We start from the raw sequence: 55,147 nt of genomic DNA, 5'->3' as shown, positions 1-55,147 counted from the left end.
GATGTTCTTGCGCGCGTCCACCTTGGCGATCGGCGCGACCGAGTCCTCCAGATCGAGGAACACCTGGTCGGCATCGAGTCCCTTCGCCTTGGCCAGGAACCGCGGGTTCGACCCGGGAGTCGCCAGACACGACCGCCTGCTGCGCAAGACCTGCTCCGCCATCACCGTGTCCCTCTCGTCGGTTACTCACCGGTCACCCGCAGCGTACGGCGAAAGCCTCGCGCCGCGCCCGGTGACATCGCTCACTGTGACAGTCTGGTCCCGTGACGACCGAGGAGGCTGTGACCGAGATCGCGGCCGTGATGAAGAAGGCCGGACTGGTCTGGCTGTCGTGGAACGGCGGCCGGCCGGCCCCCGCGTGGTTCGCCACGGTCGACGGCCAGTACGTCGTACTCGCGGATGCGGCCGACAGCGCCGAGCAGCCACTGCCCGGACTGGCCACGGCCGGCTCGGCGGAGGTCGTCGTACCGGCCAAGCCGGCCACCAACCGGCTGGCGAGCTGGAAGGCGACGGTACGACGACTGGACCCGGGCAGCGAGGAGTGGACGGCCGCGGCCCAGGTGCTGCGGACAGAGCGGCTGAACGCGGCCGGTCTGGACACTCAGCTCGAGCGCTGGAAGACGGAGGCCGATCTGCTCGTCCTGGAGCCCACTGGGGAGATCACCGAGGCAGTCGGCCGGTACGACGACCGTCCGCGGGCCGAGGCACCAGTGGGCACGACGGCCACAACGAGAGGCAAGGCGCCGATCACTCTGCACCGCCGCATCCGCCGCCGCCCTCGCCTCAGCTGAGTTCAGGGTGCGGCGGGTTAGCCTTCGAGCATGAGCGGATCACCGTCGCGCGTCTACGTGGCCCGGCTGACTGGTCTCCCGGTGTACGACCCGAACGGGGATCAGGTCGGCAAGGTCCGCGACGTCGTGGCGATGATGCGCCAGGGCAACCAACCGCCACGGGTACTCGGGCTGGTGATCGAGGTGTTCACCAGGCGCCGGATCTTCCTGCCGATGACCCGGGTGACGTCCGTGGACGTCGGACACGTGGTCACGACCGGTCTGGTCAACATGCGGCGCTTCGAGCAGCGTCAGACCGAGGTGCTGGTGCTGGGCGAACTGCTGGACCGCACTGTCACCATCCGCGAGACCGGTACGACCGCAGTGGTGTTCGACATGGCCATGGAGCAGTGGCGGACCCGGGACTGGGTGCTGTCGAAGGTTGCGGTGCGGGAGGGCGCCAAACGGTTCCGGCGGCGCGGACAGACGCACGTACTCGACTGGAGTGACGTCGAGGGCTTCGCACAGATCGAGGAGGGGCAGGGCGCGACGCACATCCTGGCGGCGTTCGAGTCGATGAAGGCCGCCGACCTGGCCGGCGTCCTGCACGACCTGTCGCCCAAGCGACGCAAGGAGATCGCGGCCGCGCTGAACGACGAGCGCCTGGCCGACGTCCTGGAGGAGCTGCCCGACGACGACCAGGTGGAGATCCTGGCGGGTCTGGACACCGAGCGCGCCGCGGACGTGCTCGAGGAGATGTCACCGGACGACGCTGCCGACCTGATCGCCGAACTGCCGACGGAAACCGCGGAGCGGCTGCTGACGCTGATGGAGCCGGACGAAGCCGAGGACGTACGGCGACTGCTGACCTATGAGGAGCGAACGGCCGGCGGACTGATGACCTCGGAGCCGGTCATCCTGTCGGCCGACGCCACAGTGGCGGACGCACTCGCCCATGTGCGGAACGCGGAGCTCAGTCCGGCGCTGGCCGCGATGATCTATGTCTGCCGGCCACCGCTGGAGACTCCGACCGGACGGTTCATCGGTGTCGGTCATATCCAGCGGCTGCTCCGCGAACGACCGTCCGAGCTGGTGACCGCCGTACTGGACACCGATCTGGACGGACTGCGGCCGGACGACAGCCTGACCGCGGTCAGCAAGTACCTGGCGACGTACAACCTGGTCGCGGCACCGGTGCTCGACGACGAGGGCCGGCTGCTCGGCGCGGTCACCGTCGACGACGTGCTCGATCATCTGCTGCCCGACGACTGGCGCGACGAACCGGACCGTGAGCAAGAACAGCAGGAGGTGGACCACGATGCCCCGTGACGACCGTAGCTCCGACGACCGCCGCCTGCTCCGGAGCACCAACCGCCTGGACATCCCCCGCGAGCTGCGCCGCACGATCGTCCGGCGGAATGCCTACGACGCGGACGCGTTCGGGCGGTTGTCGGAGCGGATCGCCCGCTTCCTCGGCACCGGGCGGTTCCTGGTCTACATGACCGCGACGATCCTGTTCTGGGTCGTCTGGAACATCTTCGCGCCGGGGAACTGGCGGTTCGACGAGTACCCGTTCATCTTCCTCACCCTGGCGCTCAGCCTGCAGGCGTCGTACGCCGCTCCGCTCATCCTGCTCGCGCAGAACCGGCAGGAGGCGCGCGACCGGGTCGAGTACGAGCGCGACCGCGATGTCGACGCCCGGACCCGCGCCGACATGGAGTTCCTGGCCCGGGAGATGGCGTCGCTGCGGATGGCCGTCGGCGAGGTCGCGACCCGGGACTTCCTGCGCTCCGAACTCCGCTCGCTGCTGGCCGATCTGGACCTGAAGAGCCGTGAGGACGACCGGGTTTGAGCCCTTCGGACCCGAGCTACGCTCGTTGTCAGGTGAGGAAGGACGTGGGATGAAGACTCGATTTGCGCCTGACCGTGGGCTGTCCAGCCGGATGATCATCACGAGCTTCTTGCTCGGCTTGCTGTACGTCGGTTTCGTGGCGCTGCTGATCGCGCTGACGAAGAGCGCCGTACTGGCGATCGTGATCGCGGGCGGCGCACTGTTCGCGCAGTACTGGTTCTCCGACCGGATCGCTCTGTATGCGATGCACGGACGGATCGTCACCCCGGAGGAGGCTCCGCAGCTGCACGGCGCGATCGACCGGCTGTGCGCGCTGGCCGACATGCCGAAGCCGCGGGTCGCCATCGCCGACGTCGACCTGCCGAACGCGTTCGCCACCGGCCGCAACCCGAACAAGGCGGTCGTCTGCGTGACGACCGGCATCATGCGCCGCCTGGACGCCGACGAACTCGAGGGCGTGCTGTCGCACGAGCTCTCGCACGTCGCGCACCGGGACGTCGCCGTGATGACGATCGCGTCGTTCCTCGGCGTGCTCGCCGGCCTGATCACCCGCTTCGGCCTGTACGGCGGCCTCGGCCGGGGCAACCGGGACCAGAACGCCGCGCTGGTCATGCTGACCATCATCGCGGTCTCGATCGCCGTCTACGCGATCTCGTTCGTGCTCACCCGGGCACTGTCGCGGTACCGCGAGCTCGCGGCGGACCGAGCCGGCGCGATGCTGACCGGGAGACCGTCCGCACTGGCGTCCGCGCTGACGAAGATCAGTGGGGACATCGCGCGGATACCGTCGCGGGACCTGCGCCAGGCGGAGGCGTTCAACGCGTTCTTCTTCGCGCCGGCGATCTCCGGCAAGGCCGGGAGCCTGTCGTCGCTGTTCTCCACGCACCCGCCGCTCGAGAAGCGACTCGACCGGCTCGGTGTGCTGTCGCGTGAGCTGGGCGAGCAGGCCTAGCGACATACCCTCGACCTATGGGCCTTCTCGACATCCTGCTCGGCCGGAGCAAAGCCGTCCCGCCGAACCTCGATCAGCTGTTCTCGCTTCCGTCGGCCGCGATCACCCTGGAGACCGCGGCCGGCTTCCGTCCGACCGGAAGCGGTTCGGTCTGCTTCAAGGCGGCCGAAGGCGGTGGCTTCTCGACGCTGCGCGAGGAGGTCGACAAGCTGCTCGCCCTCGACGACGGCAAGTTCACCAGCCACACGGACTCCTTCGGCTTCACCTGGCTGGTCCGCCAGACCACTCCCGACAACATCGAGGGCCTCGTCACCGATCTGCACGGCGTGAACACGTCCCTGGTCGACGCCGGCTTCGGCTCCGCTCTGCTCTGCACCCTGGTCGCCTTCACCAACGGCAGCCAGTCACTCGGCCTGGTCTACCTGTACAAACGCGGCTCCTGGTACCCGTTCGCCCCCACCGGCCAGGACCGCCGCGACAACGCCGCCGAACTCCAGATCAAGTCCCTCCTGGCCACCGACCTCCGCCTCGAACAAGACCTGGCCCGCTGGTTCCCCGTCTACGGTGCCCCTGGCCTGTGAGGTAAGGGTCGCCTTCCTGGAGGTACGTCACACGGACGGTGGTCGGGCGGGTTCGGGGGAGCACGTAGCCTTGGGGTATGGCTCCCACTGCTGATCAGGTGACCACGGCGCTCGGTGGTGTGCTGGATCCGGAGATCAAAAAGCCGATCACCGATCTGGGCATGGTCGAGTCCGTCGTCGTGCGAGAAGACGGCGTGGTCGCCGTACGGATCCTGCTGACCGTCGCCGGCTGTCCGATGAAGGACACGCTCCGGCGCGACACCACGGCCGCGGTCAGCAAACTCGACGGCGTCACCGGGGTCGAGATCGACCTCGGCGTGATGTCGGCCGAGCAGCGGGCGGCGCTGCAGACGCAGTTGCGGGGCGGCGTGGCGGAGAAGGAGATCCCGTTCTCCCGGCCGGACTCGCTGACCAACGTGTTCGCGATCGCGTCCGGCAAGGGCGGCGTGGGCAAGTCGTCGGTGACGGTCAACCTTGCGGTCGCGCTGGCCCAGCAGGGACTCTCGGTCGGCGTCCTGGACGCCGACATCTACGGGCACTCGGTGCCAGCCATGTTCGGCGTCGCGGACGAGCGGCCGACTGCCGTGGACGACATGATCATGCCGGTGCCCGCGCACGGCGTGAAGGTGATCTCGATCGGCATGCTGAAGCCGAAGCGGGACCAGGTGGTCGCGTGGCGCGGCCCGATCCTGGACCGCGCGCTGGTGCAGATGCTGGCGGACGTCTACTGGGGCGACCTCGACGTACTCCTGCTCGACCTGCCGCCGGGCACCGGCGACATCGCGATCTCGGTCGGCCAGCGGCTGACCAGCGCCGAGGTGATCGTGGTGACGACGCCGCAGGAGGCCGCCGCCGAGGTGGCCGAGCGGGCCGGCACGATGGCGCAGATGGTGCACCAGCGGGTCGCGGGCGTGGTCGAGAACATGTCGTACCTGCCCTGCCCGCACTGTGGTCCCGAGCACCGGATCGAGATCTTCGGCTCCGGCGGCGGGACGCGGGTCGCGGAGACACTGTCCGCACGGCTTGGCTACAACATCCCCCTGCTCGGCGAGATCCCGCTGGACGAGCGCCTGCGCAGTGGTGGCGACCTGGGCAACCCGCTGGTCGCCGCTGATCCGGAGACCCCGGCCGCGCAGATCCTGGACCAGATCGCCGCGAAGCTCGGCGGCCGCCCCCGCGGCCTCCTCGGCCGCCAACTCGGCCTGTCCCCCGTCGGCCGCTGACCCTGCCTGTTGTCGAGACCCTGCGGGGTTGTTGACTGGCCGGATGCCGATTCCTGCTGAGCATCCGGTCCTGACCGACGGCGTGGTCACGCTGCGGGCTCCCCGACCCGACGACCTGCAAGGCCAGATCGACCGCCAACGCGAGGACCCGGGCCGCGGTTTCAACGAGGACGACGCGCGGCGCTGGATCGGCTACGGCATCGTCGAAGCCTGGGCGAAGCGCGAGCGGCTCCTCTTCATCGTCGAGTACAAGGGCCGGTACGCCGGTTCCGCCGCGCTGGAGCCGGACAGCAACGGCAACGCACGCATCCACTACAGCCTGTCGGAATGGGCTCGAGGCGCCGGCGTGGCGAGCCGGGCGGTGCGGCTGCTGCTGGAGTTCGGCTTCACCACCTGCGGGTTTCACGTCGTCCACTGGTGGGCGCGGGTCGGCAACTGGCCGTCGCGGCGGGTCGCCTGGGCGACCGGGTTCCACCTCGGTGAGACGATCCCCGCGCTGGCCGAGGAAAGCGGCCGCCGGGTCGATGCATGGACGGCCTGGATCGGGCCGAACGATCCCCGCAGGCCGCGACAGCCGTGGTACGAGCACCCGATCCTGGAGACGTCACGGTTGCGGCTGCGCACCTGGCGTGAAGACGAGATCCCGCGGATCACGACCGCTCGCACCAACCAGGCGACCGCTCACTTCCTGCCGTTCATCCCGCAGCCGTTCACCGCGGAGGACGCGCGGTTCTGGTTGAGGGACATGGCCGAGCAGGCCGCCGCCGGCCGCAGGTTCAACTGGTGTGTGGCCGATGCCGAGACGGACCAGGGTCTGGGCAACCTCACCCTGTTCGGGATCCATCGCGACCAGGTGCGGGACGGCGAGCTCGGCTACTGGTTGCATCCCGACGCGCAGGGCCGGGGCGTGATGGCCGAGGCTGTCGCGCGGGTTGCGCAGTGGTACTTCGCCGCGGAGGACGCCGGCGGCTTCGGCGGCCGGAGGCTGTTCATCCGCACGGCCGCCAGCAACACAGCCGCCCGCCGCACCGCCGAGAAGGCGGGCTTCCAACTGACCGGCACCGAACGCGAAGCCTTCCCCCTCTCCACCCACCTCGACGGCAAAGTCACCTACGACCTACTGGCCGCCGACCTCTCCAGCTGAAGACCAGATGGTGCGTAGGGGTGTCAGGCCGTCTTCGACGTAGTCGGCGATCGGGTGGTCGCCGCCCTCGACGTACCACTGCTCCAGAGCGGCGAAGTAGCCGAAGACCAAGGCGTTCGCGGCCACACGGGCCTGGGTCTCGGTGAACTCACCGGTGCGCGCCATCAGAGGCGCGATGCGTTGGCCGGCGCGGTCCAGGGCGGCGCAGGCGGCCATCCGGACCGATGGCTCCTGGAAGAAGTAGCGCACCCGGCGCCAGGGGCTCCGCTCGGCCCGTGAGGTCTCACTGTCGTCAGGTGCCGCTTCGTACCTGAGCACGATCTGCACCAGGCTGCCGACGGGATCCTTGAGATCGAGGATCTCCTCCAGCGCCTCCTGGCTCATGGTGTCGAACTCGTCGGCGACCAGGATCCCCTCCTTGGTGCCGAAGTAGCGGTAGACCGACGACGGCGAGACCTCGGCCGCGGCGGCGATCTCCTCGATCGTGACCGCGGCGAAACCACGCTCGTCGAACAGGTCGAGCGCGCACTCCTGGATGGTGCGCCGCGCCTTCACACGCCAGCGTTCCCGCAGTCCGGTAGCCATAGCGGCACCCTAAGAGACAGTCCCACGCTTCAGCAAGTCACTGTCTAAAACTCTTGACGCTGAGAGAGACGCGTTCGTACAGTCACTTGCATGAGACAGTCACTATCTGAAAATCCACGGGTCGACACGCAGGCAAGCGGAGGCCGGCGTACGGCGTTGCTCGCCGTGGTGCTCTCGATCGTCCTGGCCGCAGCCGCGATCGCAGACCAGACCGGCAGCCGCACCCTCATCGACCACGCCACCACCGCCTACGCCTCGTACGGCAAGCAGCCGTCGGCGGGCCTGCTCTACGGCCTCGTGTACGGCGTCGCCGTGGTCGACGCGTTGCTGTGGTTCCTGGTGGTAGGCGTCGCCCGCGCGAACCGGCGGATCGCCGCGACCCTGGGCGTGCTCGTCGTCCTGCTCACCGCAGGCCTCGCCGCGCTCCTGCTGGCGTCCTCCGAGTACGGAGTCCGCATCTTCCCGGCGCTGTGGGGAACTCTCGCGCTGCTACCAGCCGTCGCGGGCGTCGTCGCCGTCGCGCTGCTCTTCCGGCGCGATTAGGGCGTGTCTGGACCATCAGACACGCCCTAGCCGGTCAGGTCGACTCGGGGTCGTACGGCGGCTTCTGGCCGGCCGGGAGGCGTTGCGGGGCGGAATCGCTGAAGTCGGCGACCGCCTTGTCGTCGAGGTCGTCGGTGCCCTCGAGCAGGTGCTTGCGGACGAAGTTCTTCGGGTTCAGGTCCTGCAGGTCGAGGTCGGCGAACTCCGGGCCGAGCTCGTTGCGCAGGTCGTTCTGCGCGGTGGTGACCATCTGGCGGACCTGACGCAACAACCGGCCCGCGGTCCGCGCGAACTCCGGCAGCCGGTCCGGGCCGAAGACGAGTACGGCGACGATCGCGATCACGACCAGCTCCAGCGGCCCGATGCCGAACATGTCCCCACCTCTCTGTACATCGTCGTTCCAGCCCACATTCCCAACGCCGACAAGGGTATCCGCAGTCCGGTCACGCCGCCTGCCGGGTCAGCCTCACGCGTCCCGCCGTACCAGTGAAGCTCAGCCGATCTGCTGAGCCAAGGTGAGGTTCACCTGCCGGGCTTTCCCGCTGCGCTCGTAGATGATCCGGACGCTCTCCCCCGGCTGATGCGTCCGGATGGCGACGATCAGCACCTCGGCGGAGTCCACTGCCTGACTGTTGATCGACGTGATCACGTCACCGACCCGCAACCCGGCCTTCGCCGCCGGGGAACCCGTGCTCACCGCGCTTACTCGGGCCCCGCCTTCGAACGTCATGTCCACACTCGCCCCGATCACCGGGTACGACGCCTTGCCGGTCGCGATCAACTGCTGCGCGGTCCGCCGGGCCTGGTCGATCGGGATCGCGAACCCGAGCCCGATGTTCCCGCTCTGCTCCTCCGAACCACGCACGGTCGCGATCGCGGAGTTCACCCCGATCACCCGCGCGTTCATGTCGACCAGCGGTCCGCCGGAGTTTCCCGGGTTGATCGCCGCGTCGGTCTGCAGCGCGTTGATGTACGACGTCTGGTCCACGCTGTCGCCCGTGGTCACCGGCCGGTTCTTCGCCGAGATGATCCCCGAGGTCACTGTGCCGGCCAGCCCGAGCGGCGAGCCGATCGCGACCACGTCCTGCCCGACGATGGCCAGGTCCGACCGGCCGAACTGCACCGACGGCGCGTCCAGGCCGACCACCTGGACGACGGCCAGGTCGTACGCCGGGGACCGGCCGACGAGCCGTGCGGTCGAGTTCTTGCCGCTCTGGGTCACGACCTGGATCGAGCCGCCACTCGCCGCGGCCGCGACGACATGGTTGTTGGTCAGGATGTGCCCGAGGTTGTCGATCACGAACCCGGACCCGGTGGCATCGGAGCCGTCGGCGCCCTGGACCTTCAACTGGACGACACTCGGCAACAGGGTGGCGGCGACCGCGGAGACGGATCCGGTCCGGATCTTCGGGTCGGTGCCGGTGCCTACCGGCGTGTTGGGCTGATCGGCGACCGGGGTGCCGTGGTTGTCGAGGGTGACGACGGTCGCGGCCGCACCGGCTCCGGCGATCACCCCGATCACCAGCGCGACCACCGCCGCGATGGTGATCACCCGGTTGGCCTTCGGCGGCGGGGCCGGCGTGTAGGCACGGGCCTGCTGCTGGTGCCAGTCGAGCGGTGGCGGCGGTGTGTACGTCGGCCGGTACGCCGGTTGCTGCGTCGGCCACGCCTGACCCGGGTACACCGGCCGGAAGGTCGGCTCCTGCGCTCGTATCTTCTGGGACAGCTCATCGCGTCCGGCCTTCTGAGACAGCTCGTCGCGTCCGGGTGGACTGCCGAAGCTGCGCTGGGTCACGGAGCGTCCGTTGGTCTGCCGATACGCCGCGTCACTGCCCGGCGGCGGGATCGGTGCGTTCCCCGCGGCCGGCGTCGGCGGCGTGAGTGCGGTCAGGGGTGATGAACCGGCAGGAGGACCAGCGGGGGGCGTGCCGTTGGTGGGCAGGATCGCGGTCGGCTCCGCGGTCGCAGGGTTCGGAACTGTCGGCTCGGCGTCGTCGCTGGTCACGGTGCCCGCCTCACGTCATCGTCGTGGTCGTCGGTCGGAGGCCCCTGCTCGGGGTGACCGAGAGGCACGTCCAGATTCGATTATCCCAGTTTCCCGGCAAGCGCACCCATCGGAGTGAGCCAGGTCGCGATTTTGGCCAGCCCGGTGCCCATTCGCTGGACGGCGGTGAGCTTCACGGGCACGTCGTGCGGGAACGCGCGGACCACCTGGCCGAGCATGTCCGGCGGCAGATCCCCGATCAGCGTGTAGACGATTCCTCCGGACGACCAGACGACGTACGACGGCATCCCGTAGCGGAGGTAGACACCCGGGTTCTCGGTGCTGCTGAACCCGGCGACCGCGGCCGGATCCAGCGCTCCCCGCTGCTCGAAGAGCGAGACGTTGAACAGCCCGTCGGAGTACGAGAACTGCAGTGACCCGTTGCTGGTGTCCTTGTGGACGTCGTACAGCGTGAGCGACGCGGGCAGCTCCGGGGCGCAGACCCAGCCCGCCGAGCGCAGGTCGCCGACCTTGCCCATGCCCATCGACTCGACCCCGTTGGGCACCATCGGCGGCAGGTGCCCGAGGAACTCCGAGTCCTCGATCTCCAGCTCGGTGAAGACCGTCGCCCGGACCATCGTCTTCCCGTCCACGCTGAACAGCTGCCGCTGCAGCAGGAGTCCGGTCGCCGTGTCGATCCAGAACCTGGCCGCCAGCGTCTGGTCGTCCCGCAAGGCCTCCACCAGTACGGCGGTCCGCCCGATGGTGTCCGTGCAGCACTTGTAGACGAGCTGGTACGTCGCCTGCAGCAGAGTCAGCGGTCCACCGTCGATCGCCGCTCCCGTGGTCGTCGCGCGCTGCACGAACGCCTTGGCGCCCGGTGCGGACGACGAGCCGACCAGGCTGATCTCGGAGCCCTGCGAGGCCGCGTGCACGATGTCGAGCATGGCCGAGCTCGCGCCCTGTGGCCCCCACGCGGTGATGATCTGCGTGCCGTGGTACGAAACCCGGTTGGGCGCCGCGGCTGCCTTCTTCAGCCAGCTGATCGCCGTCGGCGAGTCCGCACGCGAGACACCGGGTGTCGCGAAGGCGGGCGTGGGCAGGCCGAAGCCGATCAGAGCTGTGCTGACCAGTACGGCGAGCCGGGACAGGCTCACGGGTCAGCGTCCTGTCAGGGCCACCGGCTGGAGCGTCGGGCTCAGCCCTGCGTACCCAGTCCCGTTGTAGGAGTTCAGCAGCGCGACCGGGTCGGCGAACGGCGCTCCGCCCGTCATGCTCGCGTGGTCGGACGAGAAGCTCGCGACCGGCGGCTGCAGCGCGGGCGGCTGCTCCGATCGGGCCGGGTCTCCGACGACGAACGCCGTACCGAGCAGGGATGCGACCGCGGCAGCGGAGCCGGCCGCGCCCAGTACGCCGGTGCGCCGCCGGGAGCGCGTGGTCCGGGGGGCGCCCGGCCGGGTGCCACCTGAGCGCCCGGCCGGGAACGCGGACCGCTGCGGGAAGAGCGTGACCGCCGGCGTGAGCACCGGACGGACCTCCTCACGCGGCTCTGGGGAGAACGACGGGACGCCCATCAGGCGCTGCATCAGGTCGGTGGACGGGTCCGGCTGCTCCAGGGCCGCCATCCGGGCCTTGAGCCGGCGCTGCGCGTCCACCTCGGCGCGACAGGTGTCGCAGCCGACCAGGTGGCTCAGCACCTTGTCCCGGGAGTCGTGGTCGAGTTCGCCGTCGACGACGGCGCTGAGCTTGTCCATCGGATGCTGCAGGGTCATCGGTGCTCACCTCCACCGATCAATGGTCCGTCGGCGGGCGGACCGCCGACCCGGGTCTGCCCGGATCGTGGCGCCCGGTGCTCGAGGTGCTTGCGCAGCATCGACCGGCCGCGGTGGATCCGGCTGCGGACGGTGCCGAGCTTCACATCCAGGACGTCGGCGATCTCGTCGTACGTCATGCCCTCGATGTCGCAGAGCACGACGGCGGCGCGGAAGTCCTCCGGCAGCGCGTCCAGTGCGTCCTGCACATCGTGGTCGAACAGGTCCGAGTCGAGCTTCTCGGCCGGGCCCTCGCCCTTGGCCGGGAGCCGGTCGTGGGCGTCGTCGGGCAGGCCGTCGAAACGGATCCGCTGCCGGCGGCGGGCGCCGTCCAGGAACAGGTTCGTGGTGATCCGGTACAACCAGCCCTCGAAGGTCCCCGGGGTGTACGACGACAGCGAGCGGAAGACCCGGACGAAGACCTCCTGGGTCAGGTCCTCGGCGTCGTGCTTGTTGCCGGTCAGCCGGTACGCCAGCCGGTAGACGCGGGCGGAGTGCGTGCGGACGATCTCGTCCCACGAGGGCAGCGCGTCCGGAACGGGCTGGGGCGCAGGCACCGTCGGGGTGTCGAGCGGCTTCACCGCAACGCCTCCCAGGGTCCTCTCGGCAATAAGCGTGAAGGCCATGGTGCCGCGGTCACCGTCCTCTGCGCACGTCGGGAGAACCCGGGTTGAACCCTGAGTTCGTCGTACGACGGCTCAACGCGACGCCCCGGCCGGAAGTTCCCGGCCGGTGCCCTCATAGGTAAAGACGCGTGGGCGGCCATTTCGGTTGAATCACTTCTCTTCGATTACCGCGATCGGGTCGCCGTCGCGGACGACTTCGCCCTCGACCACCCTCAGCTCGACGATGGTGCCGGCTACCTCGGCCAGCACCGGGATCTCCATCTTCATCGACTCCAGGATGACCAGGGTGTCCTCCGGCCCCACCGTGTCGCCGGCCTTGGCTGTGACCTTCAGCACATTGGCCACCAGCTCGGCCACCACGGTGTGACTCAACTCGTACTCCTCCGGTCGGATGTCCCGCCCCGATCCTAGGCGCGCCACTCCGCATCGGCGTAGGTGCCCCGGGCAGTTCCAGGTCACCTACACCGGGTCATCCGCCCGCTACCCGACCGCCCTGACCCGTCGCGCCGGCCGGTGTCCCGGCCAGCTCAACCGGAGACCACCGCCACGCGTGCACAGACCACCCGGCGAGGCTGCTTTCAACAGCTCGAAGCTGACTAGGATGACGGAGTGGCCGACCAGCTGATCACCCTGTCCGACGTGGCCGCTGCCGCAGGGGTGTCGCTGTCGACGGCGTCCAAAGCCCTGAACGGCACCGATCGGATCTCGGCGGCGACCCGTGAGCACGTCCGCGTCACCGCGGACCGGCTCGGCTTCCGGCACAACGCGCTGGCCCGGTCCTTCGCCCGCGGCCGGAGCCAGACCATCGGTGTGCTCACCCACCGCGCCTCGAACCCGTTCACCCGGGTCGTGCTGGCCACCGCCGCCACCGAGCTCGGCGCCATGGAGCAGGCCATCCTCCTCTACGACGCGCGGATCGACGAGCAGGACGTCACCGAGAGCATCCTGCAACTGCGGGCCCGCCGGATCGACGGCGTGATCGTGATCGGCACCGGCACGTCGTTCCCGACCCTGTCGCTCACCAGCCGGTTCGACGTACCGGTGATCTACGCCTTCACCTTCACCGAGGACCCGGACGACGTCACGATCACCTCTGACGACACCGCGATCGGACGGCTCGCGGCGACCCATCTGCTGTCGACCGGCCGCCGCCGGATCGCCCACATCACCGCCGAGCCGCACGACAACGCCGCGCAGCGCCGGGCCGTGGGTGCCGGCCAGGTCCTCGCCGACGCCGGACTCGACTGGGTGACGCCGGTCGGCTTCGGCCGCTGGCGGGAGAGCTGGGGCGAGGAGGCCGCTCGCGAGGTCCTGGCCGCGGCACCCGACGTCGACGCGATCTTCTGTGGCAGTGACGCGATCGCCCGGGGCGCCGAGCGCGTCGTCCGGGCGAGTGGCCGGCAGGTTCCTGGTGACGTGGCACTGATCGGCGTCGACAACTGGGAGCAGTTGATGCACGACCAGCGCGTCAGCCGGCACCTGACCACGATCGAGGTCGGGCTCGAGGAGATCGGCCGCCAGGTCGCGGCCCGCCTGCTCGAACCCGACCCCGAGCCCGGCATCCAGTACGTGGTACCTCAACTCGTCATCGCGGAGACGGTCTGACGTTCTCCTCCCTGTCCCCCCGACACAGGACGGGAGAAGGAGTACGTCGACGGGACATCGCGTCCTGTGGTCAGCTGAGGATGACCGAGCGGGTGAGGTTGCGGGGCTGGTCCGGGTTCAGGCCGAGGGCGAGGGACTTGGCGACGGCGACCCGTTGGGCCACCACCAGCGACGCCATCGGGTCGAGATCCGGGTGGTGTACGACGGTCGCGCCGGTGGCGGCGACGTCGTCGAGCAGGCCGGCCGGCGCCTCGCCGAAGACCCAGACGCCACGCCCGGCCTGGGCGATCGCGATCGGACCGTGCCGGTAGTCCATCGCCGGGTAGGCCTCGGTCCACGCCGACGCCGCCTCACGCTGCTTCAACGCCGCCTCGTGGGCCAGACCGACGGTCCACCGGGTGCCGACGTACGTGACCTGCTCGAGCTTCGCGAGATCGTCCACGTCGATGGTCAGCGCGGTCTGAGCGTCCGCGGCGGCCTGCGTGAGGTCCTCGCCCAGCGACGCGCGCAGCAACGCCAGCGTCGTGGTCGCGAAGCGGGTCTGCACGACGGACTGCTCGTCGGCGAAGTCGAGCATGATGGTCTGGTCGGCCAGCTCGACGATCGGCGAGCCGGGGGTCGCGGTGATCGCGACGGTCGGCACGTCCGTAGCCCGGATCAGGTCCAGCACCTCGGTCGTCGTACCCGAGCGGCTGATCACGACCACCACGTCGTACGCGCGGCCGGCCGGGAACTCCGATCCCGCGAACGCGTCGGTCTCACCCTGGCCGAGATCCTCGCGCAGGGCGGCGTACGCCATCGCCATGAACCACGATGTGCCGCAGCCGACGGCCGCGACCCGCTGACCGGGCTTCGGCAACGAACCGCCGTACTGCGCGAAACCGTCCGCGACCTGTCGCCAGAGGTCTGGTTGAGTGGCGATCTCAGTGCTCACAAAAGGCATCTGCGTCATGTCGTCTCCGCACTTGTCATGGTCGAAACTGCTCGAACGTGATCGAATGGTGCCAACCAGCCGCCACCGGGCTGACCGATTGTGTGAAGGAGGAGCCCCGGGTGAAGCGTTATGAACGCCTGAACACCTTGCTCGAGTCGCTCGCCGAGAAGGGCGCCATCGACGTCGACGAGCTCGCCGAGCAGTTGCACGTGTCCGCGGCGACGATCCGGCGCGATCTCGACCACCTCGGCAAGCAGCAGCTCCTCACCCGGACCCGCGGCGGCGCGGTCGCCAACGCGGTGTCGTACGACCTCCCGCTGCGCTACAAGACTGCGCGTTTCGCGTCCGAGAAGCAGCGGATCGCGCAGGCCGCCGCCACGCTGGTGCGGCGCGGCATGGTGATCGGGATGAACGGCGGCACCACCATCTCCGAGGTGGCGCGCACGCTGGCGACCCGGCCGGAGCTGTCCGCCGAGCACGGCGAGCCCGCGTTCACCCTCGTCACCAACGCGCTGAACATCGCCAACGAGCTGATCGTCCGGCCGCACGTGAAGATGGTTCTGACCGGCGGCGTCGCGCGGCCGCAGTCGTACGAGATGATCGGGCCGCTGTCGCACCGGATCCTGTCCGACCTGTCCCTGGACATCGCCTTCATCGGCGTCGACGGGATCGACGAGACCGGCGCCACCGCCCATCACGAGGGCGAGGCGAACATCAACCAGCTGATCGTCAGCCGGGCCGCGAAGGTGGTCGTGGTGGCCGACTCCTCCAAGCTCGGGCAGCGCGCGTTCGCCCGGATCTGCGAGCTGAGCGAGATCGACACGCTCGTCACCGACGCCCAGGCCGACGAATCCCAGCTGACCGTCTTCAAGGAAGCCGGCATCGACGTCATCCGCGCCTGACCGCACTGCGCACCTCCCTTACTGGGCCCGGTCTTGTCTCGTTCGACGATCATATCTGATTCAAGGCCCCGTGTAATGAGCAAGAGTGCGCAGTCTCCGCGCGGGAGACACGGAATGCGGACCTCTTGCCGCTAGGCTTCGGATCAGCATGAGGAGCGCAGCGGCAGAATCTTGGGAGGGCATCATCGCCACCGGCATCGACCCGACGTCCTGGGCGTACGCCGAGGACTACACCGGTGAGGACGAAGTCGTCACCGGTGCGCGGGCGCGCGCCGACGAGAGCGGGATCACCGCGATCGGCCCCGGCGCGGCCGCCGCGCTGAGCCTGCTCGCCGCCGGCGTGGGCGCCAAGGCGGTAGTGGAGATCGGCACCGGCACCGGCGTCTCCGGGCTGGCCTTGCTGCGCGGGATGCGCACCGACGGCACCCTGACCACGGTCGACATCGACGCCGAGAACCAGCGACTGGCGCGCAAGACGTTCCTCGGCGCGGGCGTCCCGTCGAACCGGTTCCGCCTCATCGCCGGTGCCGGGCTGGACGTGGTCACCCGGCTCACCGACGGCCACTACGACCTGGTCTTCTGCGACGCCGACCGGCGCGAGAACACGGCGTACCTGCACGAAGCCCTGCGCCTGCTCCGCCCCGGCGGCATCGTCGCCTTCGCCGGCGTCCTCACCGGCGGCCGCGTCGCCGACCCGGCCCGCCGCGACCCCGACACCACCGCCCTCCGCGACCTGATCCGCGCCGTCCGCGACGACGACGACCTCGTCTCGGCCCTCCTCCCCACCTCCGAAGGCCTCCTCACCGCCGCCAAACGCCTCAGCTAGCCCGTCAGGCGGGTGAGTTCGGCGGTTACGTCGTGGAAGGGTTCGCTCAGGGGGTCTATCAGTTCGTAGTGGCCGCAGTCCTGGGCGCGGATGAAGTGGGCGGTGGGATGGGCGGTGAAGTAGGACTCGGTGACGCTGATCGGGACGATCGTGTCGCCGGTGCCGTGGATGAGGCTGACCGGGGCGATCGATGCCGCGAGGTGGACGGGGTCGAGGTCGTTGCGGACGCCGGTGCCGATGAAGGCCTGGACGGCGCCGCCGTCGAGACCCATCCGGTCGGCCATCAGGAGGTCGGCGACGGGGGCGAGGGCGATCAGGCCGCGGAGCCGAACCGGGTTGAGGGTCGAGGCCGCCCAGAGGGCGAGCTGGCCGCCGGCGGAGTGGCCCATCAGCACGTACCCCGCGTGCACGTCGACCAGGTCGGGTAGCGCCTCGAGCGCCGTACGGACGTCTGTCGCGGTGACATCGGGATCGCCGGGCTCGCGGCGGTACTCCAGGGACAGCACCGGCCAGCCGAGGTCGGAGAGCGCCTCGCCGAGTGGGCGCGCGTGCATCCGGTCGTACTTCGGCCGCCAGAAGCCACCGTGCACGAACACGACCAGCGGCCGGTACTCCTTCGCGTGCCAGTAGTCGATCACCTGGTCCGCGTGGTCGCCGTACCGGAGCTCCTCATCGGGCCCGCGCGCCGCGCGGGACAGAACCGATCGGTCTTCACTCATTCAGACCTCCCGAGACTGCGTTGAATTCCAAGGAAGTGCAGTGCGTTCGTGGACAGCAGCTTGTGCTGCTGATCCGCGGTCAGGAAACCGGCCGTCCGTACCACCTCCCCGACCGGCCGCTCGCCCAGTGGATAGGGATAATCACTGCCGACCAGAACGCGGTCTTCCCCCAAGGTATCGACAAGGAGCCGCAAAGGCGCTGATTCGAACACCACCGTGTCGACCAGGATCCGGTCCAGGTAATGCGACGGTGGGTGCTGCGAGCAACCACGGACGATGTCGCCGCGCCGGTGCCAGGCGTTCTCCAGCCGCCCGAGCCAGAACGCGAAACTCCCGCCGCCATGGGCGAAGCAGATCCGCAGGTACGGCGGGAGCGCGTCGAACGCACCGCCCAGGATCATCGCCAGCAGGGACAGATGGGTCTCGGCCGGCATCCCGGTCAGCCAGCGGGCCATCCAGCGGTCCAGGCGCGGACCACCGGGCATGTCCCACGGATGCACCAGCACCGGCGTCCCGGTCTCGGCGCAGTGGTTGAGAAAGGCAACGATCCCGGCGTCGTCGAGGTCCTTGTCGCCGACGTGGTTGCCGATCTCGACCCCGACATGACCGGCGGCCCGGCAGCGATCGAGCTCCGCGCAGGCCGCGTCCGGATCCTGCAGCGGCACCTGACAGAACGGGACGAAACGGTCGTCGCCGGCAAGCGTCTCCAGCGTGAGATCGTTGAAGATCCTGGCCAGCTTGACCGCCTGATCCGCCGGCCGGTCGTAGCCGAAGAACACCGGCGTCGGCGAGACCACCTGCAGGTCGATGCCGTCGGCATCCATGTCGGCCCGCCGGACGTCTCGGTCCCAGGCCTGCGGGCCGATCGGCCGGAACTCGGTCGAGCCGACCATGATCATCGCGGCCCGCTCGGAGTCGATCCGCAACCACGGCCAGCCGTCGCCGCCGCACGCTACCGAGAGATCCGGCCAGCCCTTCGGCACCAGGTGAGTGTGGACATCGACAGTCATCAGCCTTTACCGGGGTGCACGGTGCCGCACTGCGGGCAGGTCCGGGCGTCCTCGCTCTCGTAGAACGCGTTGAAGACCGGCGGCAGGTCGGCCACGATGTCCGTCACCTGGAGCTCGACCTCGTGCACGATCCCGTTGCAGTTGGCGCAGTACCAGCGGAACTTCTCCAGCGTGCCCGGCTCGCGGACCCGCTCCATCACCAGGCCGATCGAGTCCGCGTCGCGCTGCGGCGAGTGCGGCATGCTCCGCGGCAGCACCCACATCTCGCCCTCGTTGATATCCACCCGGGCGGGGCCGTCGTCGGTCATCACGTCGACGTGCATGGTGCCCTTGATCTGGTAGAAGAACTCCTCGTACGGGTCGACGTGGAAGTCGGTGCGCTGGTTCGGCCCGCCGACCACCATCGTGATGAAGTCGTCCCCGGTCGGGAACATCTGCTTGTTGCCGACGGGCGGCTTCAGCAGGTGCTTGTTCTCCTCGATCCACTGCGGAAAGTTCGTCGACTCCAGGTTGGCCATGCCTACTCCTCCTTGTGCGGGCTGTGTCCTTGTGGGATCGCCGCGACAGCGGATATTTCGATCAGCAACTGGGGATGCGGCAGCTGATGGACAGCGACGGTTGTCCGGCTCGGCCCGGACTCGTCGAAGAATTCGCCGTACACCTCGTTGTACCCCCCGAAGTCGTTCATCGACACCAGGTACGTCGTCACGCTCACGAGATCCCCGAGTCCCGCCCCGACGGCCGCCAGGATGTCCCGGATGTTCTCCAGCACCGCCCGCGTCTGCTCCCGAATGTCGAGCGTGGTCGTCCCGAGCTCGTCGACGGTGGCGCCGGCGATCGTGTTGTCGGGCCGGCGACTCGACGTACCTGACACAAACGCAAATCCACCCGCCACCTTGACGTGCGGGAACCGGCCGCGCGGCGTCGCCTTGCCCTCGACCAGCCTGGCCCCGGAGTCGGTCACGTGAGCTCCACGCAGACGTTGGTGGGCTCGGAGTAGAAGTCGAGGGAGTGCCTGCCGCCCTCGCGGCCGACCCCGGACAGCTTCATACCGCCGAAAGGCGTGCGGAGGTCGCGGAGGAACCACGTGTTGACCCAGACGATGCCGACGTCCAGCGCCGGACCCGCACGGTGCGCGCGGCCGACGTCCCGGGTCCAGACCGTGGCCGCGAGTCCGTAGTCGCTGTCGTTCGCCAGCGCGTACGCCTCTTCCTCGGTGTCGAACGGCGCGATGTGGCAGATCGGGCCGAAGATCTCCTCGGTGTTCGTCCGCGCGTCCGGCGGCAGCCCGGCCACCACGGTTGGTTGCACGTAGCAACCACCATCACGGGCGTCGCCGAACGCCGGTACGCCGCCACCCGCGAGGACGTCCGCGCCCTCGGCCCGCGCGAGGTCGTAGTACGACAGGACCTTGTCGCGGTGCTGCTTCGAGATCAACGGCATGTTCATCGTCGCCTCGTCGGCGGGCCAGCCGTACGTCAGCTCGGCGGCGCGCGCGGCCAGCCGGGCGGCGAACTCGTCGAAGATCGGCCGTTCGACGTAGAGGCGTTCGGTGCACAGGCAGACCTGCCCGCCGTTCGTGAAGACCGACCGCACCGACCCCTCGACCGCGGCATCCAGCGAAGCGTCGGCGAAGATCAGCCCGGCGTTCTTCCCGCCGAGCTCGAACGACACGGCAATGACCCGATCCGCGGCGACCTTGGCGATCGCCGTACCGGTCGCGGACTCGCCGGTGAACGTGATCGCGTCGACGCCGGGGTGCCGGGTCAGGTACTCCCCCGCCGACGACGGGCCGAATCCGTGCACGAGGTTGAAGACACCGGGCGGTACGCCGGCCGCCGCCATCACCTCGGCCAGCACGGTCGCCGACGCCGGCGTCTCCTCGGACGGCTTCACCACCACCGCGTTGCCACAGGCAAGCGCCGGCGCGACCTTCCAGGTGAGCAGCAGCAACGGCAGATTCCACGGTACGACGATCGCCACCACACCGACCGGCTTCCGGACGGCGTAGTTCAACGCCCGCCGCCCGTCCGGCAGCACGGTCGTGTACGACTCGGTCGCCGCCGTGGTCGCGAAGTCGGCGAACGCCCGGAAGTTGGCCGCGCCGCGCGGGATGTCGAGCGTCTGCGCCTGGCTGATCGACTTCCCGGTGTCCCCCACCTCGGCCGCGACCAGATCCTCGAACCGCCGCTCCAACTCGTCCGCGACCCGCCGCAGCACCGCCGCCCGTTCCTGCTCGCTCATGCGTCCCCACGGGCCACGCAGCGCCGCCCGGGCAGCGTTCACCGCCGCGTCGACAGTCTCGGAGTCCGCCTCGCACACGTCGAAGATCTGCTCACCCGTCACCGGGCTGATCTTCGCGAACGTCGACGGACTCTCCACGAACGCGCCGTCGACGAAGTGCCGCAGGAGCCCGACCGAGCTGGGCTGCCCGGTCAGCAACTCGGATGTCCACAGGCTCATCGCCGGCCCCTCCTTCGCAAGAGCCCCATCAGCACGCCCGCCGCGGCGACCGTACCCATCCCGAGCACCTGGTGCTGACGACGTACCCGCTGCTGAACCTCGGCGTACGGCGTGGTCGAGAAGGAGACGAGTTCGTAGCGGGAGACGTAGGTGCCGGGCAGGAGGCGCTCCAACGCGTGCTCGACGCGTTTCGTCAGCCGGAAGACCGGCGACGACACCTTGTCGCGCATCTCGACGAAGTTGTCGAGGGCCATGTCGGCGATCGCCTCGGTGTTCTCGCGGCGGCGCGCCTCGAACAGCGGGAGCGCCCGGGCCCAGGAGCCGCCGGTGTCGTCCAGGCAGCGGTCCAGCTCGACCACGTCCTCGAAGGCACAGTTGGCCCCCTGACCGTAGAACGGGACGATGGCGTGGGCGGCGTCGCCGAGCAGCGCCGTACGCCCGTGAGCCTGCCAGGGCAGCGTGTGCACTGTGCCGAGCACGCCGACCGGGTTGTACAGGTAGTCGTCCACCAGGTCCGGCGCCAACGGCAACAGATCCGGATAGTTCTCCCGGAAATGCGCTTCGATCCCCGAGGGATCGGTCAGCGCGTCGAAGGAGCCGGCCGGCCAGAAGAGCGTGCAGGTGAAGGACCGATCCGGATTCGGCAGCGCGATCATCATCGACGTCCCGCGCGGCCAGATGTGCAGCGCCCCGGGATCCAGCGCGAAGTCACCGGACACCGCCGGGATCGACAGCTCCTTGTAGCCGTAGTCGAGGAAGTCCACGGCCTCCGCAACGATGCCCTCGGCAAGCAACTGCTCGCGCACCGCGGAGCCGGCCCCGTCGGCCCCCAGCACCACGTCCGCCGCGGCCGACACCTTCCCGGCAGGCGTCGCGAACACCATCCGCCCCGCCTGCGAGTCCAGCTCCACCAACCGGTGCTCGAACTCGACCGTCACCCCGGGAGCGTCCGCCGCCGCAGACAGCAGAGCGTTGTTCAACGCACCCCGGCTGATCGAGTTGATCGCCCGATCACCCGACGCCGAGTAGGCCTGAAAATCCAGCGGCCCGGAGACCGGATGGATCATCCGGCCCTTCATCGGCAACGCGTCCGCCATCACCTGATCGACCAGCCCGATCCGGCGCAGCGCGTCCAGCCCACGCTCGGAGATCGCCAGGTTGATCGACCGCCCGCGTTCGGCCTGACCGACCCGCGGATCCGGCCGCCGCTCGTACAACGTCACCGGCAACCCACGCCGTGCCAGGAAACACGCCAGCAGACTCCCCGTCAGCCCCGCTCCGACGATCGCGACCCTCATGCCGGCACCGCCCCGGCCAGTGCGGACGCGGCCCGCCAGCAGTCCTGATACGTCGAGTACAACGGCACCGGCGCCAACCGCAGTACGTCGGGCTCCCGGGAGTCCGCGATCACGCCGTACTCGAACCGCAATCGCCGCGCCAGCTCACCCGCCCGCATCCCATCGACCCTCAAGGACAGCTGCGCACCACGTCGGGCCGGTTCGGCAGGTGTGATCACCCGCAGCGGCCGTCCATCCGTCACCGAGGCCAAGAGCGTCTCCAGGTACGCCGTCAGCCGCAGACTGCGCTCACGCAGCGCCCCGATGCCGACCTTGTCGAAGATCTCGAGCGAGGTCCGGACCGGGCTCATCGAGAAGATCGGCGGGTTCGACACCTGCCAGGCATCCGCGGACGCGGGCGGTCGCGACTCCGGCGTCATCTCGAACCGGGTCGACGCCTCCGTGCTCCACCACCCCTCGAACCGCGGCAGCTCACCGCCCAGATGCCGCTCGTGCACAAAGGCGCCCGCGAGCGCACCAGGGCCCGCGTTCAGGTACTTGTACGAACACCACGCAGCGAAGTCCACACCCCAATCGTGCAACGCCAACGGGACATTCCCGGCGGCATGCGCGAGATCCCACCCGACGATCGCACCGGCCGCATGACCGGCCTTGGTGATCATCGGGATATCCATCAGTTCACCGGTCAGGTAGTTCACCCCACCCAGCAGCACCAGGGCCACATCGCCACCCAGTTGCTCGACGACATCCGCCGTACGCAGGCTGTCCTCACCCGGCCGGGGCCGCAGCCGGATGATCGTGTCGTCGGCGTCGTACCCATGGAACCGAGCCTGCGAGCGGACGGCGTAGCTGTCCGAGGGGAAGGCCGAGTCCTCGATGACGATCCGGTGCCGCGAGCGGGTCGGGCGGTAGAACGAGACCATCAGCAGGTGCAGGTTGACGGTGAGCGAGTTCATCACCACGGTCTCGCTCGGCAGCGCGCCGACCAGGCGGGAGGCGGGACCGGTCAGCAGTTCGTGGTACGGCAGCCAGGGGCGGGCCGCGTCGAGATGCCCCTCGACGCCGAGCGCGGCCCAGGCGTCGAGATCCTCGAGCAGCTCGACCCGGGTCGCTCGCGGCCGCAGACCGAGCGAGTTGCCGGCGAAGTACGCCACGTCCGGGTAGTCGCCGCCCTGGGCCGGGGGTACGTCGAAGAGGTCGCGGTGCCCGGGATCCGCGACATCCAGCTTCAGCGCGTCATCCTCCGCGGTCACGCCTGGGCAACCTCGTCCGGTACCTCCGGCGCAGCCGGCTCCGGCTTGGCGGCCACCGGCGGCGGCTCGATCACCTGCCCCTTGCCGAGCACGGTCACCCCACCCTTGGACACCATGAACCCCCGCTCCCGGTCGAGATCCGGGTCGACGCCGATCTCGACGCCGTCCGGGACGACCACGTTCTTGTCCAGGATGACGTTCTTGAGCACCGCGTTGGCGCCGATCTTGCAGTTGTCCATGATCACGCAGCGCGTGATGTCCGCCCCCGCGCTGACGATCACGTTCGACCCGAGCACCGAGTGGTCGACATGCGCCCCGGACACGATCGAGCCCTGGCAGACGATCGACTCGCCGACGGTCGCGTCGTCGGTGAACTTCGCGCCCGGCAGCTGCGGGTGCGAGGTGAAGATCGGCCAGTCCGAGTTGTACAGGTTGAACACCGGCTGGATCGAGACCAGGTCCATGTGCGCCTCGTGGTACGAATCCAGTGACCCGACGTCGCGCCAGTACGAGCGATCGCGGTCCAGCGCGCCCGGGACGTCGTTGTCCTTGAAGTCGTAGACCCCGGCCTTGCCCTCGGCAACCATCATCGGAACGATGTCGCCGCCCATGTCGTGCCGCGACGCCGGGTTCGCGGCGTCCTTGCGCAGCGCCTCGACCAGCACGTCGGCGCTGAACACGTAGTTGCCCATCGAGGCGAACGTCTCGTCCGGCGAGTCCGGCAGGCCCGGCGGATCGGCCGGCTTCTCCAGGAACCCGTAGATCGCGTGCCCGTCCGCGCCGGTCTTGATCACGCCGAACTCCGACGCCTCGGCCCGCGGCACCCGGATCCCGGCCACGGTGACGCCGTTGCCGCGCTGGATGTGCGCGGCGACCATCTGGGAGGCATCCATCCGGTAGACGTGGTCGGCGCCGAACACCACGATGATCTCGGGTTGGAAGTCGTCGATCAGGTTCATCGACTGGTAGATCGCGTCCGCGCTGCCCTGGTACCACTGTGGGCCGAGCCGCTGCTGGGCCGGCACACAGCTGACGAAGTTGCCCAGCAGGGTCGACATCCGCCAGGTGACGGTGACGTGCCGGTCCAGCGAGTGCGACTTGTACTGCGTCAGGACGAACAGGTTCCGGATGCCGGCGTTCACCAGGTTCGACAGCACGAAGTCGATCAGGCGATAACTGCCCCCGAACGGGACGGCCGGTTTGGCCCGGTCCGCCGTCAGCGGCATGAGCCGCTTGCCCTCACCACCGGCCAGCACGATTCCGAGAACTCTGGGCGCCTTTGCCATGTCCGCACCTTAATCCTCGATCTCCCCCTGGCATAAGCGCTTGCGAGTGTCGCGACACTGTGAGGATGCCGATCCTCGTCGTACCGACAGCTGCCGTTCACCGTTCGTTCCTGGCCGCCTGGGACGAAGCGGGGCCGCAGGAGGAGCGGTGGATGGGTGCCCGGTCGGTGGCCGGCGCGGAGGAGGAGTGGAGCCGCGGTCAGGCGGCCGATCCGGCCGAGTTCGCCCGGATGATCGAGGCGATCCGGGCCGAGGCGGACCCGGAGACCGCGCTGCCGCCGGGCATCGTGCACCAGACCGTGCTCTGGTTCGTCGACGGCGTCGAGTGGCTCGGTCGGTTGTCGATCCGGCACCACCTGACCCCGGCCCTGACCGAGCTCGGTGGCCACATCGGGTACTACGTCCGCCCGTCGGCCCGGCGCCAGGGGCACGCGACCCGGATGCTGACCCAGTCACTGCCGATCGCCGCCGCCCTCGAAATCGATCCCGCGCTGGTCACCTGCGACCTGGACAACGAGGGCTCGCGCCGCGTGATCGAGTCGGCCGGTGGCGAATTGGAAGACGAACGACACGGAAAGCTCCGCTTCTGGGTACCGACACGGATGAGCTGATGTCCTATCGTCGGGCTCATGAAGGTCGCCATCCTGACGCGTGAGTTCCCTCCGGATGTGTACGGCGGGGCGGGGGTGCACGTGGACTTCCTCGTCCGCGAGCTCCGTCGCCTGATCGACGTGGACGTGCACTGCATGGGCGAGCCACGGCTCGGCGCGACCGCGCACTCCGAGGACGACCCGCGGATGCCGGAGGCGAACGCGGCCCTGCGCATCCTGTCCACCGACCTCACCATGACCGCCGGGGTCGGCGACGCGGACCTCGTGCACTCCCACACCTGGTACGCGAACATGGCCGGTCACTGGGCGAAGCTCCTGTACGACGTACCGCACGTGGTGACCGCTCACTCGCTGGAGCCGCGCCGGCCCTGGAAGGCCGAGCAGCTCGGCGGTGGCTACCGGCTGTCCAGCTGGGCCGAGCAGACGGCGTACGAGGCGGCCGATGCCGTGGTCGCGGTGAGCCGCGGGATGCGCGACGACGTGCTGGACTGCTACCCGGCGATCGACCCGGCCAAGGTGCACGTGATCTCGAACGGGATCGACGCCGACTTCTACCAGCCGGACCCGGCGACCCACGTGCTCGAGCGGCTCGGCGTCGACCCGGGCCGCCCGTACGTGACGTTCGTCGGCCGGATCACCCGGCAGAAGGGGGTGCCGCACCTGCTCCGGGCCGGCCTGCGCCTCGACCCGTCCGTGCAGCTCGTCCTGCTCGCCGGCGCGGCCGACACGGTCGAGCTGAAGGCGGAGACCGACGCGCTGATCGACGACCTCAAGCTGGCCCGGGACGGCGTGTTCGTGGTCTCCGAGATGCTGCCGCGCGAGGAGGTCCGGCAGGTGCTGACGCACGCGCTGGCGTTCTGCTGCCCGTCGATCTACGAGCCGCTCGGCATCGTCAACCTGGAGGCGATGGCGTGCGAGACGGCTGTCGTGGCCAGCGCGGTCGGCGGGATCCCCGAGGTGGTCGACGACGGCGTGACCGGCATCCTCGTCCCGTACGACGAGAACGACATCGACACGTTCGAGCGCGGCCTGGCCGCGGGCATCAACGAGCTGGTCGACAACCCGGCGAAGGCCGAGGCGATGGGCAAGGCCGGCCGTGAGCGCGCGGTGTCGGAGTTCGGCTGGGACGCCGTCGCGGACCGGACCGTGCGGCTCTACAACAGCTTGCTCGGGTAGGGGAAACCCCACCCTGGGGCCGGGGGCTCGCACCATGGTCAGGGAGGTTGGGCGGCGGTTGGGTTGAGGTATGACTTCTCGCCTTATCAAGACCGTCGGCGCGACGCTCGCCGGCGCTGCACTGCTCACGCTCCCGCTGTCGGCGTACGCCTCTGTCAGCCAGCCGACGCTCTCCGAGGCTGCCGTCACGGGCGTCCACGCCCCACGTGGTGTGCTCGTCTCAGCCGTCCCGATCGCCTCGCTGACGGCGGCTCAACTGGACGCCGCCGCGGCCGATTTCCCAGACACACCACCGGCCAAGTACGGCGTCACGGCGTACCGCTTGATCTATCGGACCGTCGACCACACTGGCCGGCCGACGACCGCGAGCGGCATCATCGTGCTGCCGGACGGGCGCCGGGGTGCACTGACCGCGGTGGAGTACTTGCACGGCACGAATGCGACCAAGGCCTACGCGGCCTCGGTCGACGACACCTCGACCGACCGGCTCGTCACCGCGCTGTTCGCCGGCGCGGGACTGGTCGGCGTCGCGCCAGACTACCTCGGGCTGGGGCTCGGCCCGGGTCTGCACCCGTACATCGACACCAAGACCGAGACCACCGCCTCGGCGGACATGTTGCTCGCGGCGCGGACCTTCGCGGCGCGGCACGGGGTCGCACTGAAGCGGGACGTCCTGGTCACCGGCTTCTCGCAGGGCGGCCGGGCCTCGATCGCCCTCGGGCGGGCGCTGAGCCGAGGTGAGGCCGGGCCGTTCCGGCTCGGTGCGCTGCAGGCCGTCGCCGGGCCGTACGACCTGCTCGGCAGCGAACTGCCCGCGACCTTCGACGGCGGCGTCGCGCCCGCGACCGCGGCGTTCTACCTCGCGTACTTCGTCACGGCCTGGAACCGGACCGTCGGGTTGTACGACGATCCGCGCGAAGCGTTCCAGGCGCCGTACGCGAAGACAGTCGAGGGGCTATTCGACGGTTCACACCCCGACGAGGAGATCGCCGCCGCGCTGCCGGACTCGCCGGACAAGCTGTTCACGCCAGAGTTCGCCCAGCGGCTGCAGCACCCGACCGGCCGTTTCCTGCGGGCCCTCCAGGCAGCCGACCAGATCTGCCACGACTGGACCCCGCGCGTCCCGATCCACCTCTACAGCGGCACCAAGGACACGGACGTCGTAGCCGCGAACGCGGATGCCTGCGCCGCCGGGCTCCGGGCTCGCGGTGCGCGGGTCACCGTGCACTCGATGGGCGCCGTCGACCACTTCGGTACGGCGTTCGCGGCGTACCCGCAGATCGTGCGCGCCTTCAGTCACTGGGCCTAGCGCCGCGGTCGTTCCCTGACTGCGTAGCCGGATCGGTCAGGCCAGGAACGGGAGCAGCACCTCGACGCTCCTGCGGCCGTCGTGCAGCTCGCGCACGTAGCGCGGCCCCTCGGCGGCCGTCAGCCGGCCCAGGGTCCGGTCGCCGGCCAACCGCTCGACGATCGCGGCGAGGTCTGGGTGCGGGTTAGCCGATGCCGGAGGTTGGGGTGTCGGAGGTCAGCCAGGTGGTGAGGAGGCGGGCGCCGGCGCCGGTGGCGCCGGTTGAGTACTCGAAGCGGTCGGCCGGGGACTCCGCGATCGACGACAGGTCGAGGTGGGCCCAGGGGATGCCGCCGGTGAAGGCCTTCAGGAAGAGCGCCGCGGTGATCGAACCCGGGCCCTTCGAGCTGTTGACCGAGTCGGCGATCGGGGTCGCGATCAGCTCCTCGTACTCGGCCGGCAGCGGCATCCGCCACAGTTCCTCACCGGAGACCCGGCCCGCGTCGGCGAGGTTGTCGGCCAGGGCGTCATCGGTCGCGAACATTCCGCCGTACAGCATCGCTCCGAGCGATACCTTGATGGCGCCGGTCAGCGTGGCGATGTCGACGACCACATCGGGCTTCAGCTCCTTGACGGCGTACGCGAGCCCGTCGGCCATCACCAGCCGGCCCTCGGCGTCGGTGTTCTTCACCTCGGTGGTGCGGCCGCCATAGTGCCGGATCACGTCGTCGGGCCGGTACGCCGAACCCGACGGCATGTTCTCGGCCGCGCAGATCAGTCCCGTCACCTTGACCTGCGCCCCGAGCTCGCGCAGTGCGGACAGGGTGGCGATCACCGAGCCGCCGCCGGTCATGTCGCGCTTCATCGACACCATGCCCTCGCGCGGCTTCAGCGACAGCCCGCCGGTGTCGTAGGTGATGCCCTTGCCGACCAGGACGACGTACGGCGTGTCCTTCGTGGCACCGTCCGGCACATAGTCCAGCCGGATGAACCGCGGCGGCCGGGTCGATCCCTGGCCGACCGCGAGGATGCCGCCGAACCCGTCGGCGGCGAGCTTCTTCTCGTCCCAGACCGTCACCTGCAGCCCGGTCGACGCGGCCAGCTCGGTCGCGCGGTCGGCCAGCCACGCCGGGTCCTTCTCGTTCGACGGGGTGATCGCGAGCTGCCGCGCCAGCCAGCCGGTACGCCCGATCACCACGCCGCGGTCGAGCACTGGCTGCCGCGCGGTCGCCGAGCCGTCGGTCAGGACGAGCCTGGTCAGCATCGGCTTGCCCGCATCGACCGTCTTCAGCGTGTACGTGAACGAGCCCAGCACGACGCCCTCGGCGAACGCCTGCAGTGCCGCATCATCGATGCCCTCGGCAACGACCGTGGTGAGCTCGTCCTTGCCGCGACCGAACCGGGCGATCGCCGCACCGGCGTGTCGCAGGTCCTTGGCGCTGCCGTCACCGGCGCCGACCAGCAGGATCTCGGTCACCTCGCCGGACAGCAGCGGGTACGCCGCGGTCGCGCCGGCGGATGGCGTGAAGCCGGTCGCCTGCTGGGCTTCGAGCAATCGGCCGAGGTCGACGCCGAGGCGCTCACCGGCCTCCTTCCCGGCGGCCGGCAGGCCGCCCTCGCCGACCACGATCACCCAGGTCGGGGCGCCGTGCACCGGCAGACCGGGCTGCCAGGTCACGGCCGGAAGAGTCGGGAACGGAGGAGTGATGCTGCGGCGAGCCACTAGGACGACCTCACTGGTTTGATCAAAAGGTGATATTTGGCCGGGCCAACCGTAACGACCCCGGCCGGTGCCGAAAAGGGCACCCACCGGGGTCGAAGTGATTGGCTGAGGTGCGAGGCACCCCCGGAGGATTCGGTCAGCCGACGACTGCTTTGAGCGCGTTGCCGAGCTCGGTGGCCTCGTCCGCATTCAGCTCGACGACGAGCCGGCCGCCGCCCTCGAGCGGAACCCGCATCACGATCCCCCGACCCTCCTTGGTGACCTCGAGCGGACCATCGCCCGTCCGCGGCTTCATCGCCGCCATGCGCGCACCCCTTCCCAGTCTCGGTGTTGAGCGACGACACCGCGCGGGGAACCGTCGCCGGCGCCGTTGCGGTGATGCGCCGTCGGCGCGTATCGCAGTGTGTATCGGACCCCATTATTCCCGATCGCAGGCCAGAGCCGTGCACCATACGGCAGACTCAAGTCTTGTGCACGCCCGTTCAGCCCTTTTCGACCTGTACGGCGACCACCTGCGCGCGCGTGGTGCGCGCGCCCCGGTCGCGGCCCTGGTCCGGCTGCTCGCGCCGCTCGGCGTCCATCCGCCGGCGGTCCGGACCGCGGTGTCCCGGATGGTCCGGCAGGGCTGGCTGGAGCCGGTCCGGCTCGACGGCCAGCCCGGATACGCGCTGACCTCCCGGGCGCGTCGCAGACTCGACGACGCGGCCGCCCGGATCTACCGCACCGCCCCCGACGGCACCCCGGTCGGAGCGGGCGCGGAGGGCTCCGGCGACTGGGACCGGCACTGGCATCTGGGCATCCTCCGCGAGGTCCCGAACGCGCGCCGCCGCGAACAGCTGGCGAGCCAACTCGCCTTCCTGGGTTGGGCTCCGCTGTCCGACGGCGCCTGGGTCGGACTGCGCAACGACGCCGAGGTGGACCAGATCCTCGGCGTGGAAGGGATCGCCGCGGACCGGTTCCGCGCCCCTGTGGACTCTCGCGCGGTCGAGTTCGCCCGCCGGGTCTGGCGGCTGGACGACCTCGGCGCGTCGTATGACGCCTGGCTGATCGAGGCCAAGGCCTTGGTGGACGGCGCCGGCCACGAACCGACCTCGGACACGACCGACGAGCAGGCCTTCGCGGTCCGGTCCGAGCTCGTGCACGAGTGGCGCAAATTCCTGTTCCGGGATCCGGGGCTGCCGGCCGAGCTGCTGCCGGACGACTGGGCCGGAACGCGGGCCGCGGCGTTCTTCGATTTCCACGCCGAACGACTGAGCCCCGCGGCCGGGCGTTTCGTCGACGACTGCCTGACACTGCACTGAAATTCTCACCGACTGTCAAGGAGCTGACCACGATGAGTGACTCCGTCACCTATGCCGTCGCCGAGGGCGTGGCCACCATCACACTGAACCGGCCGGACGCGATGAACTCGCTCGACATCGCGACCAAGGTCCTGCTCCGCGACACCGTCCAGGCCGCCGCCGAGGACGACACCGTCCGCGTGGTCGTGCTGACCGGGACCGGGCGGGCGTTCTGCGTCGGCCAGGACCTGAAGGAGCACATCAGGCTGCTCGAGGCGAACGACACGGCCGCGCTGTGGAGCACGGTGCCGGACCACTACGCGCCGATCGCGCTCGCACTGGCGGAGATGCCGAAGCCGGTGATCGCGGCGGTGAACGGGGTCGCCGCCGGCGCCGGCGCGTCGATGGCGTTCGCGTGCGACTTCCGGGTGGTCGCGGACACGGCTGGGTTCAATCTCGCTTTCACCGGGATTGCGCTGTCCTGCGACACCGGGATCTCGTGGACGCTCCCCCGGCTGATCGGGCACGCCAAGGCGCTCGAAATGCTGTACTTCCCCCGCACCATCCCCGCCGCCGAGGCCCTCGACCTCGGCCTCGCCACGTCGGTCGTCCCGGTCGCTGATTTCGAAGGCGCCGTCGCCGACCTGGCCGGCAAGCTCGCCACCGGGCCCACCGTCGCGTACGGCGCCGTCCGCCAGTCGCTCGGGTATTCGGCGACCCACACGCTGACCGAGTCGCTGGCGTTCGAGGCCGGCAAGATGCAACTCACCGGCGACACCGACGACCACCGCAATGCGGTCGCCTCGTTCGTCGCCAAGCAGAGGCCCACCTTCGAAGGCCGGTGACCTCCGTACCGACGGACGGGTAGTAGTCCCCTCCGCCGCGCAGTCCACGCCGCCGGTACGCCGCGGAGACAGTCTCGGCGCCGACGACTACCCGTTCTTCCGTACATCTTGTAATCGTTTACGTAAGCGATTACAAAGCTGCTGTGAGGAAACTGCTGCTGCCTGCTGCCCTGACGGTCGCCACGCTGGTTGGGAGTCTTGTCATGCCTGGTTCGAGTGCTCAACCGACCGCCTCGCCCGGAGTGATCACCCCTGCCGCCGTACGGTCGGCAACCCTGGGCGAGGACATCGACTACAACGTCTACCTGCCGGCCGGGTACGCCGACTCGACGCAGCGCTACCCGGTGCTGTATCTGCTCCACGGTCGCGGCGACTCGATGGCGGCCTGGACGCAGGTGAAGAGCCGGCTCGACGAGCTGATCGGCTCCGGCGAGATCCCGCCGACGATCGCGATCATGCCGGACGCACCGTGGAGCAGCCGCGCCAGCTGGTACGTCGACTCCGCGTATCGCGGCGCGGACCCGGGGCGTCCGGTCGAGACCGCGCTCTTCCGGGACTTGGTGCCACAGGTGGATGCGACGTACCGGACCATCGCGGACCGGAGCGGGCGCGCGGTGGCCGGGTACTCGATGGGCGGGGCGGGCGCACTGCGGTACTCGCTGGCGCATCCGGACGTGTTCGGTGCGTCGATCGTGCTCAGCCCGGCGGTGTACTTCCCGTTGCCGCCGGCGGACTCGAGCACCCGGGACTTCGGTGCCTTCGGCAAGGGTACGGATCCGTTCACGGAGGCGACGTACCTACGGCTGAACTGGCCGGCCGCGTTGAAGTCGTTCGCATCGACGGGGCTGCAGTCGCACCTGTACATCGCGGTCGGCGACGACGAGTACAAGAACCCGAAGGCGATCGACGCGACACACGACCTCGACTTCGAGGCGCACATCGTGTTCAACCAGGCGGTCCGGGTGCCGAACCTGACGTCGGAGTTCCGGGTCGTCAACGGCGGGCACGATTGGGACGTCTGGGGGCCGTCCTTCGCGGACGGGGCGAAGTACATCTTCCAGTACATCGGGAAGCCGCCGGCGACGCCGATGCAGGCGACGATCACCGGTACGGCGGGTGAGGACCGGGCCGGCGGGATCGCGACTGATGCCTCAGGCAATGTTTATCAGGCGGTCGCGGTGGAGGGGCCGCTGGACGGTCAGCCGTACGCCGGCGGGAAGGACGTCGCGCTGATCAAGTCGCGACCGGACGGGACGCGCGAGTGGACGCGATCACTCGGGACCAGCGGGACGGAACGCGCGTACGGCGTGGCCGTCGATGCCGACGGGCATGTCGATGTGACCGGCTACACGACTGGTGATCTCGACGGGGCGCATGCGGGGAACGCTTCGGATGATGGGTTCGTGGTCCAGTTCGATGGTGACGGGAATCGCCGGTGGCTGACGCAGTTCGGCGTACCCGGGGTGGCGGATCGGAGCTACTCGGTGGCTGTCGACGGGACCGCGATCTACGTCGTTGGTTACACCAAGGGTTCGTTGGGTGGGGCGAACCAGGGCGACAAGGACGTGTTCGTCGCTCGGCTCGATGGTGACGGCCGGCAGGTCTGGTTGCGGCAGGTCGGGAGTACCGGCGAGGACAAGGGGATGGCGGTCGCGATCTCCGGTGGGGCTGTGTATGCGGCGGGGATGACGGCCGGCACCCTCGGTACATCGGCGGCTGGGGTCGACGGCTTCGTCACGCGCTACTCGTCGTCCGGTGAACCCCTGTGGATGCAGCAGTTCGGCACACCTGCGTCCGATGAGGCCTGGGGCTGACAGCTGATCCTTCCGGCGGCGTCTACCTGACCGGCTATACGGCCGGCGACTTCGCCGGCACGTTGGCCGGAGACAAGGACTTCCTCGTCGCGCGCGTCGACGGGGACGGCGTACTCACGTGGCGGGACCAGTTCGGTACGACGGGGAACGACAAAGGGGCCGCGGTTGCGGTAGACCCGTCAGGCAACCTCTACGTTGCCGGCTTCACCGACGGAGCGTTGGGAACTCCACTCGGCAAGTTCGACGCCGTACTCGCGACGTACTCTCCCGATCGCACCCGGACGTGGACACGTCAGTTCGGCACGGCCGACGACGACGCGGCCGATCCGTTCGCTGAAGCAAACGTGTATCTGACCGCGACGCCGACCCGCGTCCACCTGTCCGGTCTGACCAACACCGACGTCTTCCACACCACCTTCACGCCGGCGGGTCAGAACGAGTCCCCGTAAACGTTGGTGGGCCCCCCGACCGCGTTCCGGCCGGGCGAGTCACGGCCGGACAACCACCTGACAGTCGGGGGTGCCCGCCGAACACTCCATCACGTTCAGTGCCCAAAGCACAACTCGTTCAGCCGTTTGTGTTTGGGCAATTTAGGGACTTCTCAGGGAGGCTTGCAGATGCACAAATCACCTGCACGTGCAGGCGCTCTCGGCGCTCGAAGAACACCCGTCTGCACGTGCCATCGACGACGAATCAGCGGGCGATGCAGGTCGAGAGGTGGTCGTTGACGATGCCCGTCGCCTGCATCAGCGCGTAGGCGGTGGTCGGGCCCACGAAGACGAAACCCTTCTTCTTGAGGGCCTTGGACATGGCCACCGATTCGGGCGTGGTGGCAGGCACGTCGCCGGGGGTCTTCGGGGCCTTGTGCTCGGCGGGCCGGAAGGACCAGAGGAAGTCGCTGAACTCGCCGTCGTCGAGCTCGAGCAACGCGCGGGCGTTGGTGATCGTCGCGTTGATCTTCAGCCGGTTGCGGACTATGCCGGGGTCGGCCATCAGCCGGTCGAAGTCGGCGGCGTCGTACTTGGCGATGATCGTCGGGTCGAAGTGCGCGAACGCGGCGCGGAAGTTCTCCCGCTTGCGCAGGATGGTGATCCACGAGAGGCCGGACTGGAACCCCTCCAGCGTCATCCGCTCGAACAACGCGAGGTCGTCGCGGATCTCCTTACCCCACTCGTTGTCGTGATACTCGACGTACTCCGGCGCCGACGTCGCCCACCCACAGCGCGGCTGCCCATCCGGCCCGATCACCGTCATTTCCCTACCTCCCGCACCAACCGCCGCAACGAGACCCGCATCATCACCTCAAAAGCCGGCCGCACCACACGCCAGCCAAGCACCCCGATCCGCCCCAACGGCGGCACAACATCCTCAGCCCACGTAAACGTGCACCCGCCGCCCCCGCCAAACCCAGCACTCGCTCCAGCCGCACCGGACCCAGAAGTCGCGGCGGATCCAGAGGTCGCCGCGGACCCGGCGGTCGTGGCGGACCCGGGGGGCGTGGTGGATGTGGGGGTGATCGTGAAGGTGCCGGTGCCGCGGACGAGTTTGCCCAGGTGTTTCACCGTGCACTCGCGCGGTGGCTCCCAGTGTGTGATGACCATGTCGTCAGTGAACCCCAAGGCACCGACAGAAGTCCGCGCCGCGACACCGCCGCCCACACCGGCACCGCCCTGCTCAGTCGCCCAGACGCGCGTCAACAACATCCACCGCGACTGCCGCTCCCAATCCATCACCACGTCCCACGCGGCCTGCGGCTCCAGCCGCAGCTCGATCGACGCCTCCGCGTGACAGCTCGCCTCGGATTCCATCACCCGAGTAGATCAGTTGGGCCGCTGATAAGCACCTTCATCAGAAGCTCCACTGTGCCGCCCCTGCGAAGCCTCATCCCCTTGGTCCCCCGCCTGCCCATTCCCCGCCGCCTGAGGCCACACCGGCCCACCCTGCTCCTCCGCCGGCGGCCAAAACTGCCACCCCTCCTGCTGCTGCCCCTGTCCCGCCTGCTGCTGCTCCGGCGCCGTCGGTTGTCCCTGGTGATACCGGGGCTGCTCCTCCTGCACCGCCTGCTGTTGGTAGCCAAGCTGTGCCGCGTGCTGCTGCGTCGGTGGCTGCTCCTGCTGGTACACGGGCTGCGCAGCCTGTTGTTGGTGCTCCGCTGACTGCTCCTGCTGATAGCTGGGCTGGGCTGGCTGCTGCGCAGGCGGTTGTGCGTCCGGAGCGGACGGCTGCTGCCACTGCGGAGCCGGTGCGGGCAGCACCCAGTGCGGGGTCGGCGCAGGCTGCCCAACCGGTGGCACAGAAGGCCTCGGCTGCTGAGCCTCAGCCGGAGGAGCCACCTGCTCCTGCATCGCCTGCGGCTCATCCCCGCGGAACCACGCCGCAGATTCCGCCGGATCCGCCACCGAAGCGGGTCCCTCCGGCTGCTGCGGTGCGTAGGCCCCCGGCTGCTGCTGCCCATGAGCCTGAGGCTCCTGCGGGGTGTACGTCTCCGCCTGCTGCTGATACACCCCTGGCTGCTGCAGTGCGCCGGATTCCGGCTGCTGAGGGCGCGGCTCAGGCTGCTGGCTGACGTAGGCCTCGGGCTGCTGGGGCGCGTACGCCTCCGGCTGCTGGGGGGTGTTGGGCTCTGGCTGCTGGGCGTGAGTCTCGGGATGTTGGGGCAGCGTGGTGGTGGGGTCGGCGGGGGTGCGGCGGGCGGCGGTGGGGTGGGACTGGGCCTCGAGGAGAGCTCGGGCTTCGGCTTGCAGGCGCTCGTATTCGTCGGCGGCTGCGGCGTGGCTGGTCCGTGGGACCTCTCGGGTGTCCTCTTCGTCGTCCTCGACCGAGGCTTCGGCGGAGGGCTTGGCCGGCGCGCCGGTCGGCTGCCCGAGGGCGGACTGGCCGACGGCCGATTGCTCCCCGGTGAGCGGGTCAGCGGTCAGGTGTCCGAGTGCGGGCTGCCCGGCGGTTGACGGCCCGCCGGTGGACTCCCCGGCGCCTGGCTGTCCCTGGGCGACGAACTGCTGTCCAGCCGACCGCCCGGCGGTGGACTGCCCTGCAGCAACCTGCTCGGCGGACAGCTGCCCCGCGGCGGCCTGCTCGGCAGTGGACGGCTGCCCCACGGCGGGCTGCTCGGCTGTCGGCGGCTGGGCCGTGGTGGGTTGCTCGGCAGTCGGCGGCTGCCCCGCGGTGGGCTGGTCTACGGCGGGCTGTTCGGTGGTGATTGGGGCGGTGGGTGCCGGCTCGGGGATGGCGGATTCGGGGAAGTCGCCGCCGACGAGGATGGGCGGTTGTACGCCGGTGTCGTCGAACTCGGCCGGGTCGTAGGTGCCGCGGGACGTGAAGCCGGCCCCGTACGGCGCCTCCACGATCGGGGCGACCGCGCGTTCGAGGTCGGCGATCCGGCGGTCGCGTTCAGCGACCTCCTTGGCGACGCGTTCGAGGAGCGTGTCCACCTCGTCCATCCGGTAGCCGCGCAGCCCGACGCCGAACCGCGCCGACTCGATGTCGGTGGAGGTGAGCGCCTGCCGGGCCGGGACGGTCATGTCGGGCCGGTCGTCGTACGCCGTACTCATGGCACCCCAACGACCCGAGGCCACCACTGCGACAGCCCCGATCAACAGCACCACGATCAGCCCGAAGAACCACATCACGGGACCGATCGTGCCATGCCGCACCAGTCAACCGCACAAATGCCCGGGATTCAGCTCCCGTCGGACCCGAGCCGGTGCCCCTCGCGCCGCGCCCGCGCCTCCGGGCTGTCCGCCTCGGCCACCTCGCGGGCGGCCGCCGCGGCAGCCTCCTCCGCCGCCGCGTCGGCGCCCTCGCCGGCCTTGACGATGTAGCTGATCGCCTCGTCCACGTCGTCGGTGATGGTGAACATCTCCAGATCGGCCGACGAGATCTTCCCGTCCGCGAGCATCGTGTCCCGCAGCCAGGACGCCAGCCCACCCCAGTACGACGTACCGAACAGCACGACCGGGAACGACGTGACCTTCCGCGTCTGAGCCAGCGTGAGCGCCTCGAACAGCTCGTCCAGCGTGCCGAACCCGCCCGGCATCACCACGAACCCCTGCGCGTATTTCACGAACATCGTCTTGCGGGTGAAGAAGTACCGGAAGTTCATCCCGATGTCGACCCACTCGTTCAGGCCGTTCTCGAAGGGCAGCTCGATGCCCAGCCCGACCGACACCCCGCCGGCCTCGGACGCACCCTTGTTCGCCGCCTCCATCACGCCCGGCCCACCACCGGTGATGACCGCGTACCCGGCCTCGACCAGCTTGCGACCGCACTCCTCCGCGGCGGCGTACATCGGGTCGTCGGGCTTGGTCCGGGCGGAGCCGAACACGCTGATCGCGGGGCCCAGCTCGGCCAGCATGCCGAATCCCTCGATGAACTCCGACTGGATCCGCAGCACGCGCCACGGGTCGGTGTGCACCCAGTCCGACGGCCCGCGGCTGTCCAGCAGCCGCTGCTCGGACGTGGACTGCTGCACCTGCTTGCGCCGCATCACGACCGGTCCGCGCTGCTGCTGGCCGATCGGACGGTCGGGGTGGATCGAGGGTTCTGCCATGACTCCAGGTTATGACCTAGCCGGAGTCTGGACCTGTCTAGGCGCGATCCGTCAACCAAGTCCTCAAGCGCTGTTCACACAGCGCGATCTCCGCCTCCGGCACGAACTCGTCCTGCTTGTGCGCGTAGAGCGGGTCACCCGGCCCGTAGTTCACCGCCGGTACGCCGAGGAGCGTGAACCGGGCCACGTCGGTCCACCCGAACTTCGGCTTCGGCTCACCCCCGACCACCCGCAGGAACGCGGCCGCGGCCGGCCGCTCCAGCCCCGGCAGCCCACCCGGCGCGGAGTCGATGACGACGACGACGTACCCCTCGAACACCTCGCGCAGATGCGCCTCGGCCTCCGCCTCCGACCGGTTCGGCGCGAACCGGTAGTTGATCGTCACCGTGCACAGATCCGGTACGACGTTCCCCGCGACGCCGCCGCTGATCCCGACCGCGTTCAGCCCCTCGCGATACTCGAGCCCGTCGATCGGCACTCGCCGCGGCTCGTACGCCGTCAGCCGCGCCAGCACCTCGCCCGCCGCGTGGATGGCGTTGCGACCCATCCAGGACCGGGCCGAGTGCGCGCGCTCGCCGCGAGTGGTGACCTCGATCCGCATGGTGCCCTGGCAGCCGGCCTCGACCACCGCGTTCGACGGCTCCATCACGACTGCGAACACGCCCTCAAGCAGCTCCGGGTTGGATCGGGTCAGCTTGAACAGGCCGTTCCGCTCGGCCCCGACCTCTTCGCAGTCGTAGAAGACGTAGGTGACGTCTCGATTGGGCTCGTCCAGCGTGGCCGCAAGCCGGAGCGCGACCGCGACACCGCCCTTCATGTCGCAGGCGCCGAGCCCGTGGATCAGGCCGTCGGCGCGGCGGGCCGGGAGGTTGTCGTTCAGCGGGACGGTGTCGAGATGGCCCGCGAGGACGACCCGCTCGTCCAGGCCGAAGTCGGTGCGCGCCACCACGGTGTTGCCGTGCCGGAACACCTTCAGATGCGCGTACGCCGACAGCGCGGCCTCGACCTTGTCCGCGAGCTTCTCCTCGGTCCCGCTGACCGAGGAAATGTTCACCAGCGCCTCGGTCAGATCGGCGCCGGACAGGGTCAGGTCGAGCTTGCTCATCAGGCGTCCTCTGCCGGTGGTAGGAAAATACAGAACTCGTTGCCCTCGGGGTCGGCGCAGACGTGCCAGCCGATTCCCTGGTCCTTGGGCCGCAGTAGTGTCGCACCCGCGTCGAGCACCGGCTGCAGGGCGGGCGCGGTGACGTCCCAGTGGATCCGGTTCTTGACGGTCTTGGGCTCCGGCACGGGCAAGAAGACCCAGTACGGGAACGGGAGACCCGGCACGTTCTCCAGCCAGTACCAGGCGTTGTCCGGAGCCTTGCCGAGCTCCCCGCCGACGACACCCTGCCACCATCGCGCCTGCGCCTCCGGGTCGGCCGAGTCCACCACCAGCTCCATCAGCCGGTACGCCGGGACCGTATCGCGGACGAGTCCGCAGAACTCACCGCCCTCCGGGTCCTCCATCACCGCCCAGGGCCGGTCCGCGGAAATCGGTGATCGGACCGTCGCCCCTTCCCGCTCGAGGTCCGCGATCGCGCCGGTGTGGACATCCAGGTGCACCCGCTGCTTCACCGTCCGCGGTTCGTCGACCTTGTTGATCCAGATCGTCTTCCCGGGCGTGTCCCCCACCAGCACGTTCGGGTTGTCGGCCGGCGAGGTCAGCCCGATCACCCGCCCCCAGAACGCCGTCATCGGACTCGGATACATCACATCCACACACAAGTCCTTGAAACGCGCGATGGTCATAACGGAAAGGCTATAGGCCGTGACGCTTGCGGTAATGGCGGTTCACGCGCTCACGGTTACCGCAGGATGGTGAGCACCACAGCTGGCGCGGATCGTCCTGCAGGAAGTACTTGACGCACCGCGCCGCCGGACACGCGCGGAGCCGCACCCGGTCCGGTCCGGACAGGAAGTCGATCGTGGACCGCCCGACCGCAGCGACCAGCAGCGCGACCGGGTCTTCGGTCCGGCCGGCCCAGCGCGTGATGGGCGGGCCGTCGTCGGGCCAGTCGAGCTGCATCGTGCCGAGCCGGTCGGCGGCGCGATTGACCAACCGCAGCGCAGCGTCGGCGTCCATCAACCGATCCGCGTCCGCCTTGCTGGGCGGTTCTGGCGCGACTGCTCGGGCGAAAAGCGCCCGCACCGCACGCCGAACGCGCACCAGCTCGTCGCGCACGACCGCGTGCGCATCCCGCGCGTCCACGCCCGCGTCGTCCGAGTCCTCCTCGTCCGAGTCCTCCTCGTCCGAGTCCTCCTCGTCCACGCCCGCGTCGTCCACGCCCGCGTCGTCCACGCCCGCGTCGTCCACGCCCGCGTCGTCCACGCCCGCGTCGTCCACGGCGTCGAGGGGACGGCCGAGGACCTCGGTGACCAGGTCGTGGTGCTGGTCAAGCCAGGCAGTGGCCTCGGCGGGAGTCGCCAACAGGTCGGCGACACCGCCCTGTCCGTCGTGCTTGATCGTCGCCGCGAGAGCGAAAGCCAACGTACTCATGTGGGCAGTCTAATGGGATATCCGGTTGCTGCCGTATGAGTTGGTGGCCTAGGGTCTCGATTCGTGACCGACCTCCGGACCAGGCTGCGCGCAGTCCCCACGCTGACTGGCACTCCGCCCCCGTTCGACCCCACGCGCGCCCCGGAGTCGCCGTACGAACTGTTGTCGACTGGCTGCTGACCGCCGTCGATCGGCAGATCCCGGAGCCGTGCGCCGTGACCCTGTCGACGGTGAGTGCGGACGGGCGGCCCAACGGCCGGGTGTTGATCCTGAAGGACGTCACGGCGGACGGGCTGCAGTTCGCGTCGTCGGCGGCCAGCCGCAAGGGTGAAGAGCTCGCTGCCTGCCCGTACGCCGCGCTGACGTTCTACTGGATCCCGCTGGGGCGCCAGGTGCGCGTGAAGGGCAGTGTCACGCCAGCCGACCCGGTGGACTCCGCGCGCGACTTCCTCGCTCGCCCGATGCCGGCGCGCGCCGAGGCGTTGGCTGCGCGGCAGAGCGGCGTACTGGACGATCCCTCCGATCTCGCGACGGCGTACGCCGAGCAGACCGCGCGGTTGACTGCTGACCCCGGGCTCGTAGCGCCGAGCTGGACGCTGTACACGCTGCGGGCCGACGAAATGGAGTTCTGGCAGGCGGATCCGGACCGCCGGCACCTTCGCCTCCGCTACCGCCTGGATGAGCCGAACCACTGGATCAAGGAGCGCTTGTGGCCCTGACCGACGTCAAGACCGCCGTCGCCCGGCTGAACACCTTGCTCACGGACCTCGACGACGCCACCGCCCGCGCCGCGTCCGGCCTCCCCGGCTGGTCTCGCGGTCACGTGATCACCCACATCGCCAACGTCTCCGAGGCCATGACCCGCCAGGTCGAAGAGGCTCTGCAAGGCCGCGTCGTCGAGATGTACGACGGCGGCCGCCCAGCCCGCGACGCCGGTATCGAAGCCGGCGCCCACCGCTCCGCCGTCGAGCTGACCACCCACCTGGAACGCGCGACAACTGCCCTGGTCACCGCCTGGGACAAGGTCGGCCCCGACGACTGGACCCGCCCCATCCTGCACCGCAACAGCAACCTCTCCGCCGGCCTCAACGCCACCTGGCGCGAACTAGCCGTCCACACCGTCGACCTGGACCTAGGCATCACCCCGGCCGACTGGTCCCCCGCCTTCTGCCTCCATCTCCTCGACTTCCTCCGCCCCCGCACCCCCAAAGCCATCCACCTCGTCCTGCACCCCGACAACGGCTCCACCTGGGAGACCGGCACCGGCGAGGATCGAGTCCTCACGGGCACCCTCACCGACCTGACCGCCTGGTACGCCGGCCGCACACCCCCCGGCCCGATCACCGGCCCCACCCCCGACCTACTCCCCTGGCCCTGAACCCTGACCGCTCTGCTCTGGATCGGGATTAGAGTGCGATCCAGAGCACCATCGAACCTCCAGCGGGGAGCGGGCATGACGACGATCTACGACGTCGCGCGTAGATCCGGCGTGTCTCCGGCGACCGTCTCGCGGGTGCTGAGCGGCCGGCGCACCGTGGATCCGGAGCTGTCCGAGAAGGTCCGCGCCGTGGTCGCCGAGCTCGGCTACCGCCCGAACGGCGTGGCCCGCAACCTGCGCAAGTCCAGCACGAACCTGTGGGCCGTGGTCATCTCCGACATCGAGAACCCGTTCTTCACCTCGCTCGTCCGTGGCCTGGAGGACGTCGCCCAGACCGAGGGCTACCACGTTGTCCTATGCAACTCCGACGAGGACCCGGCGAAAGAAGCGGCGTACGCGTCGGCCGTGCTGACCGACCAGATGGCGGGTGTGGTGATCTCCCCGACCAGTACGGCGGAAGGCGTGCAACTGCTCGCGGACGCGAAGATCCCGCTCGTCCTGATCGACCGTCGCGTCGATGGCATCGAGGCGGACACCGTGCTGGTCGACAACGAGCACGGCGCGCGCGAGGGCGTCAACCACCTGATCGACGGCGGCTACCAGCGGATCGCTTGCATCACGGGTCCGCGCAAGGTCAGCACCGCGATGGACCGGCTCGCCGGATACCGGTCGGCGCTCCGGGCCGGCGGCATCCGCTACGACAAAGACCTGGTCCGCCACGCCGACTTCCGCGAGGCCGGCGGGTACGCCGCGATGGAAAGCCTGCTGGAGTTGCCCGAACCGCCGGAAGCGCTGTTCGCCACCAACAACTTGATGACGGTCGGCGCGTTGGAGTGCCTGGCGAGAAAGGGCTTGCGCGCCCCCGACGACATCGCCGTGGTCGGCTTCGACGACATCCCGTGGGCGGACCTCGTCGTACCAAGCCTCACGACGGTGGCACAGCCGACGTACGAACTGGGCCGCACCGCCGGCCTGTTACTGAAGGACCGGACCGCCTCCCCCGGACGCCCGCGTCAACTGTCACGCTCCGCACGGAACTCCACATCCGAGCCACCTCAGCCCCAAGCAACAAGTAAGAACGACACGGGTCGCGCTTTGCGGAGCATTCCGGTCACGGGGCGGCGGGCGGGACCCCGCCAGCCTTCTGCGTCGATCTGCGGGGAGCCGGGTTCGGCGTGGCGAACGAGAAAGACGGTGGGCATACCTGCAGTGATATCCCACCTGGACACGCCGCATCCGCACCGGCCGGGCTTCGCCAGACACGACCCGATCTCTCAGCGCGAAGGTCCCCTGACAACTCCTGCTGGTTCCGAATGGCGGCTGTCGGTGCGCAGGCGGCCGTGGAGGTGCCAGTCGTGCCAGCCGTCGGCGTGCTTGATCGCCTGCCGCAGCGTGCCCTCGAGCCGGTATCCGGTGCGCTCGGCGACCCGGCAGGACGCGGTGTTGGAGGTGGAGTGGTGGATGTTCAGCCGGTTGAACCCGATCTGCCCGAAAGCCCAGGCAGACAAGGCCTCCACTGATCTCGCGGCGATGGCTCGGCCCCGGGCCGCCGGGGTCACCCAGTAGGACAGGCTGGCTGAGCCCTCGGCCAGAGAGATGTTGCGCAGTCCGACCTGGCCGAGCGGCTGGTCGTCGCCATCGACGGCCGCCCAGCTCGCCGCTGTCTCGCTGTCCCAGCCATCGGCCCACTGCCCGACCCACTCACCTGCCTCCTCGAGAGTGTCGAATCGCCGGACGTGCCAACGCTGGATGTCGGAACAGGCGAACGCGGTCCGCACCGTGTCGGCATCACTCCGCCGCCACGGCCGCAGTACCAGTCCGTCGTTGGTCGTCAGCCGCGGCTGCGCGACGTCCCGCAGTGTTCCTTGTGACAAGGCCGGATCAACGAGCAGAGGCATGCCGTGATGCTAGTGCGCGCAATCAGTGCCTTGGGTCCCGGTGCCGATGATCAGGTAAGTAGCTCGATCTCGCTGAGGCTGACGACGGAGGTCGACGCCGTGATGACCAAGCGGTAGTGCACGTACGAATCTGGTGCAGCGATCGTGAATGGGCGGGTTTGGCGGCGCCATACGAACGACTGCTCGGTGCGCTCGTCGAGGACCGACCACGTTGTGCCGTCTGTGGAGGCTTCGAGGCGCCAGGCTGTGGGGTCGCCTTCGGAGTGGCCCGAGGTAAGGGTGTAGAAGGCGCCGGTGGCCGGCTCGGGCAGGGACCAGGTGATGGTCGGGGTGCCCGTGTCGAAGTGGGTTTCGGTTGCGGAGTCGTCGTCGAAGAGCGGATCGGACCGGCGTGGGATCAGGTCGATCAAGGGCGTCGGGATCGCGTCGTCCGTCGTGACGGCGGGTGGGGTGCCCAGGGTGCCCCAATCGGAACGGTTCGGCCCGAGGACGAAGTCGATCTGGCGAGCTCCGCGCAGTTCGGCGTCGGTGATCGATGCTGTGGGCAATGGTTTGCCGTCGACGTGGAGTTCCTGGACATAGGGATGCTCGGGGTTGGTCGCCGTGATGACGATGGGGTCGGCGCCAAGCGGCGTGACCACGACGCGGGAGAACAGGGGTGAGCCGATGGTGTACTCCGGTGCGCCGACGCGGAGCGGGTAGAGGCCGAGGGCGCTGAAGAGGTACCACGCGGACATCTCGCCGTTGTCCTCGTCGCCGGGGTAGCCCTGGCCGATCTGCTCGCCGACGTACAGACGCTGCAGGACCTCGCGGACGATGGCCTGGGTCTTGTGGGGGGCGCCGGCGTAATTGTACATCCAGGCGATGTGGTGCGCCGGCTGGTTGCTGAAGCCGAACTGGCCCATCCGGACGGCCTGGGCCTCGAGCATCTCGTGGATGACGATCGAGTAGGTGCCCTTCTTCGTCGCCAGCTCCGGCGTCGCGAAGAACTCGTCGAGCTTCGCCTCCAGACCGCGGGGACCGCCGTACAGATTGGCGAGACCGCGACCGTCGTGGGCGACGTGGAATGCGAAGTTCCACCCGTCGGTCTCGGTGAAGTCGCCGCCCCACTCGCACGGGTCGAACTCGGCCGGCGTCTTCGCGAACCGCCCGTTCGGCCGCCGGCCCTGGAAGAAGTTGATGTCCGGGTCGAACAGCAGCACGTAGTTCAGCGACCGCCGTCGTAGGTACGCCGCTTCCTCACGCAACCGAGCCCGTCGCTCCTCAGGAACCGTCGGATCGAGAGACAGCCGCTCGGCCATCGCCGCGAGCCCGAAGTCGTTGAGGTACGCCTCCAACGACCACGACACGCTCTCCTCGGTGTCCGTGCTCACGTAGCCCGCGAACAGCCCCCTCGCGAAACCCTTCCGGCCGACCTCGGTCTCGGTCGGTGCGACGGTCGCGTTGCGCAGACCGGCGTCGTACGTCGCCAACGGGTCGGGCAGCGCAACACCCTTGAGATAGGCATCCGCGAACGACACGTCCGAGCTCGTCCCGGTCATGCAGTCCGCGTAACCCGGCGACGACCAGCGAGCGATCCAGCCGCCGTCGCGGTACTGCTGCACGAAGCCGTCCACCAGTTCGGCGGTCAGCTCCGGATAGAGGAACGCGTACGCCGGCCACGCGGTGCGATACGTGTCCCAGAAGCCGCTGTTGACATACATCTTGCCCGGCTTGACAACCGCATTGGTGTCTCGATCGGTCGCCGTACCTTCGGTCGGCAGCACCGGGCTCGCGTAGCGGAAATCGGGCTGGTCGTGGGTGCCGGCGTTCTCGAAGTACGAGTTCGGGTAGAGGTTGAGTCGGTAGAGGTTGCCGTAGACCGTGCGCAGTTGCGGCTGGGTCGCGCCCTCGGGCCGGATCACCTGGAGGCGTTCGTTCCAGGCCTGGTTCGCGGCCTGCCGGACGTCGTCGAAGCTGCGGCCTTCGAGCTCCAGGGTGTGCCGGGCCTGGTCGACGCCGATGAACGAGGTCGCGATCCGCAGCGTCACCTCCGGTACGTCGAACGTCGCCGCCCGGGCGTTGTCCCGGCCGCCGGTGGTCGGTCCGAAGCCGGTCGGGGCGGAGGAGAAGACGCCGTAGCAGTACATCCGGGTCCGGCCGAACTCCGAGCCGTTCTCGACCCAGCCGGTCAGCGCGGTCCCGTCGTACGCGAAGGCGCCGTTCTCGTCGATGGTGTCGAACACCAGGTGCCGGCCGGGTGCGTCGGCCGGGTAGGTGAAGCGGAAGATCGCGCCGTGGTCGGTCGGTGCGAGCTCGGCGCGGACGCCAGTGGTCAGGTCGACCGAGTAGACGTCCGGCCGGGCGATCTCGTCGTCGTGGCTGAACGCGGCGGCGCGTTCGGCCGGATCCCCGAGCGGCTCCGCGGCGGCGACCGGCATGATCGTCAGCTGGTCGCGATCACCCATCCACGGACTCGGTTGATGGGAGAACGCCAACCCCTGAAGCTCCGGGCGGTTATCCGCGTTGTTGGCGCGGTGATACTCGTACGGCCACCGATGGGTCGACGCGTCCGTTACCGGCGTCAGGAAGTTGAACCCGTTCGGCAAAGCTGTGATCGGCAGCGTGTTCCCGCGTGAGAAGTCGTGACTCGCGTTGGTCCCGCGCCGCGTGTCGACGTACGCCAGCAGGTCGCTCCCATCCGGCACCTCAGGCGCCGGGCCAACCTCGACGTCATCAACCCACCCCTGGAACTCCACCCCGGAGCCAGGCGCCTCGACCACCACCAGCGCCCGCTCAACCGTCTTCCCGACAGCCGCGGTCAGGTCCACCTGCACGTCATTCCACTGATTCGCGTACAGGACTTTCGCGGCCCCCTGCCCAGCCGCGTCAAACGCCATCCCGTACTGATCCACGACCCCGAGCTCAGACAGCCGGCTCCCGTCCGCGAAGACGAGATCCACCACGACGTACGTCGCCGCGTAACTCAGCTGCTCATCAAGCTCCGGATAGACCATGTATCGCAACCGATCACCGGCCCGGACCACACCACCAGCGACCGGCACCCCACCCTCCTGCCGCCCACCGCTGGTTCCCGTATACCGAGTCCCCTCCACGCTGCTGAACCCGGCCTCCGGACTGGTCGGCCCACCCGGACCTCCACCTACCTCAATCATCACGGGCGCAATGTTACGTATCAGTGCGCCGAAGTCGGCGGGATGTTTCCATCCTGGACGGCCGCTTGCCAACTGCCAAACATTCCACGGCCACGATGGGTAGCGGTGCGGACGTGTGGCACTCACCAACTGCGTGGGACCGGGGTTGGGCACGCTCAAGCCGCGGCTGATGGTGGCTGATTGCTGGAGTTGGTGAGTGCGGCAGATCCGCCCTGGCGTTCAGGCGGGAAGCGCGAGGTTGCCCCGAACTCAGTGGGGTGGGGGTGGTGGGGTGTTGCCAGCTTGGACCCAAACCACGTAGTCGCGGGCGGATTCCGCGGCGGGGCGTAGGCGGAGGCCCGCGGTGCGGGCGCGGGTGTTGTCCAGTTGGAAGGTGCCGTCGTTGGTGCCGTCGTGGGGGAGGTAGAAGCGGTCGACGGTGGGGGACCAGTTCATGGGCGGTGGGTCGGGTACGACGGAGCGCCAGGAGTCGGCCAGGTCCGCCATCGTGCGGGTGGGACCGACGGCGTTGAAAGGGCCGGGGTGACCGCTGACGGTGAGGTGGAGAAGGAAGGCGGCCAGGTCGCGGGCGTCGACGTACTGGATGGGTTGGGTGGGGCGGGCCGCGCATTCCATGGGGGTGTTGTGTGCCAGTGCCCAGCCCCAGTTGCCGAAGTCCGGGTTGTAGGGGCCGACGACGAAGCCGGAGCGTACGGCGGCGGTGCGGTCGCCGAAAGTGGCTGATAGCAACGACTCGCAGCGGACCTTGGACGGACCGTAGAGGTCCATGGTGAAGTGGTCTTCGGGCGCACCGACCGGCCACGGCAGGAGAGGTGCGGACTCGGTCATGCCCGGCGTGGTCTTGCTGGCGTAGACGGCGATCGACGACATGTAGGTGTAGTGGCCGACGCGGTCCCGCAACACCCCCGCGCTCAGGCGTACGTCGCGGACCAGGAAACCGGACATGTCAATGACGCCGTCCCACTCGCCCGCGGCCAGTACGCCGGGATCCGCGCGCTCACCCGTCAAGCGGCGTACCGAAGGAAACAGCCCGGGATTCGTAACGCCGCGGTTGAACAGCGTCACCTCGTGATCGTCGCGGAGGGCGGCTTCGACGACGTGGCGGCCGAGGTTCTTGGTGCCGCCGAGGACGAGAAGTTTCACGGGAGCTGCTCCACGAGACCTTCGAGCTCGGCCAGCAGCGGGTCGATCCAGTCCTCGGAACCGGGGATCGTCCTGACACCTTCGGCGACCACGAAGTCCAGCGCCCGCAGGCAGAAGCACGCGCCGCCGACCGTCACCTGACGATCGACCAGGAACGGATCCGCCCCGGCGGACTCGACGTACCGGGCCACGATCGGTTCGCGGTCGTGGCCGAGGGCAACGGCATCGCGGACCAGCGTGTAGAGGTCGCTGAGGTGCGGCGCGAGGTACACGAGCGGCCAGTCGACCGCAGTCCATCGCGTGCCATCCGTGACCAGATTCTTCGGCACGAAGTCACCATGGACCACGTGCAACGCGACGTCCCGGTGGAGCGCGGCCAACGCCTCCGTCAACGGGCCGATATCGAAGGAGATCCGGCCGATCCGGCCGGCCAGCTCCTTCACATGCTCAGGTGGAAACCCACTCGTTCCCTCGACGGGCGTACGCCGGATAGCGGCCAGCACGTCGGCCGCGGCCACGAACCCGTCCACCGACGGCTCCTGTTCGAGCGTCACCCGTCCCACATCCGCCAGGACCAGTACGCCGTCCGCCGACGCGATCAACTCTGGAGCAGGCAGGCCCAACGGGATCACGAACCGCTCGTACGCCGTACCTTCACCGGACTGCGCGTCCGTGCCACGCTTCACGATCACACTGCGCAACCCGTACGACAGCCGCCACACCTCCGACGATCCCCACTGCCGCAACAGCTCACCACTCAACGCGTCGACCGACGGCGCCTCGGTCGCCCGGAGAACTGGAACGCTCGGGAGCCAGGCGGGAAGCATTCGACGAGTAGATCACAACCGCCCGTACGCGCGCCGCCGAATTAGCCGGTCGCCCGGCACGCCGTGAGGATGCGGTCCACGATGCGCCGCCCGACCCGGCCGGTGTCGAGATCGGCGACGATCCGGTGCGGCCCGTCGCCGGGGGTGAAGCGGGTGAGCCCGGTCGGGTCGACCTCGATCCGGCCGGTCGCGAAGGTGAACAACTCCGGGTCCGTCAGCATCAGTACGGCGGCCGGGTCGTGCGGCACGTTGGAGTCCTCGGCGGTGAACTTCCAGAACTGCCGCATCTCCGCGGCGAGCAACTGGCCGAGCGGCCCGGCGGCCTCGATCTCCGCCACCACCGCGCCGCCGAGCCGGATCCGGGTCGTCTGATCGAGCCCGATCACGGTCGCCGGGACCCCGCTGGCGAACACCACCGCGGCCGCATCGACATCGCACTTGATGTTGTGCTCGACCTCGCTCGGCGAGAAGTCGCCGCCCATCAGGAACAAGTGCTCGACAACCCGGCCGGGTTGCTCCACGGCTTCGGCCACGTTGGTGAGCGGACCGACCGCGACGACCGTCGGCGAGGTCGCGAGTACGTCGATCGGGTCGGCCTCGATGTCGACCTTCTCCCGCTCGAGGTCCGGCAGCAGCGCGCCCTCGTGTCCCGCCCACCAGACCGCCCGGCCGGAGCGGGTCTCGGCGCGTCCGGCTACCACGAGCCCCGGCTCCCGGCCGGCCACGCCGGTCACCCGCGCGACCATCCTTGCCCTGAGCAACGTATCGCCGTACACCGTGGTCACGGCGGCCAGGTCGAGCTCGGGTGAGCCGAAGATCGTGGCCAGGGCCAGGACGTCGTCGACATCGGAGCCGATGTCGGTGTCCAGGGTCAGAGCGGTCGTCATCGGCATCCTTCCGGTCGGTGGCGCCGGTCACCGAGCGTGCCGGCCGCTCGGATAGCGGTCGGGTTCGATGGCCCGGACAGCAGTCTGGCAGGCTGGGGGTATGACCGAGAACGCCACGCACGCCTGGGGCTTCGGCCTCGCCACCGTCACCGCCGCCGGCACCGTCCTCGACGTCTGGTACCCGGCGCCTGAGCTCGGCTCGCAGCCGGCCGGCGCGAAGGCGCCCGCCGAGCTGATCGCCGCCGAGGGCAATGACGAACTGCGGCAGGTACGGCGTGAGGTCGTGGCGGCCGAGATCGCGCTGGACCAGGCGCCGGCCGGCACCGCGGACGCGTATCTGCGGCTGCACCTGCTGTCACACCGCCTGGTCCGCCCGCACGGCCTCAACCTGGACGGCATCTTCGCCGCCCTGCCGAACAACGCGTGGACGTCGATCGGTCCGGTCCCGGTCGAAGAGATCGAGCAGGTCCGGCTCCGGGCCCGCGCGGCCGGTCAGCACCTGTCGGTGACCAGCGTCGACAAGTTCCCCCGGATGACGGACTACGTCGTACCGAGCGGGGTCCGGATCGGTGACGCCGACCGGGTCCGGCTGGGCGCGCACCTGGCCGCGGGGACGACGGTCATGCACGAGGGCTTCGTGAACTTCAACGCCGGCACGCTCGGGACGTCGATGGTCGAGGGCCGGATCGTGGCCGGCGTGGTGGTCGGCGACGGCAGCGACATCGGAGCGGGCGCGTCGATCATGGGCACCCTGTCCGGCGGCGGCACGCAGGTCATCTCGATCGGCAAGCGCTGCCTGCTCGGCGCGAACGGCGGCACCGGCATCTCGCTCGGCGACGACTGCGTGGTCGAGGCGGGGCTGTACGTGACCGCCGGCACCAAGGTCACCCTCCCGGACGGCGGCGTGGTGAAGGCCCGCGACCTGTCAGGGCAGCCCGGTCTGCTGTACATCCGCAACTCGGTCACCGGAGCGGTCGAGGCGCGGCCGCGCAAGGGTGAGGGCATCACGCTGAACGAAGCCCTGCACGCCAACGCGTGATCGGCGCCAACCAATGTGAGGTTGTGCACGTCAATCACTTCGTGACCGGCAGATCGGAACCCGCCCACCGCCCCCGGACGTTGGGAGCGGTATGCCGATGAAGCGGGGCGTCGTGGTTGCCCTGGGTGCGATAGGCGCGCTCAGCCTGGCCGTCGGCGTCGGGATCGCGTGGATCGGCGGGAAGAACATCGCGTCGATCCTGCCCCCACAGGAGCAGTGCGAGGCCACGGTCAACGGGCAGACCGTCGTACTGGATCTGGAGCAGGCCGAGTCGGCGGCCATCATCGCGGGTGTCGCCGTACGACGGGGGCTCCCGGCGCGGGCGGCGACGATCGCACTGGCGACGGCGTATCAGGAGTCCGGACTGCGGAACCTGGCGCACGGGGACCGGGACTCGCTGGGATTGTTCCAGCAGCGGCCGTCGCAGGGCTGGGGCACCGTGGCGCAGGTGCGGGATCCGCACTACGCGGCCGGGAAGTTCTACGACGCGCTGGTGAAGATCAAGAACTACCAGAAGCTCTCCGTCACGGTCGCGGCCGACCGGGTGCAGCGCAGCGCGTTCCCCAACGCGTACGCCGATCACGAGGCGGACGCGCGGGTCCTGGCGTCGGCGTTGACCGGGCAGTCGAAGAGTGTCTTCAGTTGCACGGTGAACACGGACTCCGTGCCGGCCGAGACGGTCGGCCGGAATGGGCTGCCACCGCGGGCGGACGCCGTACGAAAGGACCTGATCCGGACCTTCGGCACGTTGCCGACCGGAGGGTACGCCGCGGGTGGTGTGCGGAGCGGACACACGGAGGGTTCGGCGCACTACGACGGCCGGGCGGTCGACGTGTTCGTGCGGCCGATCTCCGTGCCGAACACGACCAAGGGCTGGGCGATGGCGCAGTACCTGGTGGCCCGGGCCCAGCTGCTCAACATCCAGACGGTCATCTTCAGCGACAAGATCTGGACCGCCGGGGGCCGCTCGGACAGCGGCTGGCGCGACTACACCCCTCCCGAGCGGTCTGGCGACCCAGCCATCCTCCGCCACCTCGACCACGTCCACGTCGACGTCCTGGCCCGGTAGCTCTCCGCCTGTGAAGCCTGAGGCGGGGGGTCCATCTGGACGCCCCGCCTCAGTGTGCAGTCAGGTAGTTACTCGTCGTGTTCCTGCGGGGGCAGGGCGGCTGTCACTCCGCCTCTGCTTTTCAGCTGTTCACTCGTCGTGTTCCTGCGGCGGGAGCGCGGCGATGAAGGGGTGATCCTTGTCGATCTTGCCCATCTTCGACGCGCCGCCGGGCGAGCCCAGGTCGTTGAAGAAGTCGACGTTCGCGGTGTAGTAGTCCTTCCACTGCTCCGGAGTGTCGTCCTCGTAGTAGATCGCCTCGACCGGGCAGACCGGCTCGCACGCTCCGCAGTCGACGCACTCATCAGGGTGGATATACAGCATCCTGTTGCCCTCGTAGATGCAGTCGACGGGGCACTCCTCAACACACGCGAGGTCCTTCAGGTCAACACACGGCTGCGCGATGACGTAGGTCACTGCTACTCCTCCTATGGCAGGCAAGCGCAGCGTTCGACTTGGGGTGCTGCGATGCGGTGGTGCAAGGTCTCTAGTATCACGGTAGTACTTCGCCCACTCTGCCAGGAGTCCGCATCGTGTCAGGCCTGAGCGCCCGTGATATCGGCCACCGTGTAGTGGTCCGGCACCGCATTCCGGGCGGCCTCACCGACGTGATCGGAGTACTGGAGTCCTGGAATCCCGCCGGCCTGGTCGTTCGCCACGCTGATGCCAGTGTGCACCAGATCCAGGCCGGTGACGTGACGGCGGCGAAAACGATCCCCGAAATGCCGCTGCGGCCGGTGGACGTCGAGCAGTTGTTCCTCACCACCGCACTGGGTCGCCCCGCGGTCGAGACGTCGTACGTCGGCCACTGGTTGCTCCGGGCATCCTCAGGCTGGACCGGCCGGGGCAACTCGCTGCTGCCGGCCGGGAGCCCCGGGATACCCGTGACCGAGGCCCTCAAGCACGCTGAGGCCTTCTACGACGAGCGGGGCCTGCCCCCGCAGGCCCTGGTCCGGCTCGGCAGCCCCGAGGCGGAGGAGCTCCGTGCGTGCGGGTGGATCGACGCCCGCCCGGAGCAGTCCGACGTACTCGTCATGCACACCACGCTCGACCACGTGAACGCTGCGCCGCCGTACGACGTACTGGTCGCGGAGCACCCGGGTCACGCGTGGTACGCGGCCGCGTTCGACGGGCCGGTGCCCGAGTCGGCACCGGCCGTGTTGGAGGGCGCTCCGAAGGCCGTGTTCGCCTCCATCACGCTGGACGGCGCGACGGCCGCGGTGGGACGTGGATCGATGACTGGCCACTGGCTGGGTGCCGACGCGATCCGTGTCGACGCCGCGTACCGCCGCGGAGGCCTCGGCACCGCGATCCTGCAGGCCCTGGCCCGCTGGTCCGGCCCGCTGGGGGGTCGCCGTACCTATCTGGAGGTGCTGGAGGAGAACGCACCCGCCCTGGCCACCTACACCCGCCTGGGCTACCGCGAGGCGTATCGCTACCGCTATCTGACGAGCCGCTGAGCCGCACCGGCCCCAACAAGCGTCAGCACGATCAACCCAGCCAGTACGACGCCCAGCGCGTGACCGGGGTCAGTAGCCAACGCGGCGTACGTAGAGCCGGCGAGAGCGACGCCAAGTGCGCCGCCGAGCTGTGCGTTGGTGGCGACCACCCCGGACAGGTCAGCGGCGTACTGCGGGGTCGTGCTCGAGGTGATTGCACCGATGAGGGTGTTGGCGCTGATCCCCAGGCCTAGGCCGCCGACGCCGAGCAGTGCGAAGAGGAGTGGCCCACTACGGCCGCCCAGCAGCAGATAGGCCAGCACGGAGAGATAGCCGACCGCCAGGACCAGGCAGCCGATGACCGGCATCCACCGCACTCCCCTGCGCAGTCTGGGGAGGATGGGCCCGGCCAGACCGAAGGCGGCAACCCAGACGACCATGGCGAAGCCCGAGTACGCAGGGCCCTTGTGGAGGCCGTCCTGCAGGTAGAGGGCGAGCACGAAGAGCAGGGCGAAGTACGTGCCCGACGTGCAGCCGTGAGCGAGCAGGCCGGCCCGGACGGACGGGTTGCGGAGGACCTGGCGGGCGATCAGTGGGCGACCACCACGTGCGGCTGTACGGCGTTCGCCGTACTCGAAGAGCGCGAGGGCCGGGAGGCTCAGGACCAGGCAGACCCAGGACCAGGCGGGCCAGCCGCGCTCGGAGCCCAGCAGGAGCGGGACGATGACGAGCAGAACCGTTGTGGACAAGCTGAGTACGCCGAGCAGGTCCAGGCGATCGCGATGGCCGTCGGGGTCGGCGGGAAGCGCCCGGCGAGCGGCGATGGCGAGTGCGATGCCGATCGGGACGTTGACCAGGAAGATCGGGCGCCAGCCGGTACCGAAGAGGTCGGCCGCGATCAGGACGCCGCCGAGCACCTGCCCGGCGACCGCACCGCCGGAGAGAGCGATCGAGAAGTAGCCGAGAGCCTTCAGCCGGTCCCGGCCCTGGAAGTGCAACTGGATGCCGCTGAGCACCTGCGGAACCATCAGCGCGGCGCCGGCGCCCTGGACGAAGCGGGCCACGACGAGGGTGACGATGTTCGGAGCGAGGCCGCACGCCAGCGAGGCCGCGGTGAAGACGGTCAGGCCGAGCAGGAACGTCGTCCGATAGCCGAGCGACGAGCCGAGGCGGGCGCCGGTGATCAGCAGTACGGCGAAGGCGACGACGTACCCGGAGACGACCAGACCCACCGCGCCCGCGGAGGCGTGCAGATCGGCGCCGATCGACGGGCCGGCGATGTTCGCGACCGCGGTGTCGATGTTCGCCATGAACTGCCCGGTGAGCAGGACGGTCAGGATCGCGGCCCGGTTGGCTGGTCGGGTTTCCACGTGCACGGTGTTTTCCACGGAGTTGGAACGGTGTGAGGGCGCTGAGATGTGAGGGCGCTAACCTCGGGTGGCATGGCGGATCACGTGGTGGAGCGGCCGGAGTACGCCGGGGACTTCGAGGGGACCGTGCACGTCGAGTACACGCCGCACCCGGATGACGGGGTGGCGGATCCGGGCGAGATCGTGTGGACGTGGGTGCCGTTCGAGGAGGACTTCACCCGCGGGAAGGACCGGCCCGTGCTGGTCGTCGGATCGGACGGACCGTGGTTGCTGGCGCTGATCCTGACCAGCAAGGACCACGATCGCGACGCCGCCGACGAGGCACGCTGGGGGCGGATCTGGATGGACATCGGCGGCGGCGCCTGGGATAAAGAGGGCCGCCGCAGCGAGGTCCGGCTCGACCGGGTCCTCCGGATCGACCCAGGTCAGGTCCGCCGCGAGGGCGCCGCCATCGGCGAAGACCTCTTCAACCAGGTAGCCGCCGAACTCCACAAAATCCACCGCAGCTGACCCCCGTCATTCAAGGGGATATCCGGTTCTTCTGACGCATCCGTGGGTGGGTTGGTTCGCCGCGTTCAAGTCCCGGCAGCCGGTCCCGTTGTGCCGGTTGCCAGCCGGGCGGGGAGGATCTCGTCCCGGATCGGGTGGGCAGATTCAGGGGATTGTTGCAACGCCTGATTGTTGGAGGGTGTTGTGATGGGGCGGAAGTTG

Annotated in this window: 57 protein-coding genes and 1 pseudogene (1 of these 58 cut by a window edge); 25 read left to right on the top strand and 33 right to left on the bottom strand. The window is 69.3% G+C overall.

Going from position 1 to position 55,147, the window contains the following annotated elements:
- On the bottom strand, positions 1-162 hold the 5' end (the start) of the coding sequence (locus ACXC9Q_RS33975) for an HpcH/HpaI aldolase/citrate lyase family protein (protein WP_457060748.1). 801 nt of this gene lie to the left of the window's left edge; the window shows 162 of its 963 coding nt (coding positions 1-162); the start codon lies at positions 160-162; its stop codon lies off the left edge, out of view.
- A gap of 101 nt (positions 163-263) precedes the next feature.
- On the opposite strand from ACXC9Q_RS33975, the gene ACXC9Q_RS33970 reads away from it, so the two are divergent.
- The 7 genes from ACXC9Q_RS33970 (at position 264) to ACXC9Q_RS33940 (ending at position 6,522) form a co-directional block, all read left to right on the top strand.
- On the top strand, positions 264-791 hold the full coding sequence (locus ACXC9Q_RS33970; protein ID WP_457060747.1) for a hypothetical protein: 528 nt from the start codon (positions 264-266) through the stop codon (positions 789-791).
- Between the two features lie 30 nt (positions 792-821).
- The gene (locus ACXC9Q_RS33965) at positions 822-2,099 is read left to right on the top strand and encodes a magnesium transporter MgtE N-terminal domain-containing protein (protein ID WP_457060746.1); all 1,278 of its coding nucleotides are present in this window, start codon (positions 822-824) and stop codon (positions 2,097-2,099) included.
- Entirely contained in the window at positions 2,089-2,622 is a 534-nt protein-coding gene (locus ACXC9Q_RS33960; RefSeq protein ID WP_457060745.1) for a DUF1003 domain-containing protein, read from the top strand. Before ACXC9Q_RS33965 ends, ACXC9Q_RS33960 begins: the two co-directional genes overlap by 11 nt.
- Before the next feature lie 49 nt (positions 2,623-2,671).
- Positions 2,672-3,574 carry a zinc metalloprotease HtpX gene (gene htpX / locus ACXC9Q_RS33955; protein WP_329481132.1) on the top strand — a complete coding sequence of 301 codons (903 nt, stop codon included), beginning with the start codon at positions 2,672-2,674 and terminating at the stop codon, positions 3,572-3,574.
- Between the two features lie 17 nt (positions 3,575-3,591).
- A complete protein-coding gene (gene pspAB / locus ACXC9Q_RS33950; RefSeq protein WP_457060744.1) occupies positions 3,592-4,155 on the top strand; it encodes a PspA-associated protein PspAB in 564 nt (187 codons plus the stop codon).
- Between the two features lie 77 nt (positions 4,156-4,232).
- Complete coding sequence (locus tag ACXC9Q_RS33945) at positions 4,233-5,378, top strand: Mrp/NBP35 family ATP-binding protein (protein WP_457060743.1); 1,146 nt, start codon at positions 4,233-4,235, stop codon at positions 5,376-5,378.
- Between the two features lie 43 nt (positions 5,379-5,421).
- On the top strand, positions 5,422-6,522 hold the full coding sequence (locus ACXC9Q_RS33940) for a GNAT family N-acetyltransferase (RefSeq protein WP_457060742.1): 1,101 nt from the start codon (positions 5,422-5,424) through the stop codon (positions 6,520-6,522).
- Here the strand turns inward: ACXC9Q_RS33940 and ACXC9Q_RS33935 are convergent.
- Positions 6,496-7,107, bottom strand: coding sequence for a TetR/AcrR family transcriptional regulator (locus tag ACXC9Q_RS33935; RefSeq protein ID WP_457060741.1), 612 nt, complete (start codon positions 7,105-7,107; stop codon positions 6,496-6,498). The genes ACXC9Q_RS33940 and ACXC9Q_RS33935 overlap by 27 nt on opposite strands.
- Before the next feature lie 90 nt (positions 7,108-7,197).
- Between ACXC9Q_RS33935 and ACXC9Q_RS33930 the strand changes: the two genes are divergently transcribed.
- Positions 7,198-7,650, top strand: a complete 453-nt coding sequence (locus tag ACXC9Q_RS33930) for a hypothetical protein (protein WP_457060740.1) — start codon at positions 7,198-7,200, stop codon at positions 7,648-7,650.
- A gap of 34 nt (positions 7,651-7,684) precedes the next feature.
- Here ACXC9Q_RS33930 and ACXC9Q_RS33925 read toward each other — a convergent pair whose 3' ends face one another.
- The 6 genes from ACXC9Q_RS33925 to ACXC9Q_RS33900 all read right to left on the bottom strand — a co-directional run bounded on the left by ACXC9Q_RS33925 (position 7,685) and on the right by ACXC9Q_RS33900 (position 12,443).
- On the bottom strand, positions 7,685-8,023 hold the full coding sequence (locus ACXC9Q_RS33925; protein WP_457060739.1) for a sec-independent translocase: 339 nt from the start codon (positions 8,021-8,023) through the stop codon (positions 7,685-7,687).
- Positions 8,024-8,143: 120 nt separating this feature from the next.
- The gene (locus ACXC9Q_RS33920) at positions 8,144-9,655 is read right to left on the bottom strand and encodes a trypsin-like peptidase domain-containing protein (protein ID WP_457060738.1); all 1,512 of its coding nucleotides are present in this window, start codon (positions 9,653-9,655) and stop codon (positions 8,144-8,146) included.
- 80 nt (positions 9,656-9,735) lie between these two features.
- Positions 9,736-10,791, bottom strand: a complete 1,056-nt coding sequence (locus ACXC9Q_RS33915; protein WP_457060737.1) for a sigma-E factor regulatory protein RseB domain-containing protein — start codon at positions 10,789-10,791, stop codon at positions 9,736-9,738.
- Positions 10,792-10,794: 3 nt separating this feature from the next.
- Entirely contained in the window at positions 10,795-11,406 is a 612-nt protein-coding gene (locus ACXC9Q_RS33910; protein ID WP_457060736.1) for an anti-sigma factor family protein, read from the bottom strand.
- Positions 11,403-12,071 (bottom strand): RNA polymerase sigma factor SigE, encoded by a 669-nt coding sequence (gene sigE, locus ACXC9Q_RS33905; protein ID WP_457060735.1) that lies wholly within the window; start codon positions 12,069-12,071, stop codon positions 11,403-11,405. The genes ACXC9Q_RS33910 and sigE overlap by 4 nt, the downstream gene beginning before the upstream one ends.
- Before the next feature lie 150 nt (positions 12,072-12,221).
- Positions 12,222-12,443: a biotin/lipoyl-binding carrier protein gene (locus tag ACXC9Q_RS33900; RefSeq protein WP_329481155.1), complete on the bottom strand. Its 222-nt coding sequence runs from the start codon at positions 12,441-12,443 to the stop codon at positions 12,222-12,224.
- Between the two features lie 237 nt (positions 12,444-12,680).
- Here ACXC9Q_RS33900 and ACXC9Q_RS33895 point away from each other — a divergent pair, with 237 nt between their 5' ends.
- Complete coding sequence (locus tag ACXC9Q_RS33895) at positions 12,681-13,676, top strand: LacI family DNA-binding transcriptional regulator (RefSeq protein ID WP_457060734.1); 996 nt, start codon at positions 12,681-12,683, stop codon at positions 13,674-13,676.
- A 70-nt stretch (positions 13,677-13,746) separates the two neighbouring features.
- Here ACXC9Q_RS33895 and ACXC9Q_RS33890 read toward each other — a convergent pair whose 3' ends face one another.
- A complete protein-coding gene (locus tag ACXC9Q_RS33890) occupies positions 13,747-14,619 on the bottom strand; it encodes an SIS domain-containing protein (protein WP_457060802.1) in 873 nt (290 codons plus the stop codon).
- A 110-nt stretch (positions 14,620-14,729) separates the two neighbouring features.
- On the opposite strand from ACXC9Q_RS33890, the gene ACXC9Q_RS33885 reads away from it, so the two are divergent.
- Positions 14,730-15,512 carry a DeoR/GlpR family DNA-binding transcription regulator gene (locus ACXC9Q_RS33885; RefSeq protein WP_134108530.1) on the top strand — a complete coding sequence of 261 codons (783 nt, stop codon included), beginning with the start codon at positions 14,730-14,732 and terminating at the stop codon, positions 15,510-15,512.
- A gap of 148 nt (positions 15,513-15,660) precedes the next feature.
- The gene (locus ACXC9Q_RS33880) at positions 15,661-16,338 is read left to right on the top strand and encodes an O-methyltransferase (protein WP_457060733.1); all 678 of its coding nucleotides are present in this window, start codon (positions 15,661-15,663) and stop codon (positions 16,336-16,338) included.
- Here ACXC9Q_RS33880 and ACXC9Q_RS33875 read toward each other — a convergent pair.
- Genes ACXC9Q_RS33875 through glgC form a run of 8 tightly spaced genes read right to left on the bottom strand, consistent with a single transcriptional unit; the run spans position 16,335 to position 24,367 of the window.
- The gene (locus ACXC9Q_RS33875; protein WP_457060732.1) at positions 16,335-17,057 is read right to left on the bottom strand and encodes an alpha/beta hydrolase family protein; all 723 of its coding nucleotides are present in this window, start codon (positions 17,055-17,057) and stop codon (positions 16,335-16,337) included. The two genes, ACXC9Q_RS33880 and ACXC9Q_RS33875, sit on opposite strands and share 4 nt — an antisense overlap.
- Positions 17,054-18,067, bottom strand: a complete 1,014-nt coding sequence (locus ACXC9Q_RS33870; protein ID WP_457060731.1) for an amidohydrolase family protein — start codon at positions 18,065-18,067, stop codon at positions 17,054-17,056. Before ACXC9Q_RS33870 ends, ACXC9Q_RS33875 begins: the two co-directional genes overlap by 4 nt.
- Complete coding sequence (locus ACXC9Q_RS33865) at positions 18,067-18,585, bottom strand: 3-hydroxyanthranilate 3,4-dioxygenase (RefSeq protein WP_457060730.1); 519 nt, start codon at positions 18,583-18,585, stop codon at positions 18,067-18,069. Before ACXC9Q_RS33865 ends, ACXC9Q_RS33870 begins: the two co-directional genes overlap by 1 nt.
- 2 nt (positions 18,586-18,587) lie before the next feature.
- Positions 18,588-19,031 carry a RidA family protein gene (locus ACXC9Q_RS33860; RefSeq protein WP_457060729.1) on the bottom strand — a complete coding sequence of 148 codons (444 nt, stop codon included), beginning with the start codon at positions 19,029-19,031 and terminating at the stop codon, positions 18,588-18,590.
- Positions 19,028-20,530, bottom strand: a complete 1,503-nt coding sequence (locus ACXC9Q_RS33855; protein WP_457060728.1) for a 2-hydroxymuconic semialdehyde dehydrogenase — start codon at positions 20,528-20,530, stop codon at positions 19,028-19,030. The genes ACXC9Q_RS33860 and ACXC9Q_RS33855 overlap by 4 nt, the downstream gene beginning before the upstream one ends.
- Positions 20,527-21,828, bottom strand: a complete 1,302-nt coding sequence (locus ACXC9Q_RS33850; protein WP_457060727.1) for an FAD-dependent oxidoreductase — start codon at positions 21,826-21,828, stop codon at positions 20,527-20,529. The genes ACXC9Q_RS33855 and ACXC9Q_RS33850 overlap by 4 nt, the downstream gene beginning before the upstream one ends.
- Positions 21,825-23,081 carry a kynureninase gene (kynU, locus tag ACXC9Q_RS33845; RefSeq protein ID WP_457060726.1) on the bottom strand — a complete coding sequence of 419 codons (1,257 nt, stop codon included), beginning with the start codon at positions 23,079-23,081 and terminating at the stop codon, positions 21,825-21,827. The genes ACXC9Q_RS33850 and kynU overlap by 4 nt, the downstream gene beginning before the upstream one ends.
- The gene (glgC, locus tag ACXC9Q_RS33840; RefSeq protein WP_457060725.1) at positions 23,078-24,367 is read right to left on the bottom strand and encodes a glucose-1-phosphate adenylyltransferase; all 1,290 of its coding nucleotides are present in this window, start codon (positions 24,365-24,367) and stop codon (positions 23,078-23,080) included. Before glgC ends, kynU begins: the two co-directional genes overlap by 4 nt.
- Before the next feature lie 65 nt (positions 24,368-24,432).
- On the opposite strand from glgC, the gene ACXC9Q_RS33835 reads away from it, so the two are divergent.
- The 3 genes from ACXC9Q_RS33835 (at position 24,433) to ACXC9Q_RS33825 (ending at position 27,463) form a co-directional block, all read left to right on the top strand.
- Positions 24,433-24,978 carry a GNAT family N-acetyltransferase gene (locus ACXC9Q_RS33835; RefSeq protein ID WP_457060724.1) on the top strand — a complete coding sequence of 182 codons (546 nt, stop codon included), beginning with the start codon at positions 24,433-24,435 and terminating at the stop codon, positions 24,976-24,978.
- An 18-nt stretch (positions 24,979-24,996) separates the two neighbouring features.
- The gene (gene glgA, locus ACXC9Q_RS33830; RefSeq protein ID WP_457060723.1) at positions 24,997-26,154 is read left to right on the top strand and encodes a glycogen synthase; all 1,158 of its coding nucleotides are present in this window, start codon (positions 24,997-24,999) and stop codon (positions 26,152-26,154) included.
- Between the two features lie 70 nt (positions 26,155-26,224).
- The gene (locus tag ACXC9Q_RS33825; RefSeq protein ID WP_457060722.1) at positions 26,225-27,463 is read left to right on the top strand and encodes a hypothetical protein; all 1,239 of its coding nucleotides are present in this window, start codon (positions 26,225-26,227) and stop codon (positions 27,461-27,463) included.
- Between the two features lie 184 nt (positions 27,464-27,647).
- Here ACXC9Q_RS33825 and ACXC9Q_RS33820 read toward each other — a convergent pair whose 3' ends face one another.
- A complete protein-coding gene (locus ACXC9Q_RS33820; RefSeq protein WP_457060721.1) occupies positions 27,648-29,120 on the bottom strand; it encodes a leucyl aminopeptidase family protein in 1,473 nt (490 codons plus the stop codon).
- Positions 29,121-29,301: 181 nt separating this feature from the next.
- A complete protein-coding gene (locus ACXC9Q_RS33815) occupies positions 29,302-29,469 on the bottom strand; it encodes a DUF3117 domain-containing protein (protein WP_012923066.1) in 168 nt (55 codons plus the stop codon).
- A gap of 166 nt (positions 29,470-29,635) precedes the next feature.
- On the opposite strand from ACXC9Q_RS33815, the gene ACXC9Q_RS33810 reads away from it, so the two are divergent.
- From ACXC9Q_RS33810 to ACXC9Q_RS33795, 4 genes are all read left to right on the top strand, one after another.
- The gene (locus ACXC9Q_RS33810) at positions 29,636-30,466 is read left to right on the top strand and encodes a PaaX family transcriptional regulator (protein WP_457060720.1); all 831 of its coding nucleotides are present in this window, start codon (positions 29,636-29,638) and stop codon (positions 30,464-30,466) included.
- A 32-nt stretch (positions 30,467-30,498) separates the two neighbouring features.
- Positions 30,499-31,290 (top strand): enoyl-CoA hydratase/isomerase family protein, encoded by a 792-nt coding sequence (locus ACXC9Q_RS33805; RefSeq protein ID WP_457060719.1) that lies wholly within the window; start codon positions 30,499-30,501, stop codon positions 31,288-31,290.
- A gap of 143 nt (positions 31,291-31,433) precedes the next feature.
- Positions 31,434-33,104 (top strand): alpha/beta hydrolase-fold protein, encoded by a 1,671-nt coding sequence (locus tag ACXC9Q_RS33800; protein WP_457060718.1) that lies wholly within the window; start codon positions 31,434-31,436, stop codon positions 33,102-33,104.
- Between the two features lie 62 nt (positions 33,105-33,166).
- A complete protein-coding gene (locus ACXC9Q_RS33795) occupies positions 33,167-33,553 on the top strand; it encodes an SBBP repeat-containing protein (RefSeq protein WP_457060717.1) in 387 nt (128 codons plus the stop codon).
- Between the two features lie 244 nt (positions 33,554-33,797).
- On the opposite strand, the gene ACXC9Q_RS33790 is transcribed toward ACXC9Q_RS33795, so the two are convergent.
- The 7 genes from ACXC9Q_RS33790 to ACXC9Q_RS33760 all read right to left on the bottom strand — a co-directional run bounded on the left by ACXC9Q_RS33790 (position 33,798) and on the right by ACXC9Q_RS33760 (position 40,192).
- On the bottom strand, positions 33,798-34,358 hold the full coding sequence (locus ACXC9Q_RS33790) for a DNA-3-methyladenine glycosylase I (protein WP_457060716.1): 561 nt from the start codon (positions 34,356-34,358) through the stop codon (positions 33,798-33,800).
- The gene (locus ACXC9Q_RS33785; protein ID WP_457060801.1) at positions 34,355-34,834 is read right to left on the bottom strand and encodes a hypothetical protein; all 480 of its coding nucleotides are present in this window, start codon (positions 34,832-34,834) and stop codon (positions 34,355-34,357) included. Before ACXC9Q_RS33785 ends, ACXC9Q_RS33790 begins: the two co-directional genes overlap by 4 nt.
- 90 nt (positions 34,835-34,924) lie before the next feature.
- Positions 34,925-36,757, bottom strand: a complete 1,833-nt coding sequence (locus ACXC9Q_RS33780) for a DivIVA domain-containing protein (RefSeq protein WP_457060715.1) — start codon at positions 36,755-36,757, stop codon at positions 34,925-34,927.
- 26 nt (positions 36,758-36,783) lie between these two features.
- Positions 36,784-37,653 (bottom strand): LOG family protein, encoded by an 870-nt coding sequence (locus ACXC9Q_RS33775; RefSeq protein WP_457060714.1) that lies wholly within the window; start codon positions 37,651-37,653, stop codon positions 36,784-36,786.
- A 37-nt stretch (positions 37,654-37,690) separates the two neighbouring features.
- Complete coding sequence (dapE, locus tag ACXC9Q_RS33770; RefSeq protein WP_457060713.1) at positions 37,691-38,758, bottom strand: succinyl-diaminopimelate desuccinylase; 1,068 nt, start codon at positions 38,756-38,758, stop codon at positions 37,691-37,693.
- Positions 38,758-39,444, bottom strand: a complete 687-nt coding sequence (locus ACXC9Q_RS33765) for a VOC family protein (protein ID WP_457060712.1) — start codon at positions 39,442-39,444, stop codon at positions 38,758-38,760. The genes dapE and ACXC9Q_RS33765 overlap by 1 nt, the downstream gene beginning before the upstream one ends.
- Positions 39,445-39,454: 10 nt before the next feature.
- The gene (locus ACXC9Q_RS33760) at positions 39,455-40,192 is read right to left on the bottom strand and encodes an ABATE domain-containing protein (protein ID WP_457060711.1); all 738 of its coding nucleotides are present in this window, start codon (positions 40,190-40,192) and stop codon (positions 39,455-39,457) included.
- Positions 40,193-40,227: 35 nt separating this feature from the next.
- Here ACXC9Q_RS33760 and ACXC9Q_RS33755 point away from each other — a divergent pair, with 35 nt between their 5' ends.
- From ACXC9Q_RS33755 to ACXC9Q_RS33745, 3 genes and pseudogenes are all read left to right on the top strand, one after another.
- Positions 40,228-40,911, top strand: a complete 684-nt coding sequence (locus ACXC9Q_RS33755; protein ID WP_457060710.1) for a pyridoxine/pyridoxamine 5'-phosphate oxidase — start codon at positions 40,228-40,230, stop codon at positions 40,909-40,911.
- Positions 40,902-41,570 carry a maleylpyruvate isomerase family mycothiol-dependent enzyme gene (locus ACXC9Q_RS33750; protein WP_457060709.1) on the top strand — a complete coding sequence of 223 codons (669 nt, stop codon included), beginning with the start codon at positions 40,902-40,904 and terminating at the stop codon, positions 41,568-41,570. The genes ACXC9Q_RS33755 and ACXC9Q_RS33750 overlap by 10 nt, the downstream gene beginning before the upstream one ends.
- Before the next feature lie 75 nt (positions 41,571-41,645).
- Positions 41,646-42,527 (top strand): annotated as a pseudogene (locus ACXC9Q_RS33745) (LacI family DNA-binding transcriptional regulator); the annotation flags it as partial.
- Between the two features lie 317 nt (positions 42,528-42,844).
- Here the strand turns inward: ACXC9Q_RS33745 and ACXC9Q_RS33740 are convergent.
- The 5 genes from ACXC9Q_RS33740 to ACXC9Q_RS33720 form a co-directional block, all read right to left on the bottom strand.
- Positions 42,845-43,468, bottom strand: coding sequence for a GNAT family N-acetyltransferase (locus ACXC9Q_RS33740; RefSeq protein ID WP_457060708.1), 624 nt, complete (start codon positions 43,466-43,468; stop codon positions 42,845-42,847).
- A 50-nt stretch (positions 43,469-43,518) separates the two neighbouring features.
- A complete protein-coding gene (locus tag ACXC9Q_RS33735; protein WP_457060707.1) occupies positions 43,519-46,512 on the bottom strand; it encodes a GH92 family glycosyl hydrolase in 2,994 nt (997 codons plus the stop codon).
- A gap of 360 nt (positions 46,513-46,872) precedes the next feature.
- Positions 46,873-47,766, bottom strand: coding sequence for an NAD-dependent dehydratase (locus ACXC9Q_RS33730; RefSeq protein WP_457060706.1), 894 nt, complete (start codon positions 47,764-47,766; stop codon positions 46,873-46,875).
- The gene (locus ACXC9Q_RS33725; RefSeq protein ID WP_457060705.1) at positions 47,763-48,593 is read right to left on the bottom strand and encodes a phosphotransferase family protein; all 831 of its coding nucleotides are present in this window, start codon (positions 48,591-48,593) and stop codon (positions 47,763-47,765) included. The genes ACXC9Q_RS33730 and ACXC9Q_RS33725 overlap by 4 nt, the downstream gene beginning before the upstream one ends.
- Positions 48,594-48,634: 41 nt before the next feature.
- On the bottom strand, positions 48,635-49,480 hold the full coding sequence (locus ACXC9Q_RS33720) for a nucleoside hydrolase (RefSeq protein WP_457060704.1): 846 nt from the start codon (positions 49,478-49,480) through the stop codon (positions 48,635-48,637).
- A gap of 100 nt (positions 49,481-49,580) precedes the next feature.
- Between ACXC9Q_RS33720 and dapD the strand changes: the two genes are divergently transcribed.
- The gene (gene dapD / locus ACXC9Q_RS33715; protein ID WP_457060703.1) at positions 49,581-50,519 is read left to right on the top strand and encodes a 2,3,4,5-tetrahydropyridine-2,6-dicarboxylate N-succinyltransferase; all 939 of its coding nucleotides are present in this window, start codon (positions 49,581-49,583) and stop codon (positions 50,517-50,519) included.
- A 91-nt stretch (positions 50,520-50,610) separates the two neighbouring features.
- A complete protein-coding gene (locus tag ACXC9Q_RS33710; RefSeq protein ID WP_457060702.1) occupies positions 50,611-51,588 on the top strand; it encodes a hypothetical protein in 978 nt (325 codons plus the stop codon).
- Positions 51,589-51,717: 129 nt separating this feature from the next.
- Here ACXC9Q_RS33710 and fdxA read toward each other — a convergent pair whose 3' ends face one another.
- Complete coding sequence (gene fdxA, locus ACXC9Q_RS33705) at positions 51,718-52,044, bottom strand: ferredoxin (RefSeq protein WP_131285641.1); 327 nt, start codon at positions 52,042-52,044, stop codon at positions 51,718-51,720.
- Positions 52,045-52,160: 116 nt separating this feature from the next.
- On the opposite strand from fdxA, the gene ACXC9Q_RS33700 reads away from it, so the two are divergent.
- The gene (locus ACXC9Q_RS33700) at positions 52,161-53,087 is read left to right on the top strand and encodes a GNAT family N-acetyltransferase (RefSeq protein WP_457060701.1); all 927 of its coding nucleotides are present in this window, start codon (positions 52,161-52,163) and stop codon (positions 53,085-53,087) included.
- Here the strand turns inward: ACXC9Q_RS33700 and ACXC9Q_RS33695 are convergent.
- Positions 53,069-54,436, bottom strand: a complete 1,368-nt coding sequence (locus tag ACXC9Q_RS33695) for an MFS transporter (protein ID WP_457060700.1) — start codon at positions 54,434-54,436, stop codon at positions 53,069-53,071. The genes ACXC9Q_RS33700 and ACXC9Q_RS33695 overlap by 19 nt on opposite strands.
- A 72-nt stretch (positions 54,437-54,508) precedes the next feature.
- Between ACXC9Q_RS33695 and ACXC9Q_RS33690 the strand changes: the two genes are divergently transcribed.
- Positions 54,509-54,946, top strand: a complete 438-nt coding sequence (locus ACXC9Q_RS33690) for a type II toxin-antitoxin system PemK/MazF family toxin (RefSeq protein ID WP_457060699.1) — start codon at positions 54,509-54,511, stop codon at positions 54,944-54,946.
- Positions 54,947-55,147 lie beyond the last annotated feature (201 nt).

Source organism: Kribbella sp. CWNU-51, assembly GCF_054073265.1.
Note: the sequence above shows the minus strand (reverse complement) of the source record. Positions and strands in the feature narration are given on the sequence as shown.

What these genes read in the sequence shown, in the direction of transcription:
- ACXC9Q_RS33910 (WP_457060736.1), bottom strand. Translation starts at nt 11,406, where the DNA reads ATGACCCTGCAGCATCCGATGGACAAGCTCAGCGCCGTCGTCGACGGC.
- ACXC9Q_RS33755 (WP_457060710.1), top strand. Translation starts at nt 40,228, where the DNA reads ATGAGTTGGTGGCCTAGGGTCTCGATTCGTGACCGACCTCCGGACCAG.
- ACXC9Q_RS33725 (WP_457060705.1), bottom strand. Translation starts at nt 48,593, where the DNA reads ATGCTTCCCGCCTGGCTCCCGAGCGTTCCAGTTCTCCGGGCGACCGAG.
- ACXC9Q_RS33960 (WP_457060745.1), top strand. Translation starts at nt 2,089, where the DNA reads ATGCCCCGTGACGACCGTAGCTCCGACGACCGCCGCCTGCTCCGGAGC.
- ACXC9Q_RS33935 (WP_457060741.1), bottom strand. Translation starts at nt 7,107, where the DNA reads ATGGCTACCGGACTGCGGGAACGCTGGCGTGTGAAGGCGCGGCGCACC.
- ACXC9Q_RS33930 (WP_457060740.1), top strand. Translation starts at nt 7,198, where the DNA reads ATGAGACAGTCACTATCTGAAAATCCACGGGTCGACACGCAGGCAAGC.
- ACXC9Q_RS33690 (WP_457060699.1), top strand. Translation starts at nt 54,509, where the DNA reads ATGGCGGATCACGTGGTGGAGCGGCCGGAGTACGCCGGGGACTTCGAG.
- ACXC9Q_RS33925 (WP_457060739.1), bottom strand. Translation starts at nt 8,023, where the DNA reads ATGTTCGGCATCGGGCCGCTGGAGCTGGTCGTGATCGCGATCGTCGCC.
- ACXC9Q_RS33805 (WP_457060719.1), top strand. Translation starts at nt 30,499, where the DNA reads ATGAGTGACTCCGTCACCTATGCCGTCGCCGAGGGCGTGGCCACCATC.
- ACXC9Q_RS33710 (WP_457060702.1), top strand. Translation starts at nt 50,611, where the DNA reads ATGCCGATGAAGCGGGGCGTCGTGGTTGCCCTGGGTGCGATAGGCGCG.
- ACXC9Q_RS33945 (WP_457060743.1), top strand. Translation starts at nt 4,233, where the DNA reads ATGGCTCCCACTGCTGATCAGGTGACCACGGCGCTCGGTGGTGTGCTG.
- ACXC9Q_RS33760 (WP_457060711.1), bottom strand. Translation starts at nt 40,192, where the DNA reads ATGAGTACGTTGGCTTTCGCTCTCGCGGCGACGATCAAGCACGACGGA.
- ACXC9Q_RS33740 (WP_457060708.1), bottom strand. Translation starts at nt 43,468, where the DNA reads ATGCCTCTGCTCGTTGATCCGGCCTTGTCACAAGGAACACTGCGGGAC.
- ACXC9Q_RS33890 (WP_457060802.1), bottom strand. Translation starts at nt 14,619, where the DNA reads ATGCCTTTTGTGAGCACTGAGATCGCCACTCAACCAGACCTCTGGCGA.
- glgC (WP_457060725.1), bottom strand. Translation starts at nt 24,367, where the DNA reads ATGGCAAAGGCGCCCAGAGTTCTCGGAATCGTGCTGGCCGGTGGTGAG.
- ACXC9Q_RS33940 (WP_457060742.1), top strand. Translation starts at nt 5,422, where the DNA reads ATGCCGATTCCTGCTGAGCATCCGGTCCTGACCGACGGCGTGGTCACG.
- sigE (WP_457060735.1), bottom strand. Translation starts at nt 12,071, where the DNA reads ATGGCCTTCACGCTTATTGCCGAGAGGACCCTGGGAGGCGTTGCGGTG.
- ACXC9Q_RS33765 (WP_457060712.1), bottom strand. Translation starts at nt 39,444, where the DNA reads ATGACCATCGCGCGTTTCAAGGACTTGTGTGTGGATGTGATGTATCCG.
- ACXC9Q_RS33720 (WP_457060704.1), bottom strand. Translation starts at nt 49,480, where the DNA reads ATGACGACCGCTCTGACCCTGGACACCGACATCGGCTCCGATGTCGAC.
- ACXC9Q_RS33880 (WP_457060733.1), top strand. Translation starts at nt 15,661, where the DNA reads ATGAGGAGCGCAGCGGCAGAATCTTGGGAGGGCATCATCGCCACCGGC.
- ACXC9Q_RS33775 (WP_457060714.1), bottom strand. Translation starts at nt 37,653, where the DNA reads ATGGCAGAACCCTCGATCCACCCCGACCGTCCGATCGGCCAGCAGCAG.
- ACXC9Q_RS33855 (WP_457060728.1), bottom strand. Translation starts at nt 20,530, where the DNA reads ATGAGCCTGTGGACATCCGAGTTGCTGACCGGGCAGCCCAGCTCGGTC.
- ACXC9Q_RS33825 (WP_457060722.1), top strand. Translation starts at nt 26,225, where the DNA reads ATGACTTCTCGCCTTATCAAGACCGTCGGCGCGACGCTCGCCGGCGCT.
- ACXC9Q_RS33815 (WP_012923066.1), bottom strand. Translation starts at nt 29,469, where the DNA reads ATGGCGGCGATGAAGCCGCGGACGGGCGATGGTCCGCTCGAGGTCACC.
- glgA (WP_457060723.1), top strand. Translation starts at nt 24,997, where the DNA reads ATGAAGGTCGCCATCCTGACGCGTGAGTTCCCTCCGGATGTGTACGGC.
- ACXC9Q_RS33850 (WP_457060727.1), bottom strand. Translation starts at nt 21,828, where the DNA reads ATGAGGGTCGCGATCGTCGGAGCGGGGCTGACGGGGAGTCTGCTGGCG.
- ACXC9Q_RS33790 (WP_457060716.1), bottom strand. Translation starts at nt 34,358, where the DNA reads ATGACGGTGATCGGGCCGGATGGGCAGCCGCGCTGTGGGTGGGCGACG.
- ACXC9Q_RS33835 (WP_457060724.1), top strand. Translation starts at nt 24,433, where the DNA reads ATGCCGATCCTCGTCGTACCGACAGCTGCCGTTCACCGTTCGTTCCTG.
- ACXC9Q_RS33875 (WP_457060732.1), bottom strand. Translation starts at nt 17,057, where the DNA reads ATGAGTGAAGACCGATCGGTTCTGTCCCGCGCGGCGCGCGGGCCCGAT.
- pspAB (WP_457060744.1), top strand. Translation starts at nt 3,592, where the DNA reads ATGGGCCTTCTCGACATCCTGCTCGGCCGGAGCAAAGCCGTCCCGCCG.
- htpX (WP_329481132.1), top strand. Translation starts at nt 2,672, where the DNA reads ATGAAGACTCGATTTGCGCCTGACCGTGGGCTGTCCAGCCGGATGATC.
- dapD (WP_457060703.1), top strand. Translation starts at nt 49,581, where the DNA reads ATGACCGAGAACGCCACGCACGCCTGGGGCTTCGGCCTCGCCACCGTC.
- ACXC9Q_RS33785 (WP_457060801.1), bottom strand. Translation starts at nt 34,834, where the DNA reads ATGGATTGGGAGCGGCAGTCGCGGTGGATGTTGTTGACGCGCGTCTGG.
- ACXC9Q_RS33865 (WP_457060730.1), bottom strand. Translation starts at nt 18,585, where the DNA reads ATGGCCAACCTGGAGTCGACGAACTTTCCGCAGTGGATCGAGGAGAAC.
- dapE (WP_457060713.1), bottom strand. Translation starts at nt 38,758, where the DNA reads ATGAGCAAGCTCGACCTGACCCTGTCCGGCGCCGATCTGACCGAGGCG.
- ACXC9Q_RS33870 (WP_457060731.1), bottom strand. Translation starts at nt 18,067, where the DNA reads ATGACTGTCGATGTCCACACTCACCTGGTGCCGAAGGGCTGGCCGGAT.
- ACXC9Q_RS33965 (WP_457060746.1), top strand. Translation starts at nt 822, where the DNA reads ATGAGCGGATCACCGTCGCGCGTCTACGTGGCCCGGCTGACTGGTCTC.